At 40.3% G+C, this 54,920-nt stretch carries 50 protein-coding genes, 1 tRNA gene and 1 pseudogene (1 of these 52 only partly in view); 24 read left to right on the forward strand and 28 right to left on the reverse strand.

The genetic code is table 11. The features are described from left to right. Together lpdA and FL972_RS10900 are read left to right on the forward strand one after the other, a co-directional pair. Positions 1-833 carry the 3' portion of a dihydrolipoyl dehydrogenase gene (lpdA, locus tag FL972_RS10895; RefSeq protein WP_144605421.1) on the forward strand. Its footprint begins 565 nt before the window's first position, so only the last 833 of its 1,398 coding nucleotides appear in the window; its start codon lies off the left edge, out of view; the stop codon is at positions 831-833. Positions 834-914: 81 nt separating this feature from the next. After that, on the forward strand, positions 915-1,688 hold the full coding sequence (locus FL972_RS10900) for a Rossmann-like and DUF2520 domain-containing protein (protein ID WP_144605423.1): 774 nt from the start codon (positions 915-917) through the stop codon (positions 1,686-1,688). Here the strand turns inward: FL972_RS10900 and FL972_RS10905 are convergent. From FL972_RS10905 to FL972_RS10925, 5 genes are all read right to left on the reverse strand, one after another. Further along, the gene (locus tag FL972_RS10905; RefSeq protein ID WP_144605425.1) at positions 1,685-2,539 is read right to left on the reverse strand and encodes a pirin family protein; all 855 of its coding nucleotides are present in this window, start codon (positions 2,537-2,539) and stop codon (positions 1,685-1,687) included. The two genes, FL972_RS10900 and FL972_RS10905, sit on opposite strands and share 4 nt — an antisense overlap. A gap of 70 nt (positions 2,540-2,609) precedes the next feature. Beyond that, positions 2,610-3,905 carry a Zn-dependent hydrolase gene (locus FL972_RS10910; RefSeq protein WP_186300105.1) on the reverse strand — a complete coding sequence of 432 codons (1,296 nt, stop codon included), beginning with the start codon at positions 3,903-3,905 and terminating at the stop codon, positions 2,610-2,612. A gap of 83 nt (positions 3,906-3,988) precedes the next feature. Further along, complete coding sequence (locus tag FL972_RS10915) at positions 3,989-4,987, reverse strand: acyl-ACP desaturase (protein ID WP_394344573.1); 999 nt, start codon at positions 4,985-4,987, stop codon at positions 3,989-3,991. 187 nt (positions 4,988-5,174) lie between these two features. Next, on the reverse strand, positions 5,175-6,059 hold the full coding sequence (locus FL972_RS10920) for an SMP-30/gluconolactonase/LRE family protein (protein WP_144605428.1): 885 nt from the start codon (positions 6,057-6,059) through the stop codon (positions 5,175-5,177). Between the two features lie 4 nt (positions 6,060-6,063). Then, on the reverse strand, positions 6,064-7,788 hold the full coding sequence (locus FL972_RS10925) for an alpha/beta hydrolase-fold protein (RefSeq protein ID WP_144605430.1): 1,725 nt from the start codon (positions 7,786-7,788) through the stop codon (positions 6,064-6,066). Positions 7,789-8,059: 271 nt separating this feature from the next. Between FL972_RS10925 and FL972_RS10930 the strand changes: the two genes are divergently transcribed. The 5 genes from FL972_RS10930 (at position 8,060) to FL972_RS10950 (ending at position 14,773) form a co-directional block, all read left to right on the forward strand. Further along, positions 8,060-9,307 (forward strand): dipeptidase, encoded by a 1,248-nt coding sequence (locus FL972_RS10930; protein ID WP_144605432.1) that lies wholly within the window; start codon positions 8,060-8,062, stop codon positions 9,305-9,307. 145 nt (positions 9,308-9,452) lie between these two features. Beyond that, positions 9,453-11,144 carry a T9SS type A sorting domain-containing protein gene (locus tag FL972_RS10935; RefSeq protein WP_144605434.1) on the forward strand — a complete coding sequence of 564 codons (1,692 nt, stop codon included), beginning with the start codon at positions 9,453-9,455 and terminating at the stop codon, positions 11,142-11,144. A 163-nt stretch (positions 11,145-11,307) separates the two neighbouring features. After that, positions 11,308-13,929: an ATP-dependent chaperone ClpB gene (gene clpB / locus FL972_RS10940; protein ID WP_144605435.1), complete on the forward strand. Its 2,622-nt coding sequence runs from the start codon at positions 11,308-11,310 to the stop codon at positions 13,927-13,929. A gap of 95 nt (positions 13,930-14,024) precedes the next feature. Next, entirely contained in the window at positions 14,025-14,207 is a 183-nt protein-coding gene (locus FL972_RS10945) for a CPXCG motif-containing cysteine-rich protein (RefSeq protein ID WP_091651010.1), read from the forward strand. After that, entirely contained in the window at positions 14,207-14,773 is a 567-nt protein-coding gene (locus tag FL972_RS10950; RefSeq protein ID WP_144605436.1) for a pyridoxamine 5'-phosphate oxidase family protein, read from the forward strand. The genes FL972_RS10945 and FL972_RS10950 overlap by 1 nt, the downstream gene beginning before the upstream one ends. Here the strand turns inward: FL972_RS10950 and FL972_RS10955 are convergent. From FL972_RS10955 to FL972_RS10980, 7 genes are all read right to left on the reverse strand, one after another. Then, complete coding sequence (locus FL972_RS10955; protein WP_144605437.1) at positions 14,770-16,947, reverse strand: DUF5916 domain-containing protein; 2,178 nt, start codon at positions 16,945-16,947, stop codon at positions 14,770-14,772. The two genes, FL972_RS10950 and FL972_RS10955, sit on opposite strands and share 4 nt — an antisense overlap. Positions 16,948-16,968: 21 nt before the next feature. Further along, entirely contained in the window at positions 16,969-19,356 is a 2,388-nt protein-coding gene (locus tag FL972_RS10960; protein ID WP_144605439.1) for an outer membrane beta-barrel family protein, read from the reverse strand. 150 nt (positions 19,357-19,506) lie between these two features. Continuing rightward, the gene (locus FL972_RS10965; RefSeq protein WP_144605441.1) at positions 19,507-21,687 is read right to left on the reverse strand and encodes a cation:proton antiporter; all 2,181 of its coding nucleotides are present in this window, start codon (positions 21,685-21,687) and stop codon (positions 19,507-19,509) included. Between the two features lie 8 nt (positions 21,688-21,695). Further along, a complete protein-coding gene (locus FL972_RS10970) occupies positions 21,696-22,652 on the reverse strand; it encodes a calcium/sodium antiporter (RefSeq protein ID WP_144605442.1) in 957 nt (318 codons plus the stop codon). A gap of 160 nt (positions 22,653-22,812) precedes the next feature. Then, positions 22,813-23,313 carry a hypothetical protein gene (locus FL972_RS19520; RefSeq protein WP_222116027.1) on the reverse strand — a complete coding sequence of 167 codons (501 nt, stop codon included), beginning with the start codon at positions 23,311-23,313 and terminating at the stop codon, positions 22,813-22,815. Further along, positions 23,282-23,605 (reverse strand): hypothetical protein, encoded by a 324-nt coding sequence (locus FL972_RS19525; protein ID WP_222116028.1) that lies wholly within the window; start codon positions 23,603-23,605, stop codon positions 23,282-23,284. Before FL972_RS19525 ends, FL972_RS19520 begins: the two co-directional genes overlap by 32 nt. Beyond that, complete coding sequence (locus FL972_RS10980; RefSeq protein WP_144605443.1) at positions 23,602-24,984, reverse strand: mercuric reductase; 1,383 nt, start codon at positions 24,982-24,984, stop codon at positions 23,602-23,604. The genes FL972_RS19525 and FL972_RS10980 overlap by 4 nt, the downstream gene beginning before the upstream one ends. A gap of 203 nt (positions 24,985-25,187) precedes the next feature. Here FL972_RS10980 and FL972_RS10985 point away from each other — a divergent pair, with 203 nt between their 5' ends. From FL972_RS10985 to FL972_RS11000, 4 genes are all read left to right on the forward strand, one after another. Next, a complete protein-coding gene (locus FL972_RS10985; RefSeq protein WP_144605444.1) occupies positions 25,188-25,481 on the forward strand; it encodes a hypothetical protein in 294 nt (97 codons plus the stop codon). Positions 25,482-25,601: 120 nt separating this feature from the next. Next, entirely contained in the window at positions 25,602-25,925 is a 324-nt protein-coding gene (locus FL972_RS10990) for a hypothetical protein (protein ID WP_144605446.1), read from the forward strand. An 8-nt stretch (positions 25,926-25,933) separates the two neighbouring features. Then, complete coding sequence (locus FL972_RS10995) at positions 25,934-26,728, forward strand: DEAD/DEAH box helicase family protein (protein ID WP_144605447.1); 795 nt, start codon at positions 25,934-25,936, stop codon at positions 26,726-26,728. Positions 26,729-26,735: 7 nt separating this feature from the next. Beyond that, complete coding sequence (locus FL972_RS11000) at positions 26,736-27,008, forward strand: hypothetical protein (RefSeq protein WP_144605449.1); 273 nt, start codon at positions 26,736-26,738, stop codon at positions 27,006-27,008. A 50-nt stretch (positions 27,009-27,058) separates the two neighbouring features. Here FL972_RS11000 and FL972_RS11005 read toward each other — a convergent pair whose 3' ends face one another. Beyond that, positions 27,059-27,724 carry a DUF3575 domain-containing protein gene (locus FL972_RS11005; protein ID WP_144605450.1) on the reverse strand — a complete coding sequence of 222 codons (666 nt, stop codon included), beginning with the start codon at positions 27,722-27,724 and terminating at the stop codon, positions 27,059-27,061. A 255-nt stretch (positions 27,725-27,979) separates the two neighbouring features. Here FL972_RS11005 and FL972_RS11010 point away from each other — a divergent pair, with 255 nt between their 5' ends. Both FL972_RS11010 and FL972_RS11015 read left to right on the forward strand, forming a co-directional pair. Continuing rightward, the gene (locus FL972_RS11010) at positions 27,980-28,345 is read left to right on the forward strand and encodes a hypothetical protein (RefSeq protein ID WP_144605452.1); all 366 of its coding nucleotides are present in this window, start codon (positions 27,980-27,982) and stop codon (positions 28,343-28,345) included. Continuing rightward, on the forward strand, positions 28,338-28,694 hold the full coding sequence (locus tag FL972_RS11015) for a hypothetical protein (protein WP_144605454.1): 357 nt from the start codon (positions 28,338-28,340) through the stop codon (positions 28,692-28,694). The genes FL972_RS11010 and FL972_RS11015 overlap by 8 nt, the downstream gene beginning before the upstream one ends. A 72-nt stretch (positions 28,695-28,766) precedes the next feature. Here FL972_RS11015 and FL972_RS11020 read toward each other — a convergent pair whose 3' ends face one another. From FL972_RS11020 to FL972_RS11035, 4 genes are all read right to left on the reverse strand, one after another. Beyond that, entirely contained in the window at positions 28,767-31,697 is a 2,931-nt protein-coding gene (locus tag FL972_RS11020; protein ID WP_144605455.1) for a S9 family peptidase, read from the reverse strand. Positions 31,698-31,885: 188 nt separating this feature from the next. Beyond that, positions 31,886-32,743, reverse strand: coding sequence for a hypothetical protein (locus tag FL972_RS11025; protein ID WP_144605457.1), 858 nt, complete (start codon positions 32,741-32,743; stop codon positions 31,886-31,888). Between the two features lie 294 nt (positions 32,744-33,037). Beyond that, complete coding sequence (locus FL972_RS11030; protein WP_144605458.1) at positions 33,038-34,741, reverse strand: amidohydrolase; 1,704 nt, start codon at positions 34,739-34,741, stop codon at positions 33,038-33,040. A 177-nt stretch (positions 34,742-34,918) separates the two neighbouring features. Then, entirely contained in the window at positions 34,919-37,000 is a 2,082-nt protein-coding gene (locus FL972_RS11035; RefSeq protein ID WP_144605460.1) for an FG-GAP-like repeat-containing protein, read from the reverse strand. A gap of 93 nt (positions 37,001-37,093) precedes the next feature. On the opposite strand from FL972_RS11035, the gene FL972_RS11040 reads away from it, so the two are divergent. Then, positions 37,094-38,389, forward strand: a complete 1,296-nt coding sequence (locus tag FL972_RS11040; protein ID WP_144605461.1) for a UDP-N-acetylmuramoyl-tripeptide--D-alanyl-D-alanine ligase — start codon at positions 37,094-37,096, stop codon at positions 38,387-38,389. A gap of 122 nt (positions 38,390-38,511) precedes the next feature. Then, a complete protein-coding gene (locus tag FL972_RS11045; protein WP_144605462.1) occupies positions 38,512-39,042 on the forward strand; it encodes an REP-associated tyrosine transposase in 531 nt (176 codons plus the stop codon). Between the two features lie 120 nt (positions 39,043-39,162). Here FL972_RS11045 and FL972_RS11050 read toward each other — a convergent pair. Further along, positions 39,163-39,555 (reverse strand): annotated as a pseudogene (locus tag FL972_RS11050) (PIN domain-containing protein); the annotation flags it as partial. Between the two features lie 15 nt (positions 39,556-39,570). Further along, on the reverse strand, positions 39,571-39,837 hold the full coding sequence (locus tag FL972_RS11055; protein ID WP_091655503.1) for a DUF6364 family protein: 267 nt from the start codon (positions 39,835-39,837) through the stop codon (positions 39,571-39,573). Between the two features lie 144 nt (positions 39,838-39,981). Between FL972_RS11055 and FL972_RS11060 the strand changes: the two genes are divergently transcribed. Further along, the gene (locus FL972_RS11060) at positions 39,982-40,659 is read left to right on the forward strand and encodes a DUF2461 domain-containing protein (protein WP_144605465.1); all 678 of its coding nucleotides are present in this window, start codon (positions 39,982-39,984) and stop codon (positions 40,657-40,659) included. A gap of 32 nt (positions 40,660-40,691) precedes the next feature. Here the strand turns inward: FL972_RS11060 and FL972_RS11065 are convergent, their stop codons facing one another. The 7 genes from FL972_RS11065 to FL972_RS11095 all read right to left on the reverse strand — a co-directional run bounded on the left by FL972_RS11065 (position 40,692) and on the right by FL972_RS11095 (position 43,932). Further along, positions 40,692-41,501 (reverse strand): Cof-type HAD-IIB family hydrolase, encoded by an 810-nt coding sequence (locus tag FL972_RS11065; RefSeq protein WP_144605467.1) that lies wholly within the window; start codon positions 41,499-41,501, stop codon positions 40,692-40,694. Next, positions 41,501-41,773 (reverse strand): hypothetical protein, encoded by a 273-nt coding sequence (locus FL972_RS11070; protein WP_091655500.1) that lies wholly within the window; start codon positions 41,771-41,773, stop codon positions 41,501-41,503. The genes FL972_RS11065 and FL972_RS11070 overlap by 1 nt, the downstream gene beginning before the upstream one ends. Positions 41,774-41,777: 4 nt before the next feature. Further along, entirely contained in the window at positions 41,778-42,230 is a 453-nt protein-coding gene (locus FL972_RS11075; RefSeq protein WP_144605468.1) for a hypothetical protein, read from the reverse strand. Between the two features lie 14 nt (positions 42,231-42,244). Further along, positions 42,245-42,664 carry a hypothetical protein gene (locus FL972_RS11080; protein ID WP_144605470.1) on the reverse strand — a complete coding sequence of 140 codons (420 nt, stop codon included), beginning with the start codon at positions 42,662-42,664 and terminating at the stop codon, positions 42,245-42,247. Positions 42,665-42,895: 231 nt separating this feature from the next. Next, positions 42,896-42,969, reverse strand: a tRNA-Ala gene (locus FL972_RS11085). A gap of 47 nt (positions 42,970-43,016) precedes the next feature. After that, positions 43,017-43,637 (reverse strand): recombination mediator RecR, encoded by a 621-nt coding sequence (recR, locus tag FL972_RS11090; protein ID WP_144605472.1) that lies wholly within the window; start codon positions 43,635-43,637, stop codon positions 43,017-43,019. 10 nt (positions 43,638-43,647) lie between these two features. Continuing rightward, a complete protein-coding gene (locus FL972_RS11095; RefSeq protein WP_144605473.1) occupies positions 43,648-43,932 on the reverse strand; it encodes an ATP-dependent Clp protease adaptor ClpS in 285 nt (94 codons plus the stop codon). Between the two features lie 61 nt (positions 43,933-43,993). Between FL972_RS11095 and FL972_RS11100 the strand changes: the two genes are divergently transcribed. After that, positions 43,994-45,439, forward strand: coding sequence for a sodium:solute symporter (locus tag FL972_RS11100; RefSeq protein ID WP_144605474.1), 1,446 nt, complete (start codon positions 43,994-43,996; stop codon positions 45,437-45,439). Here the strand turns inward: FL972_RS11100 and FL972_RS11105 are convergent, their stop codons facing one another. Both FL972_RS11105 and FL972_RS11110 read right to left on the reverse strand, forming a co-directional pair. Beyond that, a complete protein-coding gene (locus FL972_RS11105) occupies positions 45,440-45,778 on the reverse strand; it encodes an MGMT family protein (protein ID WP_091655495.1) in 339 nt (112 codons plus the stop codon). Next, entirely contained in the window at positions 45,759-46,652 is an 894-nt protein-coding gene (locus FL972_RS11110; protein ID WP_144605476.1) for a mechanosensitive ion channel family protein, read from the reverse strand. The genes FL972_RS11105 and FL972_RS11110 overlap by 20 nt, the downstream gene beginning before the upstream one ends. A 56-nt stretch (positions 46,653-46,708) precedes the next feature. Here FL972_RS11110 and FL972_RS11115 point away from each other — a divergent pair, with 56 nt between their 5' ends. The 7 genes from FL972_RS11115 (at position 46,709) to FL972_RS11145 (ending at position 54,803) form a co-directional block, all read left to right on the forward strand. Then, positions 46,709-47,386, forward strand: a complete 678-nt coding sequence (locus FL972_RS11115) for an SDR family NAD(P)-dependent oxidoreductase (protein WP_091655493.1) — start codon at positions 46,709-46,711, stop codon at positions 47,384-47,386. Between the two features lie 3 nt (positions 47,387-47,389). Next, positions 47,390-47,842, forward strand: a complete 453-nt coding sequence (locus FL972_RS11120) for a nuclear transport factor 2 family protein (RefSeq protein WP_144605478.1) — start codon at positions 47,390-47,392, stop codon at positions 47,840-47,842. Positions 47,843-47,846: 4 nt separating this feature from the next. Beyond that, the gene (locus tag FL972_RS11125; RefSeq protein WP_144605480.1) at positions 47,847-48,302 is read left to right on the forward strand and encodes a hypothetical protein; all 456 of its coding nucleotides are present in this window, start codon (positions 47,847-47,849) and stop codon (positions 48,300-48,302) included. A gap of 546 nt (positions 48,303-48,848) precedes the next feature. Beyond that, positions 48,849-51,296, forward strand: coding sequence for a bifunctional aspartate kinase/homoserine dehydrogenase I (gene thrA / locus FL972_RS11130; RefSeq protein ID WP_144605481.1), 2,448 nt, complete (start codon positions 48,849-48,851; stop codon positions 51,294-51,296). After that, a complete protein-coding gene (locus FL972_RS11135; RefSeq protein ID WP_144605483.1) occupies positions 51,296-52,228 on the forward strand; it encodes a homoserine kinase in 933 nt (310 codons plus the stop codon). The genes thrA and FL972_RS11135 overlap by 1 nt, the downstream gene beginning before the upstream one ends. Positions 52,229-52,319: 91 nt before the next feature. Beyond that, positions 52,320-53,615, forward strand: coding sequence for a threonine synthase (gene thrC, locus FL972_RS11140; protein WP_144605484.1), 1,296 nt, complete (start codon positions 52,320-52,322; stop codon positions 53,613-53,615). 108 nt (positions 53,616-53,723) lie between these two features. After that, positions 53,724-54,803 (forward strand): glycoside hydrolase family 43 protein, encoded by a 1,080-nt coding sequence (locus tag FL972_RS11145; protein ID WP_144605486.1) that lies wholly within the window; start codon positions 53,724-53,726, stop codon positions 54,801-54,803. Positions 54,804-54,920 lie beyond the last annotated feature (117 nt).

Here is a 54,920-nt window from a genome sequence, read left to right on the forward strand (position 1 = left end):
CCGTTTATGGTAGAATGGGAGCAAAGGTCTCTGTAGTCGAGTATATGGATTCTTTGATTCCTTCTATGGATAAGACTATGGGCAAAGAGCTTCAAAAGTCTTTAAAGAAATTAAGCTTTGAGTTTTATTTGAAGCACAAGGTGACTTCTGTAGAAAATAAAGGAAAAGAAGTAATCGTAAAGGCTGAAAACGGAAAAGGAGAAACCATCGAGATCAAGGGCGATTATGTTTTAGTTTCTATTGGGAGAAAGCCATATACTGAAGGCCTGAATGCTGAAGCTGCTGGTGTCAAGTTGAATGACAGAGGGCAAGTGGAAGTGAATGAGTATTTGCAAACTTCCGCCTCACATATCTATGCTATTGGTGACGTAGTTAAAGGTGCTATGTTGGCTCATAAGGCTGAGGAAGAAGGTACCTTTGTTGCAGAAACAATTGCCGGTCAAAAACCTCACATTAATTATAACCTGATTCCGGGAGTAGTCTATACCTGGCCGGAGGTTGCTTCTGTTGGATATACGGAGGAGCAGTTGAAGGAAAAGGGTATAAAATATAAATCAGGGAAATTCCCATTTATGGCATCAGGTAGAGCAAGAGCCTCTATGGATACTGATGGCTTAGTAAAGGTTTTAGCAGATGCTGAGACAGACGAAATACTGGGAGTACATATGATTGGACCTAGAACTGCAGATATGATCGCTGAAGCAGTGGTTGCGATGGAGTACAGAGCTTCTGCAGAAGATATCGCGAGAATGTCCCATGCTCACCCTACTTATACTGAAGCGTTTAAAGAGGCCTGTTTGGCGGCTACTGATAATAGAGCCTTACATATATAAGATTGAAATTGATTGAATGAAGCCATTTCTCTTTTGGGAAATGGCTTTTTTATTTTGCCTAAAAAATAGCTTAATTCCGTCATGAAGTTCAAAATAGCCATTTTAGGAGCAGGAAATGTAGCCTGGCATTTAGCTCCGGCCTTGGAGGATGCAGGGCATATGATTACGGAGGTTTATGCCAGAGATATTGAGAAGGCTGGGAGAATCACTGAGCGAGTTTATGCAGCAGAAGCTAAAGAGGACTTGGATTTTTCGGAAAGTGAAGCTGAGATATTTATTCTGGCAGTAAAAGATGATGCCATACTTGAAATTGCCGATTCAGTTATTTTGCCAGAGGGAAGTATTTTGGTTCATACTTCCGGAACTACACCATTGGATATATTAGGTTATAGCTCAGCTACCTTTACTGGAATATTATATCCATTGCAATCCTTCACCATGGGACAAAAAATGGATTTGTCAGAAGTCCCTTTTTTATTGGAATCTGATGATCAGGAGGTATTGCAAAAGCTAAAAAAGCTGGCAAAAAGTATTTCTAACTTAACTTATTTGGTGAGATCCAAAGATAGAAAGGCAGTGCATGTGGCAGCTGTTTTTGCTAGTAATTTTTCAAACCACATGATCAGAATTGCTGAGGAAATAATGAGAAGGCAAGGCTTAGATTTCGAAATGATCAAACCTCTAATTATTGAAACTATCTCAAAAAGTTTACAGATAGGGGCTCAAAAAGCGCAAACTGGTCCTGCCATTCGGGAAGATTATGAAGTCTTGGAAGACCATCATCGCTTTTTAAATTACAATGAGCAAATAGCTGAAATTTATCGGCTGATCTCCCAAGACATTATTGATTCTTAACCATTCCAAGAACCAAATTTTCCTTGCTGGTAATCTTCATAAGCCTCATAGATCTCTTGCTGAGAATTCATGACAAATGGTCCTTGAGCCACAACTGGCTCATTGAAAGGCTTAGCATGGCCTAAAATTAGAATTGATTTTTCATGAGCTTCCACGGAAAGAGTAGATTCTTTATTTTCAAATTCTACCAAATGTCGGAATTGAACTTCTTCTTGATTGACTGTTACCTCACCGCGAACCAAGTAAAAAAAGATATTCTCATCTTCAGGGATCTCCTTAGTAAACTGGCTGCCGTCTTCTAAATAAATGGTGCTCATGGTAATAGGGAAGGTACCTTCAAAAGCGCCATTTACACCATTCCATTCACCAAAGAGTTGCTGCACCTGAATTTTACCTTCGCTCAACTCAAAGGTTGGAATTTCATCTTTCTGCAAGCCAACATAATTCGGATCCATCATTTTTTTCGCAGCTGGAAGATTTAACCATAATTGCAGAATCTCCAAATCACCACCATTTTTCTTGAATTCAGAGCTGGAAACTTCAGCATGTATCAAGCCCTTCCCAGCAGTCATATACTGAACTCCTCCAGGCCCAATTACAGACTCATGTCCGCTAGAATCCTTGTGCATAATATCACCTTCCAAAATGAAGGTTACTGTTTCCATTCCTCTATGTGGATGAGGTCCAAATGGGAGTCCTTGATTGTACTCGGGGTATGTTTGAAATCCGTGATGATTCAAAAACAAAAAAGGATCTATCATCTGTAAAGACCTGGTCGGCATAGGACTATATGTGACAAGGTCTGCGATAGGTCTATATTCTGATTTGTGTATTTTTTTGATCTTTCTCATAGCTAATTAATGTATATACATTTAAATGAAAAAAAGCCCTAAAAAGTTTAGTGAATTGATTTTTTTTCGACTACTGAAGCTTCTTATCCAGTTCTAAAATGGTGTAAAGAAGTACGTTGGCGCCATTGGCAATATCCTCTTTGCTGGAGAATTCAGAAGGTGCATGGCTAATTCCATCTTTACTTGGAATAAAAATCATACCCATGGGAGCAATTCTAGCCATTTCTTGAGCATCATGACCAGCTCCACTCGGAAGGCTTAGAGTTGATAGTCCCAGTTTTTCTGCTTGAGCCTGAATTACCCTTCTGACCTCTGGGTCAGCTAATGCTGGTTTGGATGCAACCTCAATATGTTTGGAATTAAACTCAACATCAAATTCCTCTGCTATACTCTGGGCTTGCTTTTCCAAGTCCTTATAAATAGTCCAAATTTTTTCTGAAGAGAGATCCCGCATTTCTAAATTGAGCTTAACTTCTCCTGGTATTACGTTGCCAGCTCCAGGGAATGCCTGAATTTTTCCAACTGTTGCTACCTGTCTTCCTTCGTAGGATTTTACTGTTTGGTTTACCGCTAGAATGAACTTTGCGGCTGCCAGCATAGGGTCTTTTCGAAGATTCATTGGAGTAGTACCGGCATGATTGGCAAATCCTATAAAAGTGATATCCCACCAGTCAATGGCTACAATCCCTTCCACTACACCAATGTCTTTCTTTTCATTGTAGAGATTCGCTCCTTGCTCGATATGTAATTCTAAAAAAGCCGCCAAATCACCCGGATTTCTTTTAATTTCATTGATTCTATCAGGATTCCCTCCTAATTTTTTGATGCCCTCATATTGAGTGATTCCTGCATTACTTACTACTTGTAGTGCCTCTTTACTCAATTGGCCTACCAAAGCCCTACTTCCTACAACTCCACCTTCTTCATTGGTAAATATGATTACTTCCAAAGGATGTTTAGTGGTAAAATTATTTTCAGCTAAGGTCTTGATGACTTCAATAGATGACATAGATCCTACAGGTCCATCGTAATCTCCTCCATTAGGCACTTCATCTATATGTGATCCAAATGCGATGGGCTTTAAAGTATCGCTTGTTCCCTTTCTTCTTCCGATAATATTTCCTGCAAAATCAATGGAAACACTCAGACCAGCATCTTTCATCAGGCTGATTACATAGTTCCTAGCCTGCAGATCATAATCACTATATGCAACTCTATCCGTTCCCCCTTTTTCATTTTTCCCAAAGGTGGAAAGCTGCATTAAAGAGGCATGAAGTCTGTCTGAATTAACTTTGAATGACTGTGCATAGCTTATTTGTAAACAAAACAGGAATAAGAGAGTCAGTGGAAATATTCTTTGAATCATAAGTTTAGCTTTTTGAAGAATAGAAATATACAAAAAAAGTCCTGCGGTAAAGACAGGACTTTTATTCGTGGTTTTGGAATGATTTATTTCAACCAAGCTAGCTTCACCTCATCAGGTGCTTTCATTCGGTCTGCCAATCTCATATATCTATCAGCAAGATTAGATAAGTAATCTTGAGCTTTTGCGGCCATATCATTTAAGCCGGTTACAGCTTCAACTTTCCAGTGATCCACCAAGTGTTGAATGATTCTAGCATAATCCCAACCTGTGTAGATTCCAACTTTTTGGGTTATCTCCGAGAAATCTTTATACAAAGATTGACGGCTTCCACCTTCTCCCATTAATACTGCCGGCATGACAATCTGCTTGCGCATCATTTTTTCGAAGGCAACCATAGCGCCACTAGGATCTATTTCAAAAATTTTAGACATGAAGGTTTTATAGGCCTTTTCGTGCCTGGCTTCATCACCTGCAATGGTTTTACAAATTCTTGAAAGCACATGATCTCCAGCTTTATCAGCAAGTTTACCAGTGTTAACGTGAGAAATCTTAGTAGCTCTTTCCTGAAAAGAGGTATAAATCATAGCCTGATAGGGATCAGATTCAGATTTTGGGTCAAATCCATTCGAAATCAAACGGTGGATGGTTTGTTCTACGGCCTTCATATCCACTCTTCCTGTTAGGTAGAGATACTTGTTTAAAAGATCACCGTGACGGTTCTCTTCTGCAGTCCAAGCTTTTGACCATCTTACCCAGCCTGAAGGAGAAAGAAGATTTCTTTCTTCGTTGATTCCTTCCAACAAATTAAAATAAGTCTGATAGGAAGGCAATGCCTCTTCCGTAATCATATTTCCTACCAGAGAAGTCAAAACGGTATCTGGAATTCCTTCCGCCCGCATTTGCAATAATTTAATGTCTTCAATCGCTTCTGGATTGGACATGTCCGGAAGAAAATCAGATGGCTGCCAACAGTCATCAGGATCTACCAGCACATTATCCACAGCATCTCCGACGATGGCATCCAGCTGGGAAATGACTTCCATGTTTTTTTCCAGCTCGTAATTGATAGGTTTTGAACTCATAATATTCGGGTTATTTGATTCTTTTTTTCATTGCTAATCAGAATCGTTATAAAGGTAAGGACAATAATGCAGAATCGGCATGGAAAAACTCTATTCCTTATTTGAGTTTCCATGAGTGGATTATAAACAACTTAGAGAAGAAAAAAGGAGCTGATTTTCTAGCTTCTTTGATCTATAAAGCTATGCTTTAGTAATCCAGTTTATAGGCTACTACCTTGTTTTTGAAGAAGGTAGGTACATATACAATCATCTCAGATGGATTGTATCCAATGTCGGCTGTGTTGGATTCTTCAGCTTTGGTGTCCAGTAGAATTGTTTGATCTTCAGCACTCGCAAACCAAATTTCTCCTTGCCATCTTGAAGCCACAAAGTTTCCGTCTCCTAAGATCACCAAGCCATCTCCTCCTGTTACCGCATCGTTGACCACCTCAGCGGTACCATCTGCATTCCATTTCTTCAAGCCAGATGCATCCAAACCATAAATAGTTCCATCATTCGCAACTGCTATACCATTGATACTGTCATGTCCTTCTGAGATGGTACTGATTTTCCCATCAGCATACATGTGAACTTTTCCAGTGTTCATGTCTGTGAAATAAACTTTGCCATCATGAGTAGCCACATCATTCAGGAATTGAGCTCCCTGAACAGGCCATCTGTTGGATACTTTCGCCGTTGCTATATCGATTTCGACTAACTGATCAATATCAGTGACATACAATTTTCCGTTACTGATGCCCATTCCTTTTGGAGCGTTCAATCCAGTAACCCAATCTTGAGTTACAATATTCCCTTCATTGTCAATAATGGAAATTGATCCTTTTCCATCTTTTCCCAATGGATCTTGGCCAATTATGTTGGAGGTATAAATTGTACCTGTCGCATCATCGTAAAGAACTGACTCCACTGTCTCTAGCGTGGCAGGTGTTTCCCAAAGTTTGGTGAGCGTTGGAGTTTTTACCTCTTCAATTACTGCAACTTCTTCAGTTCCCTCAGTTTTCTGAGGTCCACATTGTGCAAATAAAAAGCTTGCTGAAAGGCCAAGTAGGCCTAATTTGATGGTTGATTTCATTTTTTTAATTTTTGGTTAGTGTCCAGTTTTGTTGATTAAAATTTGATGGAGCTGTTACTCTCAATCTTTCCTCGATTTTATCTAAATACATGGTATTGTAACGAAGACGAGTGATGTAATTGGGAAGGCTTGGATCACCATTCCAGCAATGTTCAGCTCTATCCCCATAGGCTACTTCTCCAGCGTAATAAGGATCTTGAGTTTGCTCCAAAAAAGCTTCTGTCAGGTAAACAGCATTATTGAGGTAATAGTTGTCCATATCGCCACAGTAAATATTGATTTTACCCTCCAAATTTGGTCCGAGCTTTTTCCAGTCCCTTTCCATAATATATCGGAGATCAAAATTTTCCTTCCAATAAGCTGCAACCTCAGGATTAATTTCGCCGGTTTGTTTATTCCAGATAGGTTCGGGATAGCCATCATTTCCTACTGGAGAATATACCGCTTGCCAAATATCAAATTGATCTCCTGAACGGCTTTTATCTCCACCAAGAGCCAATTCTTTATGGTTCATATCCTTTAACATAGCAGATACATGGCCTAAATAGTTCCTTTTGCCAACTCTCGGAGTTTTTCGGAACGTTCCGTTTAAGAAATACGCATTTTTATCCTCATACAGATTAACCGTTGTGTAAGCCCTAAAATCTATAGGGTCAGGGCATGCTGCAAAACAGCCGTTGTATTCCTCCGGATAAAATACCTGAGCGGCCAAAGCTTCCCATCCGCCTGTGGATCCTCCATATAAAAATCTTGCCCAGCCCTCACCTATTCCTCTAAACTGCTTTTCTATATGTGGGATCAATTCGTAAGTGATTGCATCTCCGTATGGGCCTAAATTTTCAGAATTTACAGCATAACTGTCGTCATAATAAGGATTAGCGTGTTGGATTTCTATGATAATGAATCGCTTGAAATCCGGTGAAATCCATTTTTGGTAAAAATCATAGGCTTCTTGCTGCTGAAGTTTGGCATAACCATAGATTCCAAAGCGAGCACTGTAATCATCTTCTCCTAATTCCGGATCAGGAGGAATGGTCCTAAATCCTCCAAAATCATCAGGAAAATGCCCGTGAAAAACCATCAGGGGATAATAGTGATTTGGATTTTGATCAAAGCCTTCTGGAATCAAAACATGAGCACCTAAGTACATATCCCGACCCCAAAATTTGGAAAGTAACTCTGATTTGATTTTGATATGCTTGATGTATTCTGTGTCTTCGGGTTCTTGAAATGGTGGAATTTCCTGGTCAATAGTCAGGCTGAGATTCTCTCCGTCCAAAAGGACTTTCTTCGGAGTGCTGTAAATATTTTTTGGAGCTCTTGCCCATTGACGGCCCTCTCCCTGATCCATGGGAAGTTTTACAGTGTGGCCATCAGCGCGTTCAAAAGTTTCATATTTCTGAATAAAGGCCTGAACGTAATATTCTCCTTTTGGGAAATCCTTGAGTTGCTCAACGGGATATCCAAAGCTTTCAGGATCTAAAATGATAGGATTACCTGCTTCGAAATCTTCGAAATCCATCCCAAAAACCTGATTGCTACTCACTTCATCATTGATTCCGAATCTCGGTTCGGGAGTACTGTCCGGAGAAAAAATAACTAGAAGTCTACCGTCTTTTAGCTCTTCCTCCAACTCTGTAGCGATGTCAACTTGAATGGGTGAGTTATACTTCTCCGAACAAGAGATGATTAAAATTGAAATGACAAAAATGTAAATGGCTTTTTTCATGGTGCTGCTATTGGTTAAATGTAATTTACGATAATTCAATTGATTCTTTGGATTTTTATAATTCTGAGCTTAGAAATCAATGATTCTTTGGCTGGTTTAACCATTGGTGGATTTTTTCTGAGTCATTCTTCAAAAGGTTTTATATTCCAATTTGAAACCAACCTTATGATGAAATCGAGCATGTCGGAGCCGAAACACACTGGGATGCCCCGATGTATCGGGAAAAATATGCGAGATTCCATGTGACCTTTGAAAAACAAATTATAAACACATGAAAAAATACCTGAGCTTTCTCGCATTTGCGGCGATTCTATCTTCTTGTCAAACTTCTGAAAATACGGAGGTGGATTACACTCAAATGTCCGATGAAGAACGATTGGAAATTGCTAAAGAAATAGCCCAAAACACCATCATGGTAGATGGCCATGTTGACTTACCTTACAGGATGAAAGTGGGAGGATTTACTTTGCAAAGAGAGATTCTGGATGTTTCTGTGAGAACCCCTGACGGAAATTTTGATTTCCCGAGAGCTAAGGAGGGAGGCTTAGATGCCCCTTTCATGTCAATTTATATCCCAGCCGGAAATCAGCAGGTCCCAGGAGCTTCCAAAGCATTGGCGGATTCCTTGATTCTCATGACAGAGCGACTAGCCGAGACCTTTCCGGATAAATTTGCCATGGCTTACAGTCCTGCGGATGTAGAGGCCAACTTTGCCAAAGGCCTAGTCTCATTACCAATGGGAATGGAAAATGGAGCTGGTTTGGAAGATGATATTTCCAATGTGGAGTATTTTCATCAGAGAGGCATCCGCTATATCACTTTGACCCATGGGAAAGCAAATTTGATCGGAGATTCCAGTTATGATTCATTAAGACCCCACGGCGGGCTGTCTGAATATGGAGAGCAAGTAGTGAAGGAAATGAACCGAGTGGGGATCATGGTGGATTTAAGTCACGTTTCCGATGAAACATTTAAAGATGCCTTGGCAATAACCCAAGTTCCAGTAATCGCCTCGCATTCTTCAGCTAGAAAATTTACCCCTGGGTTTGAGAGAAATATGAGTGATGAATTGATTCAGGCTATGGCCAAAAGCGGTGGAGTGATGATGATCAATTTTGGTGGGAGTTTTATTGATTCGACTTATGCGGCGGGCTCTTCCAAAGTGCGAGAGCATTTGGTGAACTATATGGCTGAAAATAATCTAAGCAGAAGCGATTCTGCTTTCAGAGCATATGCGGAATCTTATGCAGCGGCTAATAACCCTTTCCCCTCTGTTCAGAAAGTGGCTGACCATATTGACCATGTAGTTAATCTGGTAGGGATTGATCATGTAGGATTTGGCTCTGATTTCGACGGAGTTGGGGATTCCTTGCCTACTGGATTGAAGGATGTCTCCATGTTCCCCAATTTGATTGCAGAACTTTTGAAAAGAGGCTATTCTAAAGAGGATATTGAGAAAATTTGCTATAAAAATATCTTCAGAGTTTGGCAGGCAGTAGAAGATTATGCGAAAAAGTAGCCTCCTTATTTAGTTTGAATTTCGAATTTGCACAAGGCGCCTCTTCATTTAAGGGGCGCTTTTTTATTATTCAGTAATTAATCCAGAATAGAATCACTCCTCGTAGCTATAACAGACCGAACCTAAAGTTGAATAGTGAAAGAGGATGAAAAAAAATATACTAGTAAGTTATTTATTGTTTTTTGGTCTTAGCCTTTTGGGGTTTAATCCTGCATTTTCACAAACACAACTCAAAAGGACAAATACCATCAATGCCTGCGTTAGAGAATATATTTTTGGGACACCTTCTTCAGACGAATTTGTCATCGTAGCCTTCCTTTGTAATAACGGAGGAGTTACGAATAGTTGGAGACCACCTCAGGGTTTGACTGAGTTGACTGAAATGCTGGTAATCGCAGGTGGTGGAGGCGGAGGTAAGCGAAGTGATTCCGGGAATAGAGGAGCCGGTGGAGGCGGAGCTGGTCAGGTCATTCATATCACGAATCCCAATCAATTGCAATTTCAAGTCAATAATGCTGAGGAGCAAGGGCAACCTCTAAGCATTTCAATTGGATCTGGAGGCCTCGGAGCTACTTTAATTAATGTTCGGGCGCAAAATGGTGAAAACAGTACAGTATCAAGTCCAAGTCCAATCTTCACCAATATAACCGCTATAGGTGGCGGGGGTGGTGGAAGTGCTAATTCTGTTGTAGAGGGAAATAATTCTAATTACAACGATCAACGCCGAGGTAATCGAGGAGGCTCTGGAGGTGGATCAGTAGGAGCTTACGGAACGGGAGCTTCAGATCCCATTTTTGGTGGAGAAGCTGTAAATTCTGCTTTAGGAAATCCAGGCGGTCGTGGAAGAGGAAATACCTCCGTGACCGGAGGAGGTGGCGGAGGTGGAATCGCAGGCCCTGGAGGAGAACCTGATAACAATAATGCCGGTGGGGCAGGCGGATTGGGACGTGGAGCTTCAAATGGTTTCTACACAAATTTACTTCCTTCTGCTCTTCCAGCCGACATCCCTAGAATGTTTGCTGGTGGCGGTGGTGGAGTAGCAGGTAACCCGGGTTCGGGAGTGGGTGATGCTGCACCAGGAGGTTCAGGTGTAGGAGGTAATGCAGTTGTCTCAGGAAATGGCCAGCCCGGTCGTGCTAACACGGGTTCTGGAGGAGGAGCAGGTGGAAGTAGTTCTCCTTTAAATGCCTTTACAGGTGGTAGAGGAGGAAGCGGTATAGTGCTGATTCGCTATGATTTTGCCAGAATTCTGCCTGTGGAATATGGTTCATACGCTTTGGAAGTAAATGAACAAAAAAGAAAGGTTAGCTTAAAATGGTCTACACTGAAGGAATATGAAAATGATTATTTTCAGATACAAAGGTCTATCAATGGAGTAGATGGTTTTGAGGTAATCGGGACCGTTCAGGGTCAAGGCTTCACTAACAATGTTACTAATTATGAATTCATGGACGAGTTTCCACCATTGTATTCTGACCGACTTTATTATCGCTTGGTGCAAGTAGATTTTTCCGGGAAGAAGAATGTCGGAAAGGTATTATTAGCTCAGCTAGCCACTCCGGCTTCTCAAGTTTCCAAATGGCAAGCATTTCCGAATCCTGTAAGAGGATCTAATTTGAGAGTTTTCCCAACTGAAAAAAATCTCTTAGAAGGAAACGAGATCTCGGTTCAGCTTATACATAGTTCGGGCCGATATTTTTCAGCTTTCCAGGCTAATTCAATTATGGAACTCAATAGATTAATTCAGCAGGAATTAGAAAGCCTACCAACAGGGGTCCTTTTGCTTAAATTAACCAATGCGCAGAACACTGAAGTGATTCGAATTCTAAAGGAATAGGGAACTCTTTCAATGACAAAATTTCCTATTTTTTTAATAATTACATTCTTTTTCAGACAGATTGGCTGAAAAATCCTATTGGCGATAGATTTGATGCAAGGATACTAGCTTGTCTATTTTCAAATAGAAAGCGGTAAACTTGTAACTAAACCACTATCAATATATGGATTTTAAACAATTCACCATCAAGTCTCAGGAAGCTATCCAAAAGGCCGCTGAGCTGGCAATGGCCTCGGGGCAACCCTCCATTGAAACAGCTCACCTGCTGAAGGGGATATTTTCCGAAGATGAGAATGTTACTGAGTTTGTTTTCAAAAAACTCAGTGCCAATAAACAATTAGCTTCCCAGAAGTTGGAAGAGCTATTAGGAAAACTACCAAAGGTTAGTGGGGGAAATCAACAGCCCTACCTTTCCAACTCCGCAAATCAGGCTCTCACAAAAGCAAAGGATTACCTCAAAACTTTTGGAGATGAATATGTGGCAATAGAACACCTGCTGTTAGGAATTCTTTGGGGTTCAGATTCCACTGCACAATTGTTGAAAGATCAGGGTATTGCTGAAAAGCCTCTGATTGAAGCTATCAAAGAACTTAGACAAGGAAATAAAGTGACTGATCCCAATGCTGAAAGTAAATACAGGGCTTTGGAAAAGTATTCCAAAAATCTGAATGATTTAGCCAAAAAGGGTAAAATCGACCCGGTAATTGGCCGAGATGAGGAAATTCGCAGAGTACTTCAGATTCTGGCAAGGAGGACTAAAAACAACCCGATCTTATTGGGTGAGCCCGGAGTAGGTAAGACTGCTATTGTGGAGGGGCTGGCTCAACGAATTGTCTCAGGTGACGTACCGGAAAATCTCAAATCTAAGACCTTGATTTCTTTGGATATGGGTTTGCTTGTGGCAGGAGCCAAATACAAGGGGGAATTTGAGGAGAGATTGAAGGCTGTAATTAAAGAAGTAACCGATTCCGATGGAGAAATTATTCTCTTTATAGATGAGATTCATACGCTGATCGGAGCCGGAGGTGGTGGCGAAGGAGCCATGGATGCGGCCAATTTATTGAAGCCAGCCTTGGCTAGAGGTGAATTGCATGCGATTGGAGCTACTACTTTAAAGGAATATCAAAAGTACATTGAAAAGGATAAAGCTTTAGAAAGACGTTTTCAAACGGTAATCGTAGATGAGCCTGATGCTGCAGACGCGATATCAATTCTCAGAGGTATCAAAGATAAGTATGAATTGCACCATGGAGTTAGGGTCAAAGACGATGCAGTAATTGCTGCCGTAGAGCTATCTCAGCGCTATATTTCAGATCGATTCTTGCCGGATAAAGCTATCGACCTGATGGATGAGGCCGCAGCCAAACTGAGAATGGAAATTGACTCATTACCTCAGGAATTAGACGAATTGAATCGCCGAATCATGCAGCTCGAAATTGAAAGAGAGGCGATACGGAGAGAAAAGAACAAGGATAAGGAGGCTACTTTGAGTAAGGAAATAGCCGAGCTATCCGAAAAGCGTCAGTCCGTGAAGGCCAAATGGGAAAGTGAAAAGGCTGTGATTATGGGTATTCAACGAGAAAAGGAGAATATCGATAAATTCAAACTGGAAGCCGAACAGGCAGAGCGCGCTGGGGATTTTGGGAAAGTTGCAGAAATCCGATATGGTAAAATTGTCGAGTCTGAGAAAAAGCTGGAGTCTTTCCAAAAACAGCTTAATGAAATGCAGCAAGGTTCCCCTCTACTCAAAGAGGAAGTGGATAATGAAGATATCGCCTCTGTAGTATCTAAGTGGACTGGAATTCCGGTTAGCAAGATGATTCAGTCTGAACGAGAAAAATTACTTCATCTAGAAGATGAGTTGGGTAGAAGAATAGCCGGGCAAAAAGAAGCCATAGCTGCACTTTCTGATGCCGTTCGTCGTAGCAGAGCTGGCCTACAGGACCCGAAGCGTCCCATAGGTAGCTTTATCTTCATGGGTACCACAGGAGTTGGTAAGACAGAGCTGGCGAAAGCCTTGGCAGAATATCTCTTCAATGATGAAAATGCCATGGTTAGGATCGATATGTCTGAATATCAGGAAAGGCATGCCGTCAGCCGTTTAGTCGGAGCTCCTCCAGGATATGTCGGATACGATGAAGGTGGACAGTTGACTGAAGCTGTCCGAAGAAAACCTTACTCCGTAATTCTACTAGATGAGATTGAAAAAGCCCATCCAGATGTGTTCAATATCCTATTGCAGGTTTTGGACGATGGTAGGTTGACAGATAACAAGGGTAGAATTGCCAGCTTCAAAAACACGATCATAATCATGACTACAAATATCGGTTCTCATTTGATCCAGGAACGCTTTGCGGAAATGGAGGAATGGAATAAGGAAGAGGTTTTGGAAAAGACAAAGACAGAAGTATTCGATTTATTGAAAAAATCTGTCAGACCGGAATTCTTAAACCGAATCGATGAAACGATCATGTTTGAGCCTTTGAATAAAAAGATTATCCGTAAGATCGTGGATATCCAATGGAGAGAAATCCAAAAGCGATTGTCTGAATCAAATATCGAGATAGAAGCAACCACCGAAGTGTTAGATTATCTAGGTGAAGTAGGATTTGATCCGCAGTTTGGTGCAAGACCTCTGAAGCGAACTATGCAGCGATTGATTTTAAATGAACTTTCCAAGCAGATATTAGCAGGCTATATTAAAAATGACTCCGCAGTTTTGGTGGATTTGGATGCAGACAAACAAGTCTACTTCAAAAATGTAGAGGCATCTGTTGAAGTCTAATTCAATCGAATTGAAAATGACCTCGGATTTAGTAATCCGGGGTTTTTTGTTTTAAACTCTAATTCCTTTTTAGAAGTTAATTAAAGAAAAGCACTATGATCGAGCACTTTTTCCAATGCCCTTATTGCTTCGAAGAAATTTCTATGCTACTTGACCCTTCCGTCTCCAGGCAGGAATATATTGAAGATTGTGAGGTATGCTGCAATCCGATTCAGATCAATTTAGAATTGGAAGAAAACGAGCTTGTTTATTTTGAAGCCAACTCAATCGAACAATAATGTTATTTCAGGACAAAGACACCAAAGAGGAAATCTGGCAAGCGGTCAAACATGAATTGCATCGTGGTGCGCTGGATGCCAAGCACCCATTCCATTGGGTGAATTTGGGGACGGTTTCTAATGAATGTCCTTCTGTTCGGACTGTAGTTTTAAGAAAGCTAACTGAGGAGCTTCACTTTTTTGTTTATACAGATTACAGATCTGAAAAATGCTCAGATTTAAAGCAAAACTCCCATGCGACGCTTCATTTGTATCATCCCAAAAAGCAGGTACAAATCAGAATGAAAGTACAGACCATCCTTCATTTTCAAGATGGAATGTCGAATAAAATATGGCAAACTATTCCAAGTCACCGAAGGTCTGAATATACTGGGGATCAAGCTCCGGGAACTAAGATTTCGAGCCCAGATGATGGCTGGAAGGAAGGTGACTCCAATATTCACTTTTTTACGGTTTTAGAGTTTGTTCCTCATCAAATAGAGGTTTTACAACTATCCAAAAATGGACATTTAAGAATCGTTTTTAATGAAGAAAATGAATGGGATGGTAACTGGTTGACTCCCTAAACATTCCACCAATAGGTGAATTTCAAAACAATTGATCGGTTTTTGGTATAGAAAGGGGCAGGTAAATAATTGTCGGTATAGACTATAAACAAGTCAGAGGCCGGCTTAAATCTCCATTGAAACCTAGTATTTAGGTTGATGTTTTCAATCTGTTCATTGTACTGAACGAATGCCGTGAAAAAGACTGTATTGGTCATGGTAATATCCAGCCTAGGACCTACTAGCCAGAAATTGGTTGTATTCCAAGGCTCTGGAAGTACAATCCTGTTGTAATTGGTGCTCATTGCGATGCTGACAAAAGGCTGGAATCTATATCCCAATTCGCTGCTAAAGTTTAATCGATCACCATCGGCATAATAACCTCCCATTCGGGTGGAAAAGCTGTAAGTAAAAAGGCTTTGGGGTTTGGAGGTATACTCAGCTCCCCAGTTATTCCATTTGTGTGTAGATCCAGCTGGAAGAGTTTCTCCTGAGAAATTGGTCGGATCAAAGGGACGTTGTAGTCTCACGAAATCATGGCCCATCCAGACCGTAAGGTTACTTTGGCTTCTCCATCTCACGCTGTATGCGACATTAATGATTTTATCTGTTTGTTGGCCGGTAGTATTGAAGAAGAATGTGGTTCCGACATCAGGACCATGAGAAAGGATTTTTTCACTCTTAGGAAACCAACGATATCCCACTGTCGGGCTAATCTTGTAAAATCCATTCCTTGGCACGAAACCAACTTCCGCAGTATAATTTTCAGAAACATATTCATGTTGCCAGTTCCAACTGAGATTACCTGAAGCATACTTGAGATTTGCCGCATGAACAAATCCTTCTTGTGTTCCATCTGGCCCGAAGCTTTTCAGAACCATGGCTTTTCCAGTCCAGAGATTGTTTGAGGAGGCCAAGTTGTATTCCAATCCTGCATTTCGGTTGAACTGGCTATATAAAGGTTGCTCCGATTCGGGATCCGGATCGTAATTCAGAGATTGCTTGTTAATCAAAATACCAGTGATATTGGATCGTGCGCCTACCTGCCTTTGCAAGGCTAAAACTGTGAAGTTTTGAGAAGGAAGGCCATCTGATTCCACTTCCCCTGTTTGCATATTCATAGCTCCAATTCTCCAGTCTTTATTAATTTTCCCACTGAGTCGGGCTCCAAACTGAATTGGGGCATTTAAGCCTATCCTTCTTGAGAAAAATGGCCTAATTGTACTATAACCGAAATTTGCGAACAGGTCTCCATTTTCAAGGAAAAACTGTCTTCTTTCAGGAAAAAACAATTCAAATCTATCTAGATTGGTTACCTGCCTATCCACTTCTACCTGAGAAAAATCCGGGTTGACAGTTAGATCTAAATTTAAAGAAGAGGTCAAAGCAATCTTGGCATCCATTCCTACTTCTTTTCTGTAAATATTGCTGCTTTCAGATTCAAAATCTCGGGAAACTCCTCCCAAGGCATAAGGAATGATGGATACATTAGCTCCTGCTGATGGTGGAGGGTTATCCCAGACTAATATTCCAGTGTAAGCTAAAGATGCGGATGGGAATTGTCTGGGGACAGGTGCCCAGCCTGATTTTTCTGTAGCCTTCAAATCAAGCCTGGAAAAATTGATTCCCCACTCCTTAATTCCTTTTTTGTAACGGATGGATTTAAAAGGAATCGCTGCCTCAAATATCCATTTGTCTTCATAATTTTTGACTTTGGAAGTCCATTTATTGTCCCAGCTTAAATCCACACTCCCACCATTAAACATAATCCCGTCCCATTGTGCTCCTGCGGCATTTGCTCCAAACGTAAATCCATTGGTCTGATCATCAAATGGGTCCATGAAGAGTAAAAAGTTGTCATTTTTTCCGAATGAAAAATCTCTACGAAGCGATTCTACCATGTATGGCCCCTCCATCAAATGATGATTGACTACAATGATGTATAAATTTTGCTCATCGTAAGTCATTCGCACATCCGTTTGAACTTGCGCATAGCTAGTATCCATCGGGGTAATCATGAAAAAGTTGGTAGCTACTTCTGCCAATTCCCAAGCTTTTTCATCCAAAACCCCGTCGATGGTTATGGGAGAAACAGCCTTTTGGATAGGAAGGCGATAAGCAGCATTAATTTTTTGACCAAAACAGAATGCGTTGGTAAAGGCTATTAGAAGGAGAGAGGTTATAAGTTGACGCATTACCTTTGTTCCAATTCAGGCTTATGGCTTTAAGCGATAGCTAAATGTTAGATTTAATTGTCTTCGGATAAATTGAGAATCCCCCTCTGTGTAGAAATTGAAGCCTTCAGTAATGTAGCGGTTCCTTCTGGAGTTGAAAATATCATTGACAGTAAATATCAACCTTCCCCGGTCTGCTAAGATTTGTTTGCTGGCAGAAAAATCCATAAAAAAGATTCCTTTTCTCACCCCTTGGGCAGTTTTTTGGCGAGCATCATAATTTGATCTTACTTGAAGATCCCAGCCATTTTTGAGTGTAAATCTGGAGGTTTGCCTGGCTAAAAAAGAGGAGGTTTTAGCTTGAAATTCGGTCTGAATATTACTTCCGTCTATGGATGCATGGAAAAAGTTTAGATTTAGATCCAATTTCCACCAGGATTTGATTTTATAGTCAGCACTCAATTCCAGACCAAATGCTTGCTCTCCAGTAAGGTTGAAAGGTAAGGTGACTGAAAACCCTTGTTCATCCACAGTCCTGATTCTTTCTATTTTATCCTTGGTGTCTCTGAAGTATGCAGTTGTAAAGAGTGTTCCTTTTTCAAAGTACTTGATATGGCCTAGCTCCAAGGCATCGGTGAATTCAGGGTCTAAATCTGGATTGCCACTAAAAAAGTTTCTTTGATCAGAAAAAGTGACATATGGGCTCAAATCATTGTAGACAGGACGTCTAACCCTTCTTGAATAGCTCATTTGAAGAGCATTTTCCTTAGAAATATTATAGGTAAGATGGGCACTAGGGAATAAGTTTCCATAGTTTCTTGGATTTCTTTCATTGGTTTCTGAAAGAATGGTCTCTACATCGGTGTACTCCGCCCTGATTCCTGCCTGATAGCTCCAATCGCCACTTTTGTTTCCTAAAATCGTGTAAGCTGCAAGAATATTTTCATTGTATATAAAAATATTATCCAAACCAGGAATTGGATTTAACTGACCGCTTTCGTTCTCTTCGGAGACAACAAAATCATTTTTCATCTCCCGAAAGCTAGTTCTGAATCCGGATTCAAACTTACCTTCCGCTGAAATGGGCTTTACATAATCCAACTGAAGGAGGTATTGGTTTTCATACTCATCGTTCAAGGAGGTTTGAACAAGAGAGTTTAATGGCTGATTATTACTGTTAAATCTATTTTCGGTAAATAACTGATCAGAATTTTCCCAATAGTTCAAATAGGTAAAATTGGCATTTAATTCATGTCCTTTCTTTTCGAAATTCCGCTTGTAGTTTAAAGAGATTTCTGAATTGGGTTCCTGCTCTGTTTCATCTTGCCTTCTTAAGCTATAGCCTAAAAAATTATTCAGACTGTTGAGATAATCTTCATACCGTATATCTGTAATTCTTCTCGCATCACTCCTTCTCCAGAGATAAGATAGAGTCAATATGCTTTTTTCACTGAAGAAATAATCCAAGCCACCCCGGATTGAATTATTGAAGCCTTTGACCTTACCGGAATTATTCTGGATTAAAATCTGGGTCTGTCCATTTTCATATACTTCTTGATAGAGTTCACTCACATAAGGCTGATGCCTTCTAGCAAAGCTGTAATTGACAAACCAATTGATCCTCTTTTTGCGATAATTTAGGTTTGCGGAAAATCCTAAATTCAAAGGAGTCCCTCCAATCACCTCAAAAGATCCATTGATTCCTTGCTGATTATCTTTTTTCAGAATGATATTGATGACGCCAGCCATTCCTTCGGCTTCATATCTCGCTGACGGGTTGGTGATCACTTCCACCCTTTCTACCATGTTAGCCTGTAATTGTCTGAGTCCTGCGGCTCCCTTAAAACTGACTAATCCAGATGGTTTGCCGTCAATTAAAATCCTGACATTCGCAGATCCTCTTAGACGGACATTTCCTTCGGGATCGACTGCAACTGAAGGTAGGTTCATTAGGATATCTGAAGCTGTTCCTCCTGCATTTGCCAAATCCTTCCCGACATTGAATATCCTCTTGTCCAGAGATAATTCCATGAGAGTTTTTTCGCCCTGGACTAAAACTTCTTCCAAATCAGACGCAGAAGGAGACAGCAAAATTTCTCCTAAATCCAGTGTGTTGTTGTTTTTTTCTAATGAAAACAAGCTGGTTTTTTTCGCTTCAAAGCCCATAAACTCTACAAGAGCATAGAATTTTCCATTTGGTAGTTCAATGGAAAATTTGCCATTATCACTAGTAATTCCTCCCCCAATTAAACTATCCTTCTCCGAGTAAATAGCAATGGTAGCAAATGGCAAGGCTTTTCTTGTACTTTGATCGAAGACATTCCCTTTGATTTTTCCAGTATTTTCCTGCGCAAAAAGTGGAAAGGAAAGCAAAAGGATTATCAGGAAAAACGAAAAGTTCTTCCCAAAAAAGGGTGGAAACGAGAACATAGGTATAGGCTGAGTTTATTGTTTCAAGTTAAAACAATAGCCCCATTTGAAAAATGAAATTTATTTCTGTGGTGAAAAAGTGGCATCTATAAACCAAAAACAAATAATAATTCTATGGTTTTCAAATTCTTGGTCTTTCCGAATTTGGAATTAGTTAGCCTTGGGGATATTCCCTTTTTGATTTTTCCCCTTTTTAAAAATCTTATTTACAGCCTGAGAAATTAACTCCATCTGATCCAAAGGACCAGGAAGCGTGCTGTGAAGAAAATCCATAGCAGGAAAAGAACCTGAGAATGGTTGATTAGGATATACCAGTAAAAAGCTTTTTTCTTTCAGCCAGCGGTTGACTAAATCCGGCAACTCTTCCATTTTGGGATGGTAAGAATGGTTACCCTTTCGGCTTAAAATCAAGATTACAAAATCATCTTTTCTCAGTTGGATATGGAGATTTTCTGGTTCCTCCCAACCGGCAAATTCTCTAAACTCTATTCGGATAGGATTATTAGCCAGAATTTCCTCTATGTATTCTCTGGATGGTTCAGAAACATAGAAAATCATTCTTGCATGAGAATTTTTTGCCAGGTTCCATATTTTAATCAACCAAAAAGGAAAGCCTAACTCCTGCTCTGCCTTCGGTGGAATGATCACTAAAATCCTTCTTTGGCTGGAAAAAGGGCTGAAAGGGCGATAGATATAGGTAGTGGTGTTGACTTTATTCAATAGCCCTTGGGTAAGATTACCAAGAAAAGACTCATCAAAGGGTTGCTGCACGTGTAATCCTAAGATTAAATCAGTGGCTTTATTCTCATAAACCACACTGGAAATCCCTTTGGAAACATCCGTGTCATATCGGAGCAATTCATACAAGTTATGATCCGTAGCAGCAGCCCTTTCACTGGCCCTATTGAGCGTTTTCTGGGCTTTTACCTCAGCATTACTATCCTGCTGTTCCGGATTGATAATGCTGAGAGCATAAATCCCGCTTTTAGAGTCTGGAGATTTGAGATTGATCGCTAAGTTGATCAATTCCTCTGCAGTTTCCTCATTTCTGACAGGAACCAAAAATCTCTCAGGTAAATCTGCGACGTTTTGGTCAGATAAATCACTTTCACTGATCACTATGCCTTTAGCGCCTCTTTGTGCTTCGATGGATGCAAGAGTGCATGTGATTAATATCATCACAATGGTGCCATTTAAGATACTTTCAGGCAACAGACGAATGGCTTCTCCTGCATCGTTTGTTCCAATGATCAGATTATAACCAATCAATACCGCAGCCAAGGTGGCGGCTGCCTGAGCATTGCTTAGTCCGAAAATTACCCTTCTTTCATTTGTACTATAATTGAAGATTTTTTGAGTACCTAAGGCAGCCAGATATTTGGCTAAGGTGGCGGTGACAGTCATGACTACGGCTACTTTGATAGTTTCCTCATCCTGAAAAAACACCCTGAAATCCACCAACATTCCTACTCCAATCAAAAAAAATGGGATAAATATGGCATTGCCTACAAACTCCACTCGGTTCATTAATGGCGACGTCCTTGGAATTAAAGGGTTGAGAGCTAACCCAACCATGAATGCGCCAATGATTCCCTCCAGGCCAGCCATTTCAGCCATTAATGCTCCTGCGAAGACCAAGCCTAAAATGAACACATATTGAAGGATGGCATCCTCATTAAATTTCAAGAACCATTTGGCAAATCGGGGCATTACCCAGAGAACGATCGCAGAAAAAATCAGCAATGAAACCATTAGCTTGATCCAAAAAATGCTACCTACCTGCCCTTTACTCATGCCAACAATCACCGCCAAAATCAATAAGGCAAGGGTATCTGTAATCAATGTACCCCCAACAGCTACCGTAACAGCACGATTTTTTGTGATTCCCAGCTTTGAAATAATCGGATAAGCTATGAGGGTATGTGAAGCAAACATACTTGCCAACAATACGGAAGAAATCATGGACAAATCCAAAAGATATAATCCTACCCAAGTGCCTAGCCCCATAGGGATCAAAAAAGTCAGCATTCCAAAGACCAAACTCTTTTTGCTATGAGACTTAAAGTCTTGAAAGTCTATTTCCAAGCCTGCCAAAAACATAATATAAAGCAAGCCTGCTGTGCCTGAGAGAATTATTCCACTGTCTCGCTCCATCAATCCAAATCCTTTGGGACCAACGATAGCTCCGGCGACAATTAAGCCCAGAAGTGGAGGGATTTTAAGACGAGTGAGAAGAAGAGGCGCTAAAAGAATGATGACCAGAATGATCAGGAATTTCATCCCCGGATGGGTAATCGGAAAATCAAAACTCAAATCAGCGAGTAACATCATGCTTTAAATTAGATTTCTCCGCTAATCAGGAATCCTGTGTATACTAAATATGCCAAGAGCAGCAATAATGCCTCCCATTGATCCAACTTTTTTCTCTTGCCGGTAAACATGGCAAGAAATAGAAAGATGGTTCCACCGCTCAATAAAAGTATATCCATATTGAATGATGGGTTATACTCCAGTGGGCGAATGAGGGAACTTACGCCTAATATGAGTAAAAGGTTGAAAATATTAGAGCCTACAATATTGCCAATGGCTATATCTGCATTTTTCTTCATGGCGGCTACAACAGAAGTTGCCAGTTCGGGTAGGGAAGTACCTGCTGCCACGATGGTTAAACCAATGATTTTTTCGCTTACTCCCAATGTCTGAGCCATGCTGACTGCATTATCTACCACCAACTTTCCTCCACCAACCAATCCTGCTAAACCCAAAACAATTAGACTCCAAATTTTCAGATTTGAGTAAGGAGGGATTTCGCCTGATGTTGCTTCCGGGTCTTGTTTCAACTGGGTAGCCACGTAATAAAGAAATGCCAAGAAAAAGGCCAATAAAATGAAGCCTTGAACTCTCCCTAATTCAAATCCTGAATCATAGAATAAAGAACCCACAAGAACAGGTATCAATATGGCCGCAAAAAGAGAAAAGGGAATTTCTTTCCATACTGTACTGGATTGAACGGCAAGGGGAGTGATTAGCCCTGCTATTCCCAGAATCATGAAAAGATTGAAATTATTAGAGCCGATAACATTACCAAAAACTATTTCAGGATAGTTTTCTGTTGCAGCTATTGCATTTACAATTAATTCGGGAGCGGAAGTACCAAAGGCAACGATGGTTAAACCAATGGCTAAATCAGAAACATTCTTTTTCTTGGCAAGTACAGATGCGCCATCCACCAACCAATCGGCACCCTTTACCAGTAAGACTAAACCTATCACCAAAAGAATCAGAGAAATTACCATAGTAAACTGAATAAAGGGTTAAAGATTCTTTTGAATATTTCCGCAAAAATAGAATTAAAAAATCCGATGATTTCAGTCTTTTCGATTATTTATTTTTTGAAAAAAAGAGAGAAAAAACGCTAATGTCGTTTTTCACTGTTATCTTTTGATTTTAAGTGTTTTAAAGCTTGTTTTTCGGGTAAAAAGGATTGCTTGTTCTGTTTTTAAAACCGTGTGCTCCTGCATACAAGATGATAGTAACTGCTCCGGCGGAAGAAATCCATTGAATTTCCTGAATTGCTCCCCAATGCCTTACCGCTATGGCTATCAAAGCCCAAGCCCCAACCAAGGCAAATTCCCTCATATTTCTGGTATAAATCATCCACAGATTTAAAGCCGTGGCGACTAGTATCGTTATCAGGGTCCAAGTGAGTTCATCCAATCCTCCCGTCCAATTTATTTTTGCTAAATAGGCTGAAAAATTAGCGATGGTAGCTACCGCAATCCATCCAGAGTAAAGACAAATTGGCCACCAAATCCAGGCAATGATAGTTCTTGGAGCATGCCAACGCTCCATATTCAGTCTTAAAACAACCAAGATTAATGCGCCCAGAATGCTTATCATTATCAGTACGCTAATCCCCGTTTGCTCAGTCAACCAAAAAGCAAAGCCAAGCTCCATTAAGCAGGTTGGCAATGATTAAAAATGGAGCCATTTTGGGTATGAAATCGCTTTGATTCTTTGTAAAAGAGGATTTGATCAAAAAGATAGCCTGTGCTGTTAAACCCAGGAAAATCAAGCCCCAAATAGAAAAAGCGTAGGAAGCCGGCGTAAAGAGATTTTCATATTCCCTGCTGAGCGATCCTACCGTATTCCCATTTATTCCAAGCGTATTGACTGTGTAATTCCAATAGATCAATCCTATTAAGACCAAAAGATTGATGATTGCATAAATTTTATCTGAAATATTCATGAGTCCAGCGGTTGTAGAGACTGTAAAAGAGTGGGGATCAATTCGGCAACGGTGGGATGAGTTTGGACAGAATTCATCAGAATTTCATAATTGATTTTGCCATACATAGCCGTTAGAAATATTCCTATCAATTCATCTGCACCTGTTCCGCATATCATCGCTCCAGCAATGAGGCCAGTACTTTTTTCTACCAAAACTTCCATTTTGCCTTGAGTTTCTCCTTTTTCTTTAGCCCGATTTATATCTTTCATCAGCATTTCAGCGTGGAGGTACTTTTTAGAAGCTTTCAAAGCCTCTGATTTATTGATTCCAGCCCGAGCAAAAGGCGGGTCAACATACAGGGCATAGTTGAGAATGCGATCACTGACTTTTTTCTTTTTATTTCCTGAAATATGATCTTTTATAATCTCAAAATCATGGTAAGCTGTATGCGTAAAGGCTCCTTTACCATTGCAGTCTCCCAAGGCGAAGATCCCTTCCTTATTGGTTTGTAGGAAATTATCTACTTCAATATAGCCGTGTTTATCCTGATTAATTCTAGCAAGCTCCAACTGTAATAAGTCTGAGTTGGGGATTCTTCCTGTTGCAAGCAATAGATGGGTACCGCGGATTTTTCGTTCTTTCCCTCCGCAATCCATCTGAACCTCCACTTGGGAATCTCCCCAGTTTTTTCCTGAGAGGCAATTGGCGTTTAATTCAAACTGTATCCCTTCAGTTTCCAGAATTTGCTGAATCATTTCCGAGTGATCATCATCTTCCCGATGGATAATTCGTGGTCCCTTTTCACATACAGTTACCTTACTACCGAATCTTCTAAAAACCTGAGCAAACTCCAACCCAATGTAGCTTCCTCCAATGATGATGAGATGCTGAGGGACTTCCTTTAAATCAAGAATACTTTCATTAGTAAAAAATCGAACTTCCTCAAATCCTGGAATAATTCTGGGTCTGGCACCAACATTAATGTAGATCTTTTCGGCTTTTAGCCTATGATTCCCAACAGCTACTTCTTTGGGGCCTGTGAACTTTCCGATACCCTTGAAAAGAGTGATATTGTCATTGCTTTCAATTCCGTCTTGAATCCCATTTCTTGAGGAGGAGATGATTTTTTCTTTCCTTTTCCAGATTTTTTCTAAAGAAATAGATGGATTCTTTTCCGTAAAAACCCCCAATTCAGATGCATGATTGATCTCCCAAGCCCTCCTTGCAGAGGCGACATAAGTTTTGGTAGGGGTGCAACCAGTATTCACACAAGTTCCGCCGAGTTTGCCCTTTTCTATCAAGGCTACTTTTTGCTTTTTTGAAGCTAGAAAAAAAGCTAAGGGATTTCCGGCTTGTCCGGAACCGATGATGATTGAGTCAAAAGTTTGAATTTCCATCCTTAGAAAAATTGGTTTGTTCCTTCAATTTCGCCTAAATGACTCAGGAATAAAAAAAATGAGGATTGAATCCATGTTTTTTCTTTTTTTGTGAAAACGAAAAATATGTTCCTAGATAGAATATTTTTCTATGACAATTTTTGTCAACTCATTGAAAATCAGAAAAAAGGAATGTAAATTCATAGCCCTTTAATTTTCAGGCTATGGAAAATCTCATCTACCAAGCTTTTGTCAAAAAAGCATTTGAAAATTTAGACTTCGTGGAACAGGAAGTCATGCAGTCTTTGAAAGAAATAGCTTTATCCGGCGAATTTAAAGACATCAAGGATTTGGTGGAGATGGAAGGTCTGGAGTTTATGCTAAGCGACTTTGACCGGGCAAGTGATCCGAATATTCACATCCTGAGCTATTTGCTCAAAAGTATTATGATTGCCAAGGAGGATTTAGAGGCTTGGAACGGAAAAGAATTTTTGAAGATTGATTCTGCATCTCAATAGAAGTTTTAGTTTAATTTTAGTACTCTTTTAATTCAAACTATTTAACGACACTTAGTGTCAAAAACTATTTGCTAAGTTTTTTATTGAGTAAATTTATCTACGTAATCAAACGGTAAAATTATGTGGATAGCCAGTAAAAATGGCTTTTTGTCGGTGGTTCAGCATCGTGAAAAGCCGGATCAGGTAGTAGTCAGAGCGAGAGTCCGAAAGGACTTGGAAGCGATTTTTCATGAAGGTTCTATTATAGAAACGCCAGATGGGGATTATCGATTTAGAGTATTTATCAGCAAGCAGGAAGCGGTGGCTTTAATTGCCAAACAAGTCCAGGATATCGATTATCCCAATTTCAAAAATGCAATCGCTCAGACTCCACAGCAACGGGATAAGTTGAGTGCCTATCACGATATCTGGACTGTTATGTGGAATTATGCTCAAGATAAATAAGAAAGTCTATGAAAATCACCTTTGTAACCGGTCCTGGAGGAGTAGGGAAAAGTACCTATATCGAACAGTATTATGCCGGAAAAGAGCAAGTATGTGTTTTTAACATAGCCAGGAAAGCCAGAGAACTGTTTGGGAGCTACGAGGCCATGGAGAACAGCAGTCTTGAGCTTCAAGCAATCAATGAATCATGCACAGAGGCCTTTTTTGCATTAATGGATGGGGAACATGTGGTCGTGGAATATCATACGGATGGCTTTGATGATGGGCTTCACGCTATGCTGAAAAAGGCTAAGTCCCTTCGCATAGAAACGGAACTTATTATGCTTACCACAGATGCAGAGATTGCTTGGGAACGAATTCAAAAAGCGAGATCCGATTATTATCCCTCTGTGAATTCCAAAGAAGATACCGAGCTAGTTTTTATGGGGGTTTTGGAGGATGTAGAGTTCAATTTGGATTTTGAGCGGATCTGTGAGGTCGGGTCGGAAGGAGGATCACTTAGCTTTTACCGTTTCAAAAGAGGAGATGAGGATCGCTTTTTTTTCACAACAGATGAATCGGGCTACTTTGACTTTGAACCCAGTTATGAGTTTGAGAAGATAGAAGGTGTAAATTATTCTGAGGATTTTTCAGATTTTCCTACAGCTTTCGAAAAGTTATTGGAGCAATATTCCATTTTCAGACTGTTTCCTCTGGAGGTCAATCCCAAATATAAAAAAGAGTTTCGAAGAGCATATCAATATTTTCTTTCCTTGGCGGCTGTAGAAGAAGTAAATCCAACTTGGAAGGATTACTTAAATTGAAATTCATATGAGCTATCAGAAAAAAGTAAAAGAAGCTTTTGAGACCATAGAAAGCTCAAAAATCCAGGTATTTACGGCATTGGTGAATGTGGCAATGAATTCAGAATTCAGTGATGTAGATGAGCTTTTCGAGGAAGGAGAACTATTTTCATTTAAAAGCAGTGATTTTGATCATGCGACTGATCCAAATATTCTGAGTCTTTTAGCCGTAGTAAAGGCATTGGAAATAGCCGAGGAGGAAATGCTCACCTGGAATGGTTCAGGATTGATGGATGATTGAGTAGACGGTCAGATTAAAGGTGTTTCGCTTTTAATAAACCCAGACGCATTTTATTTCCCTGGCAGAATTCCCACCTTGATGCCAATGGTCAGATGAGGAACGGAGTCCCATCCGTCGAACCGATAGCGATCCCCAAAGCCGAAGAAGTTTTCTAAGAACTCTCCGCTTTGATTTTCGGCTAATTCTACCTGTCTGATCTGTCGGTAGCGTCCACGGAATCCAAGTCCTCCAAAAGAGTCAATCAGAATGTTTTCTGATGTATAGACCTGTCTGCCAAATTTGACTCCACTTCCAAAAACTCGGAATTGAATCTTAGCCTGATCATAATAAATAGTTTGCCCGGTATGGTTGTATTTATCATCGGTTCGGGTAAAGTCTTTATTGACAAAGAAAAATTCGAGAGCCCAATAATTCTTTTTGGTGTAAAATTTCAGCTCGTTCTTAGTTCGCCAAAGTTTAAAATCTTCATTTTTTCCTCGGTCAGCTTTAATTCCAAAAATCCCTCCATTCACACCTATCTCAGACTGAATACTGATTTTGTTGCTGAAAAAGTATTCTAGGCCACCTTGAAGAACAATCGTTTCAGGTTCCAAAAAAGCTAAAGGGGAAGTCTTTACTAAAAGTTGCCTTTCTAAGCCTAAATCCTGCTGGGCATGGGAGGTGGTCATTATGCCAACGGTCAAAGTAAATAATGCTGAAATTATTTGAAGTTTCATCTGTTTATATTTTGATTTTTAGAGGTCAGATGGAATGCCCAAAATAATCATCCCCCTGTGTGAGATTTTTCCTCATGGGCATTTCATCTGTTTATAATTAGTTTTTTAGGCCAGATGGAATGCCCAGGATAATCATCCCCCTCCCGAAACAAGTTCGGAACAAGTTGTGTGAGATTTTTCCTCATGGGCATTTCATAACTTAAATTTCAAAATGAATTTAGTGAGGATTCTAATTAATTACTAACCTATTAGAAAGTGGATAAAAAAATCATGATTGGATTTGAGATTTGCTTTAAAGACGAAAAAATAATAGCTGCCGAGACAGGGAGTACCTCTCTGATTCTTACAAGGGTAAAAGTCAAAGATAGAGATGAGTTAGATCTTTCTGTGTCAGGTTCAAGCTATGATTTGGATTTTCGCTCTGTTTGGGGGCAATGGAATTTAAAGGAGGGAGATAAGCTTGAAATAAGGGTTATTGAAACAAATGATGCAACAAAGCCAACAAAAAGGTATAGCTATATAGAAGACGAAAAAAAAGTTTGGGAGGCAAAACTCTGGTCTTTCAGAAACCTTCAAAAAAGACTGGTGGAGAAAGGTTTAATTAAAGATGAAAATGGCTGAACAGGAAAGAGAGAAGATTTGTGCTTTTCAATTTAAAAGTGGAAAAGAACAGGTTGTATTCGGCTTAGAACATGGAGTGTTCAGTGCCATCTTTGAGTCGATTTTTAATCAGAATCGAAAAGAATTGCAAGTTAATTTAGGTGGCTTTGATGGCGAGAAAGTATACCTTGATTGGTTAAAAAGGCCTTTGGAAATTGGTGAAAAATTTGAACTTAAAGTTGTTCGTTTTGCTCTCTCTGAGATTTCTATGCCATTGGAAAGAAGAATAGTTGAGCCACCAAGCGATGACCAATTATTGAAAGCTTACTATGACCAAAAAAAGGAATTAGAAAATGCTGGCCTAATTTAGTCCAATAAAAATCCGCCGACCTTTCTAGATCGGCGGATTTTTTTAGATTTCATACTTAAGCTTTCTGACTTGCTAAAAAGCTCTTCCCTTCAAATGCTCCTCCAAGTCCAATAAATTCACCCCGCTTTTCCACCAGTCAGGAGCTGCCTCACCTTTCAAGTGATGGTCAAAAAACTCCATCATCCGCACGCTGTAGTCCTTGCGGTTTTCCAGTTTACTCAAACCGTGGTTCTCGCCTTTGTATTGCATCATCACGACGGGCTTTTTCAATCTTCTCAAGGCCGAATAGTACTCGATTCCTTGAGTAAAGTCCACTGCACCATCTTTGTCATTGTGCAAGAGTAATAGCGGTGTAGTCACATTTTTCACATGGTACACCGGGCTGTTCCGCTCATAGGCTTCCCAGTTTTCCCAAGGACCGCCTCTGAATCTGCCTTGCGAGGCTTCAAAGATGGACATATTTCCTCCGCCTGAATTCCAGTAGATCAAATCGTACATGGAGATCATATTGGTCAATGGTGCACCGGCAGCAGCGGCTTTGAACATGTCCGTCTGCGTAATCAGGAAAGAAGTTTGATAGCCTCCCCAAGAGTGACCATGGATACCGATATTCTTTTCGTCTATCACCCCGGTTTTGATGGCTTCTTTGACTGCTGGAATCACACACCAAACTGCAGACATACCCGGATCATCAAGCTTGTACACGATATCTGGAATGAATACCGCAAATCCATTGGAAGTATATACGTTAGGGTTCCATCCTGTTCCGCTGTATCCTGGGTTAGACCAGTTATGACGGGTTTGAGATAGCTTTTCGTAGTAATAGACCACAGTAGGATACTTTTGCCCTTCTACATAGCCTGCAGGTAAAAACAGCGTACCCTGCAATTTGTCACCCTTGTCAGAGACATAATCGATCAGCATAGTTCCGGCAGACCAGGCATATTTCTCTGCATCCGGAGCATTGTTGGTGACTTGCTTGGGATCAGAAAGGGATGCGTCTGTCAAGTAAACTTGAGTAGGCTCGTTGAATTTCTCTTGGAAGAAATAATAGGTTTCTGCGTTCTTGGCCTTGGATAGATTTCCCACATTGACATCATCCCAAATCAAAACCTTTGCTCCCGGAGTCATTCCTCCTTTTTTCGCAGGAGAAAGCTGAGCAATACCTGATTTCTTGGTCCACTCTCCATACATACGGATATAAGCTGGCTTGCTGAGATCTATGCCTTTTTCCTCAGGATCCAATCCAAAGCGATATTGATATCGAATCTGATCAGTCTTGCCGTTGACGGTCAAATTGATGGCTGTTTCCTTACCAGATCCTACCGGAACTTGCCAGATATCCCAACCGTCTCTCAAGATCACGTACTTGCTATCTGAACTCCAGCCCAATGCCCCGTTCATGGGCTTTTCTACGTTGTGATCGTCTTCTGTATTTACAAAAGTGGTAGGAAGCCCTTCTGTGATGTTTTTACTCTGAGCTGTAGGAATATCATAGATATAAAAATGCCCGTCCAGTCCGTAAATCAGCTTCGTCCCGTCCGGAGATTCACGTGGATAGGAAGAATAGGAAGGGAGATAAAACTTGTTGAAAAGTTCCTTTTTCTCGCCGGTTTTTAGATCTACGATGTAAAAATCACGATAGCTTTGTCCATCCAGATTGCCATCCAATTCATAAGCTTGCAGATCGGACCCCAAAGCATAGCGCTGCTTATCCAGAATGTTCAGATCTCTCATGCTGCTGTCTTGCAATTGGATATGCTTCTTGGCATTCACATCATACATAGCCCAGAAACTGTAATTTTTGTCCTGATTCATCATGACCTGTTGTCTGGATTGTAGGCGACTGTCGTTCCAATGCCAGATGGTCATATCCGGGGTGTCTGCATCATTTTCTTTTTTGCTTTTTACCTTGCCAGAGTCCAATTTGGAGATGGCTTTTTGTAAATCGGAAATCGATTTGATCGTCGTATCGGCCATGATTTTTTGCATGGCTGTAGCTTCAGCTTGTTTCACCGAATCTTGATCCAGCTCTTTTTTGGCCTCCTCTTTTTTTGCCAGTTCCAAAGGGTGGATGCCATAAAACAAACGAGTCAAATCATCCGACCATATGGGTCTTCTGTTTTGGGAGATCGTGTAGGCTTGATTGAAATTGACAGAGTCCTTTTCAGGATTGTAAACGGTAACTTGAGGGGAAGCCAGATTTTTCACTCCGATTACTTGTCCCTTGTCCTGCTTGTACTTTTTGTCTTTGACCATTTTCAAAGCTGCGAAAGCATCCCCCTTTTCTGTCCAAGCCAAGGAACGATAGGAAGCTTTATCAGAATCCAAGATCTGCATACTATTGGCTGCCACATTCATCAAATACAAGCCATTTCCGGATTGGTTGGCTGCATCTACCGTGTAGGCTAGATAGTTTCCGGCTTTGTTAAATGAAAAGTCAGCTACATTTCCGAGGTTTTGAGCTTTTTCGGAATTGAGATGATAAATCAATAAATCCGAGCCTCTTGCATCTCCATTGCCTTCTTTGGAAAGGTTGATGGCCAAGACAGAGGAAGCTTTTCCATTGAAAGCATAGTTGCTCACGTTTTCAAACTCCTTCTTTTCATCCGTACCCAACTTGACTAGAATAGCCTTGTTTTTTAAGGATTTGCCTTTGCTTTTTTCATTGGCTTTTTTCTCGGAAAAGGTGGGGTACTCTGTAAAGACAAACCACTTTCCATCCTCGCTGAATTGCATGGATGGGTAGCTGGTGGAGCCGATTTTGAAAGTTTTTTTGGAGGATTCATCTCCAACTTTTTGGAGGATGATTTCTCCGTCCCCTTCCAGTTGAACTAATCCATAGGCCGTCCATTTGCCATCAGGGGAGATTTCAAAAGCTGAACCCGGCATGTATTTCCAGGTAGGGATGTCTTTCCAAGTAATGGGTTTGCTGTCTTGGGCAATTGCCATACTGGCAAAAAGGAAAAGTGCCCAGAGTGTGAGTAGTCTTTTTCTGATCATTTGTGATTCTTTTTTTCTTAAGCAGGAAATTAGGGAAAAATGAACATAGTCGATTAGAAATTGGGAAGAATGGTTAAAAAAAGCAATCCTGTTGCATCTTTAAAAATGAATTGCACTTGGAAATAAGGAGATTCTTCAAATTTATTCCCTAGATCAATTTGTTTTCGCTCAGTTGTAATCAGTTATGGCTATTGATAATTATACTTGTAAAGAACATCTCTTGTTAGATTCCTTGTTTTTCGCTCGTAAAATCTTGAAAAAATATTCAGCCCAACTCCAGTGAATGTCAAGGGAATCAGCAGATCATTCTGGCTGGAAGACTGGGATTCGAAACCAACCGCCAGAAAGAAAACTCCAATTCCGAGAGCTGAGTTGACTACGTTGGCTACTGTGCTCACTTTTTCTCTTTTCAGAACCTGCTTATAAAGCTGCAAAGCCTCCGGATTAGATTGAAAGCGAGCTAAAACCTGATCTTTTTCCAGAACCATAGGGCCTTCATAGATGTTGATCTTAGGGCCAAAAAAACTATCCATTACATCCATACTTAAAAATGCATTCACACCTCCCGAATAATGATAAGCATTGAAATCATTGATGCTGCGATGGGTTCTTCTGTCGGCGTCCCGTATCAGGATATTCCCTGTAGCCTGCAAGGCTCCTGCACCAAAAGTCACCCAAAACCAGGGGCGGACATTGGCCGGGGTGATTTCATTGGTAACTAGGTAAGCGATTGATCCAGTATTCACTGCTAGACCCGAGAGCAGGAGGCCTATGCCCAAATTCTTCTTTTTTTGGTAAGGAGTAAATTTAAATTTTTCAGTTTGTACTGAATTCATCAAGGCAGCAACCTGTTTGGGACTTGATTTCTCTCCGTCAAGGTAGTAGGTGGTTTGATTTAAAAACCCTTCTTTTAAAGTGATGATGGGCTGATTGGAATAGTTTCCAGGGAAGTAGTTTCGGGACTCTTGGGTGTTTTGGGCTAAAGAAATGCTAATGAATAATGTTAAAAATATGGTGAGAACGGATTTCACAAAATTATTTTCCATGGCGTGAATCGTTAGTTGCAAACTATTTTTACAATCAACGAAATACTTAACCGAAAGTTTCTGAATAGAGGTTTTTCAATTCTGGATATTTTTAAACGTAAAAAAGCCTTTTTGTGCTTTTTGGGGCATAAAACAAAAAAACCTTCGAATTTTCTGAAACGGATAAGGTCCAATCAAGTGGAGTTGCCTTGAGAAGTTCTAAAAAAAAGACCTGTCACTCCGCTCAAACGCAATGACAGGTCTCTAACTTTTTCAGATTTCTGACTTAAGAATTCTGAATTCCCAAACCGCCTACTACCTCTTGTATACTACTTTTCCCCCCATTACCGTCATAGCAACCTTTGCTTTTAAAATATCATCCTCAGGTACTTCCATGATATTTTGGTCAAAAACGGTGAAATCAGCCGCCTTGCCCACTTCAATCGAGCCTTTGAAATCTTCCTCAAACTCGGCATAGGCACCGTCTAAGGTGTAGGACTTCAACGCTTCTTCCCTGGTCATTTTTTGATCGCCTTCGTAGCCTCCTTCAGGAAGTCCTTCCAAGGTCTTGCGGGTTACGGATGCATAAAAAGAAGGGATTGGATCTACCGGCTCCACGGGCGCGTCGGTTCCATTACAGATTCTTGCCCCTGTTTGGAAAAGCTTCTGCCATACATAAGCCCCGTCAATGATACGTTTTTCACCCAAGCGATCGATCGCCCAGGGTCTGTCAGAACTCAAGTGAATGGCCTGCATAGCCGCTATCACACCTAATTCTCCGAATCTTGGAATATCATCCGGATGCAAATGCTGGGCATGCTCAATTCGGAATCGGTGATCGGTTGCATCAGGGAATTTGGCAAATGCGGCCTCGTAGCGATCCAAAATCTCCTGATTAGCGCGGTCACCGATGGCATGTGAACAAACCTGAAAACCAAGCGGCAAGGCTTTTTCAGATACCTCAGTTACTACAGACATCGGCAAGGTCTCATGGCCTCGATGCCCCGGTCTGTCAGCATAGTCTTCCAGCAACCAGGCACCTCTTGGCCCCAAAGCTCCATCACAGTTTAGCTTGATAGAACGTACTGTCAGTAAGTGATCTTCGGAGTCTATCATTGGACCTTTTTTGTACCATTCCTCCAAAAGCTCCGGCTGACGGCCGGTAAGCATGATGTATTGACGAACGATAAGTTTACCCTCGTCTTTAAATTTTTGAACCAAATCGATTACATCTTGACCGGAACCTGCATCATGGAAAGAAGTGATTCCTTTTTCTACCAATTCCTGTAAAGCCAAAGTCAATGCCTCCTCGGCTCTTTCGGGTGTTTCTTCCGGTACTAATCTTGCCACCAGATTGGAGGCTCTTTCAGTCAATACGCCAGTTGGATTTCCCAAGTCATCTACAATAATTTCACCACCTTCTACTTCTCCAGGTCTTTCACCTTTCAGATTGGCGATTCCAGCCAATTCCAATGCTTTTGCATTGGCAAAGGAAGCATGGCCAGAAGCATGTCTGAGGAAAACAGGATTATCGGGGGATACTGCATTCAAAGGCTCATTGGTTTGGAAACCTTTGACCATTTTCTCGGGCTTTTGGATCCATTTGTCCTGATGCCAGCCCCGCCCGGTAATCCAGTCTCCCGGTTTGGCCTTGGCAACTGCCTCCGCGACTTTTTCTACCAGTTCATCATAGGTTTTGACATACATAAGGTCCAGCTCCAGCTTGTTGTAGCCGATTCCCATCAAGTGAGCATGGGACTCGATAAAGCCAGGAGTCATGGTTTTACCTTCCAGGTCAATGACTTCTGTATTTTCCCCTATGTATTCTTGAATTTCAGCAGTGGTGCCAACAGCCAGGATTAAGCCGTCTTTTACAGCTACTGCCTCTGCCTTGGGGTTAGATTCATCTACCGTGTAGACTATTCCGTTGATTAAAACGGAGTCAGCGGGATTTTCAGGCCCCGAAGCACAAGCCCATGCAAATAGGGCTGCAAAAAGGAATAAGAATATTTTTTTCATTGGATTTATAATTCTGACCCTAAGCTAGATGATTTGAAGCATTGAGACAAATGGAAAAACTTAGGAATGAAAACTGAAAAACTTAAAATTGTAAATTCTAATTTATATAGAGCAGTTAGGAAGTATCAGAATCTGCTATTAGTTCTATTTATTCAATTCAGGAATTCCTAAAGTCGATTACCTGATTAGGATTTTCTTTACTAGGACTTCTCTATCGAGAGTTTCTAATTGTAAAAAGTAAAGTCCAGGCTGAAGGGCTTGAGCCTGGATTTCGACTTCCCTATTTGCAAGAATAGCTATTTTATCTATTAAGATTTGTCCCATTGCATTGACAAGTCTTGCTTTCCCAGGCTTGTTGGAAATTACCTTAAATGGTCCTGATGAAGGATTGGGGTATACCTTCGCTAAAAATTCTTCCTCTTCGCCTGAGCTGGAATTGACAGCTTTTAAATAGGAGATTCCACCGGCCCGACTTCCAAGGATCAGATCTGCATTTTCATCAAATCCGGGGTTGACAATCGAAATCCATGTGTTTCTTCCCAGTCTGAATGGGATATTTTGATCTCCAATTTTGACTAGAACTTCCTCGCGAACTTCCGAGTTCATCATGTCTTTGACCAGAAAAATACGCCCAGTCTGATCCGAACTGTATAAGTCTGGCCTTTCCTGAATTCTAACTGCGACACTGAGGTTTCGATTAGCAGGATTGTCCTGGAAGCCCAAGAAATTATTACTTTTTAAACTGGCAGTCTTCCCTTCCAAGTCTACTTCATAAAGTGTTAAACTGCCATTTTGCGAAGCTATAAGTAACTGATCTTTTCCTTGATAGGGAAAAAACGTGAGTTGATCGCCAACCCGAAGCGATAAGCCAGTAAGACTAAAATCCGGATAATTACTTCCCTGATTTCGGAGCAAGACTTGGGATGGTATTCCATCGATAGTACGCTGGCCTGAAACCAAAAGGTAAGACTGGTTTTTGACACTTCCATACTCTATGACTTGCAGGTCCAGTAAGTCCAAACTGGACAGATTGAGATAATCTGAATTGAGTACCTGAAATTGATTTCCAGAGAAACTTAATCTAGAAAGCTCACCTCTCACTTTATTGCCTGCTTTTTTATTGGCACTGATCCATAATTCTCCTGCAAATACATTTCCTTTAAAAAACGGCCTTGAGCTTTCCCCTAAATCCAAAAGCTGGTTTTGGAGAATAGGATTTTGTGAACTTGAATTTTTGGAAAGGGCTACGATGGAGTTGGAAAAATCAATTTGGAATGGAGCCGAAGTTTCATTAGTGTTCAATGAGATGATCAGCTGATCGTCTATCTGTTTTCCGACATGGAATATGGGAAATACAGGAAGCGGTCCATATTCTGGGATGGTATTTGAAAAAGTTGAAAAAACAGGTTGATTGGTGCTACCTTGATTGGCTAGGTAGTACAATACGCTGCATTCACTTCTTCCCAATACCAAATCGAAAATCCCGTCTCCTGAAAAATCTTGATAGAGGATGCTGTGCCCACCGGCGTGTTGGATACGGTTAGGTTCTGGCTTTTCTCTAAAATTGATGGGGTTACCGTCGCAGCGAGTTCCAAAATTGATTCCTTCACAGCTGCAAAAGCTGATATCTCCCCAGAAGCTTTCAGGAAAAGCAAAGCCATCCACATCAGGACTGCCTTTTCTTTCTGCGGAAGTGTTTTTATAAAACTCCAAGTAGTCGCCTTGAGCAAAGTTGAAAATGACCAAATCCAAATCCCCGTCGTTGTCCAAGTCCTGAATCAAAGGAGTGTCCAGATTATTTGCAGGAATATTTCCAGCCCCATCCAGCCTTAGGAAATTTTGTGCGAGAGTCCAAGAGATCTGATTGCCTGTAGAACTGTTTTTGTAAACTTTAATCCCAAGCGGAGTGGAGGTAAAAAGGTCTTTTTTCCCATCTTGATCGAAATCCGCTAAAACCAAAAAACCACTGATATCAGTTGGGAATAAATAGGTCAATTCGGGTTTATGGATGAAATCTTCTCCATTTTTTTCAAAAACGCTTAGTAAGCGTGAATTAATGTCCCATACAACCCATTCATCTTTTCCATCATTAGTCAGGTCAATAGTTTGAATTTGTGCGGAATTGATCCCCGGACCAAGACCTGCGGGGAGGATTTCATTGTTTTGACTAATGCTTTTGCTGGAATCAAATGAAAAAACAGCTTGGGCGCTGGTATAGAGGGAACTGAAAAATAAAAAGGCAAAAAGGATAAATCTCATAAAGGCAATTGATTCCGAAGACTAAATTTAATACGAAGAGATGACTTCAAAGATGTAATGATTGCTTTATTTTGAGTGAAATTTCTGAAGCTTATGAACATTGCCATCCTTTATCAACTCTTTTTAAAAAGTACAGGAGTCAGTACAGATACCCGAAAAATAGATCCCGGAAATATCTTTTTTGCACTCAAAGGGCCAAATTTCAATGCCAATGAGTTTGCTTCAAAAGCTTTGGAAATGGGCGCCTCGGCGGTGGTGGTCGATGAAGCAGCCTACTTTGAGGAGGATGATGAGCGATATTTTATCTGTGAAAATGCACTAGTTTGCTTACAAAAATTAGCCAACTATCACCGACATCAGTTTGATATCCCGGTTATCGGATTGACCGGAAGCAATGGGAAAACCACCTCTAAGGAATTGTTGAATGCAGTCTTGAGAACCAAATTTAAGACCTTAGCTACTGTTGGTAATTTGAATAATCATATTGGAGTGCCTCTGACTTTACTGACCTTAAATCAAAGCCATGAATTGGCGATTGTTGAAATGGGAGCCAACAAGCAGGGAGATATACAAGAGTTGTGCGAAATCGCAGAGCCAACTCATGGGTTTATCACCAATATTGGTAAGGCTCATTTGGAAGGAATGGGTGGGCCAGAAGGAGTTTTGAAAACCAAAACTGAGCTCTATCAGCATTTGAGAGAAAATAAAGGAACTGTCTTTATCAACTCGCAGGACCCGATTTTGTCCAATATGATCAAGCGCTTTGAGGAGCCTGTTTTGTATCCTGCCAAAGGTGATTTTTGTGAGGTTTTTTTTCATGGAGCTGATCCATTTGTAAAGTTCTCTGTGGGGGGAAATCAGGAGATCTTTCTTTCATCTCTGATAGGTGCTTACAATTTTGGAAATATTGCTACTGCCTTGACAGTTGGGGAGTTTTTTGGCGTGGACATGAATCAAGCTGTGGAGGCAATAGTCGATTACAAGCCATCCAATATGCGTTCTCAGTTGGTGGAGAAGCGAAGCAATTTGATCATTTTAGATGCTTACAATGCGAATCCATCTTCTATGGAGGCGGCCATCCGAACCTTTGGAATGATGCGAGGGAAAAAGCATAAGATGATCATTTTGGGTGATATGTTTGAATTGGGTGAGCATGCGGAAGAGGAGCATAGAAAGCTAGGAGAAATTGTGAGCGAGTATGAAATTGACAAGGTTTGCTTCACGGGAAAGTTGGTCGTGTCTGCCTTGGAAAAAGCCCCCAAAGCTTTGTATTTCCCCGATCCTTTTTCCTTTAGAAACTGGCTTCAGGATAGTCAATTGGAAGATTATCTGATTTTAATAAAAGGCAGCCGGGGGATGAAATTGGAAGGTTTGGTGGAGTTCATTTAAACCACTAGCTCCTCGAAATTTGAAATTTCGAGGACTTATCCTAAGATTTTCAATCTTTTTACAATTGATTATTTAACTACTAATAGTATTTTAATAGTTGGCTGTTTGTTTAATTTTTTGTGATGGGACGAGAGTATATTGTAAAAGATCAAGAAGCTGTCCATTATGTCACTTTTACGGTGCATCAATGGGTAGATGTTTTTTCTCGAAAGTGTTATGCTGAAATTTTTCTAGAAAGTTTAAAATACTGTCAGCTATATAAGGGCTTAGAAGTTTTTGCGTGGGTTATAATGACCAATCATTGCCACATGATTATTAGATCCAAGAATAATAACCTTTCTGATATTATTAGAGATTTAAGAAAATATACTTCTAAAATGATTTATAAGGCCATTATGGAAAACCCTAAAGAAAGCAGGAAAAAATGGTTGGCGATGACATTATTATTTGAAGACCATATTTGGTTCTGGGAGAAGGGTTATCATGGTGAAGAGATCTTTTCGAATTCATTTTTTGAAATTAAGGCTAATTATATTCATGAAAATCCGGTTCGGGCTGGTATTGTAGAAAAGCCTGAGGATTATCTGATGAGTAGTGCAGGGGACTATTTAGGAATTAGAAAAGGGCCTTTAGATTTAGCTGTTTTTGGGTGAAAAAGCTGTTTTTTAAAAGAGGATTTCAAATCCTTGGATAAGTTCTCGAGGTTACAAACCTCGAGAAGCGAGTTTTAATAAAAGGCAGCCGGGGGATGAAATTGGAAGGCTTAGTTGATTTTATTTGAAGCTAGAAAGGAAAGTTTCGGGCGTGAAAATCGGAATTTGAGACTTTTTATAATCAGCCAAGTTTCGAGTGATAATAGCTTTGATTTCCGGCTTTTGAACAGCTGAAAAGTACTGAATAGCATCTTCAAAATCAGAAAACCCACTTTTCATTGCTGCAAAAATCTCTTTTTCGGAAACAGGGAGGATTTTACAGAAGCTTACCAATTCGGAAACCTTTTTTAATGCTCCATCATTTCCATAAAACTTTCTTAGAAGGTAATGTACATTAGCGACTGTCAATGATGAAAGAAAAATTTGGATTTCACCATTATATCCCAAGCCAAATATACTCCTTGCCGGTACATTAAAAGGTTCCCTCTTCAAAAGGAAATCTAATATTACGTCGGAATCTAAAAAATATTAGAGTCCATGCTTTTCCATTAATGCTTTAGTCAGCTCCTCTTTGTAATCAAATTCTCCTTCATGCTTAAGGCATCCTTCTAATTTTAAAAAACTTTCTGGTAGCGTCTTCCTTCCCTTTTGTATAGGATTTTCCTTTTTCTCGAGTATTAAAATCCTAAAATAATTTTCCACCAAAGATGATAAGCTTTGACCTTGTTGGGAAGCATATTCCTTTGCTTTTTTGATCACGTCTTTTTCAAGGGTGAGAGTTAACTTGGTATTCATGACACGTGTAGACTTTAGAAATTAAACACGTGTAATTTATCAAAAAGTTCAATTTCTCCAAAAGCATAAACTTCATACCTCCAAATACAGTTATATCTAAATCATTTATACTTCTACCTTTAGCTTTCAAAATTTAGCTTTCTCATGCGACCCTACCTTTCTTTCCTCTCAGCTCTTTCTGAAAACAATCACAAAGAATGGATGGATGCCAATAAAAAGTGGTATCAAGAGACGAGAGCGGAATTTTTGGAAGATGTTTCAGTGATCTTGAAGCAATTGTCTGAAGTTGAACCTGAATTATCAGCATTCAAACCAAAGGATTGTGTATTCAGGCAAAACCGGGACATTCGATTTTCTGCCAATAAAGATCCTTATAAGACCAATTTTGGTGCTTACTTTTCCCCGAAAGGAAAAAAATCAGAAGGGCCCGGATATTATGTGCAAGTTCAGCCGGGAAACTCTTTTTTTGCAGGAGGCATCTGGATGCCTATGGCAGAGACCTTGAAAAAGATTAGAAAGGAAATTGATTACTCAGGAGCTGAATTGCAAAAAATAGAGGCTGACCCAGAGTTTAAAAAATTGTTTTCTGGTATTGAGGGAGATAAGTTGAAAACCAGTCCCAGAGATTATGAAGCGGATCATCCTTACATAGAATATCTCCGTTTGAAAAGTTTCACTGTATCCCGCCCGATTGCTGAAAAAGATGTAAACTCAGGTAACTTTATCAATTTAGCCTTAGATGGTTTTAGGAAGATGAAGCCTTTCAATAACTTTTTAGCCAAGGCCATCGAAGATGTAGAGGATGGTTCAGGAATTCTGTAATTCAGAAATTTGAAGTCAAAAAACTGAAAAAATCAGCTAATAAGTTTTTCCAAAACTGCAGCGACTCCATCTTCCTTGTGGTGAAGTGTGACTTCCTTAGCTACTGCTTTCACTTCCGGTCTCGCATTGCCAACTGCCACTCCCCAGCCGACAGACTGTAGCAAGTCAATATCATTATAATTATCTCCAAAGGCTATTACATCCCCCATGCCGAAATCATAGTACTTATTCAAAATCATTTGTAAAGCGGTTGCCTTAGATATCTTTTTGGGAGCAATTTCTATGTAGGTGTCTTTCGACCTGTACAAATGGAGTTGGTCTCCATAGAGGAAGTGTAGTTCCCCAAAAAGCCAACTTATTTCCTGCGAGTTTCCCATACACATGACTTTATGAGCTCCTGAATGCGAGTTTTCCCACTCTTTCAAAACCAAAGTGGTGTCCTTCCATGTTGGAGTCACTTTGGTGTTTTTGATTTCTCTGGCTGACCAATAATCCTCTTTGGGTTCAAACCAACTTTCACCTTGGTACAAACTGATATGAATGCTGGTGGATTGACTTAATTCTAAGATTCTTTGAACTAGGTGAAGAGGAATCTCCACTGAATCCACGACTTTTCCATCGGAATCAATGACAAAGCCTCCATTGTAACAAATCAATGGTTGTTTTTCTCTATTCAAATCTCTCAGCAAATGCCGCATCGCATCAGGCATGCGCGAACTTGCCAGAATCAATGGTATTTCTGGAGAAAAGGCTTCTATGACCTTCTTGAGTCGAGGAGATAAATCCCTCTCGGAATTCAGGAGTGTACCATCAATGTCGGTACAGATAGCTTTAAACTTCATTAATCAATCTGTGACCAATCTACCTCATCTGCAAAATGGGTAAAGAAACTGAAACCAATTATTGAAATGATAATCACAGCTATTGCAAAGCCGATCAACTTCATGATTAATTCCGCTTTTGCCCAATTTGCTTTATTAGGCTCTGTGTCTTTGTCCACAGCCCATACGATCAGCATGATAAATCCTATGAGAGGAAGTTTTGAGATTAGCACATTGATAACCCAATCACCAAGTGTTTGGGGTGGTTTTTTAAATTCTTCAGGAATATTCATTTGGTTAGGGTTGAGGGTTAGAAAAGAAATCAGCTACCTGAAATTCATACTCTTGCATGGCGAAATTATCAGGGTTATTTGGATCTCTCTGAATAAACTGCACAGTAATTTGCTGATATTCTGAGGCATTTTCAAAATCCCTGACATAAATTTCCGCACATTTTCGGGCTAAAATCTCAGGTTGCTTTCCAATAAGAAGTGGATCTCCATTTTCTAGAAGGAGAAAAATGGTGCTTTGCTCACCATCCTGAGTGGAAGTTTTGCTTAGCTGAACACTCAGGTTTTGAAAATCTCCTAAAGCTCGAATTTCGTCGGATGGCATGAACCCTTTTCCCATTACTTTTTCCATTCCGCTAAAAACTAATCTTACAACTTTGTCAGGATTACATGCGCAAGAGCTAGTAAAGAGGATTAAAAGAAGTAGAAATGACCAGGAAGTAGCTTTGCTTGAATTCATAGGGGAAGATACAATTACTCTTCCACCTTATCAATGAGTAAATAGGCTTGATAGTCCTCAAGCCTATATTTTTTAGTGGTATTTGGATAGGGTTTGAGGTCCACTAATGAGATTTTGAATCCCCAATAAAAAATTTCTGAAGGAATACCTTGATGAGGCGGATAGGTACTTAAGTCAAAGGACTGCTCTTGTCCGTTGACAGAAACCAATATTTTGATCTGCGCCAATCCTTGCCATACACAGGTGACATTTTCCGGGCAGCGGGAGTCTTGACTCAATTCCAAAAATGTAATAGTAATAGGCTCTGTGCAATGAGTTAGCTTTTCCAGATATGGGAATTCATAAGTTTCACCCAACTCAAAATTTTGACATGGTCTTTCGTTAAGGCAAGAAATTAAGGATAGGGTGCAAATTAATACAAGTAGGGTTTTCACAGAAAGCAGGGAGTATGATCTGTAATATAGACGGATGTATCCAACCTAATGCTACTTAAAAATGAAAACTTTCACGATAAAGGTGAAGTCAAATTTTTAACCTGATATCTCTAGGGAACATTGATGAGGGATTATTGAAACTAAATGACACTCTCGCATGATTGCGGGACGCACTATCCAGATGAGCTAATTGGAAAATAAAAAAGCTCCACATTTCTGTGAAGCTTTGAGTGGAGGATAACGGAGTCGAACCGATGACCTCTACACTGCCAGTGTAGCGCTCTAGCCAGCTGAGCTAATCCCCCAAACGGATTGCAAATATAAGCTGAGGATTCAATTACCCAAACAAAAATTAATCGGTGTTGTAATTTATCCTTGTCATAATACTCCTGCCTAAAGTGACCTCATCTGTAAACTCTAATTCGCCTCCCACTGGTATTCCTCTTGCTATGGTACTGACTGATACCCTTTTTTCTTTCAGGCGCTTTGCCAAATAAAAGGCCGTGGTGTCCCCTTCCATGGTTGCGCTTAAGGCTAATATAACCTCTTTTACTGGTTCGGATTCGGAAGCCTTTTCAATCCGATTGATTAGAGATTCAATCTTAAGATCCTCTGGACCGATTCCCTGAATGGGGGAAATTACGCCGCCAAGCACATGGTACTTTCCTTGATATTGATTGGTATTTTCTATGGCGAGCACATCTCTCATGTCTTCAACTACACAGATGATGGTGCCATCTCTTCTATGGCTTTTGCAAATACTGCATTCCTCCTCATCGGCAACATTGTGACAGATTTTGCAATACTTGATTTCCTGCCTCATTCTTGATAATGCAAGAGTTAAGGCCTCAGTATGTGCTTCACTTTGCTTCAACAGATGTAAAGCCAAGCGCAATGCAGTTTTTTTTCCGATCCCAGGTAATCTGGAAATTTCGGTTACTGCATCTTCAATTAATTTGGAAGGAAAATTCACAGGGTGATGTTTATACTATTGTGGCTTGAATACCTTCATCTAAGATAGCTTCACACATAGGTTTTAGCTCTTCTTGACTTCCTTTTTTTACAGCGCATTTACCTTTGTAATGGATGATGATTGTGCACTGTTCGGCCTGTTCTCTTGTGTGTTTGCAAACTCTAATCAACACATTGATTACATGATCGAAGGTGTTGACATCGTCATTGAATACCACCAGATCATGAGACTCAAGGTCCAGTAATTCCTCTACTAATACGTCTTCTTTTTCTACCTGAGGGAAAGGTGTACTCATTTCAATCATTTTGCAAAATTAAGAATATTAGACAAATTTGACGACTCACCAACGATGCGCTATGAATCCCCAAATTGTACTGCTTGTTATCTCCTGTTATTTTTTGATGTTATTTCTCATCTCTTGGTTTACATCCAGAAAAATCACAGCAGATACTTTTTTCACCGGTGACCGTCAATCCCCTTGGTTTTTGGTTGCCTTTGGTATGATTGGCGCCTCATTATCTGGAGTGACTTTTATTTCGGTTCCCGGAGAGGTAGGTAATTCTAACTTCTATTACTTCCAGGTTGTTTTGGGATATACCCTTGGGTATTTCACTATTGCCAAGGTTTTATTGCCTCTTTACTACCGACTTAACTTAGTATCCATCTATTCCTATTTGGAAGATAGATTTGGCTTTTGGTCATACAAAACGGGTGCCTTTTTCTTTATTTTATCAAGAACTTTAGGTTCCTCGCTGAGAGTATTTTTGGTTGCTTCCGTTTTGCAGTTGATTTTATTTGACTCTTTAGGTATTCCTTTTTGGGTTTCAGTCTTGATCACTGTTGGTTTGATTTGGCTTTACACGCATAGAGGAGGGATCAAGACGGTAGTTTGGACAGATACGCTTCAGACCTTTTTTATGCTGTTGGCAGTACTTGTGTGCATCAAGCTAGTTGGGGATGAATTAAGCTTCTCCGGTATTTCCGATTATTTCACCGCGGTTTCTCAAGATTCTCGTTCGGAAATTTTTAATTGGGATTGGAAAGCCGGAACCAATTTCTTCAAGCAATTTATCTCAGGCGCATTTATAACCATCGTCATGACAGGTTTGGATCAGGATATGATGCAGAAAAATCTTACTTGCCGAAATATTGGTGATGCACAGAAAAACATGTTTTGGTTTACTATCATTTTGGTGATTGTAAATTTGCTGTTTCTTTCTCTGGGTGTGATGCTTTACCTCTACGCTGAAACCAAAGGCGTTCAATTACCCGCAAAAACAGATGAGCTATTCCCACTTTTGGCCACTCAGCATTTTTCCGCTTTTGCCGGGATTATCTTCGTGTTAGGCATCACAGCTGCAGCTTATTCGAGTGCCGATTCTACACTGACAGCTTTGACAACTTCATTTTGCATTGACTTCTTAGAGATAGAACGGAAGTATCCTAAGGAAAGGAGAGTTGCCATTAGAAAGCGAGTCCACATTGCATTTACCTTCGTGATGTTTATTGCCATTCTGATCTTTCATTGGATCAATGATCAGAGTGTGATTAACTCAGTATTTATCATAGCCGGTTATACTTACGGGCCCTTATTGGGGCTCTATGCATTCGGGCTGTTTACAAAATTGAAGGTAAAAGATCGTTGGGTTCCCTTAATGGCAATAATGGCTCCATTACTGACTTTTATGATCAGTTATAATTCTGAAAAATGGCTCTGGGGATACAAGTTTGGCTTTGAAGCTTTGATCCTGAATGGGCTCCTGATGTATTTGGGTCTCTATCTTGGTAGAATCAAAAAGTGATCAAAATCCGAGTTCTTTTTCTGGGTCCCAAAAAAGGTTTTCGAAGTTTTGCACCTGATCATTTTCAACTTGAACGCCTTCTGATTCTAAAAGCTCCTGCATTTTAGTGGGGGTTTGAAAATGATGTTTACCCGTGAGTAAGCCGTTTCTGTTGACCACACGATGCGCAGGTACATCTGGTAAAGTGTGTGCGGCATTCATGGCATAGCCTACCATTCTGGCACCACTTTTTAGGCCCAAATAATTGGCAATGGCCCCATAAGAGCAAACTCTGCCTTCAGGTATCTCTTTGACTACCTGATAGACAAGATCAAAATAATTAGGCTTTTCTGTGTTCATTACTCCAATTTAGGAATGCCTGATTGATGGTTTTTCTCACTTGAGATTCAACCAATTTCTCACCGGATTTGATAGGGAATTGATAGCGGACCAAGACATTGTCTGACTTTCTTTCCAGCACATTCAATTGAGCACCCTCCAATATCACATAGTCTGAAAACTGCTTCAATACTTCGCCTAATTTTTCTTCCAAATTGATCAACTGAAGATCTGTCGAGTAGGGCATTTCTGCATCAAAAACCACTTGGTGAGTATTGTTTTTGGAGTAATTGATTACGTCTGTAGTGAGTATCATGGAGTTTGGGATGATAATAATTTCTCCCGTTTCACTTTTTAAGACCATATTCATTAAGGTAAAATCCCGGATAAATCCTGTATTTTTTCCGATGTTGATTTTGTCTCCAATTTCCAGTTGCTCAGAAAACATGATGATCAAACCATTGACAATACTGGTGATGTAGTCTTTTGTCAATAATGCAATCGCTGCCGCTACAATGGTGATAGAAGTCAGAAACTCAAGAGGTCGAATGCCAAATGCTAACATCAGTGAAATGAGGAGTGCCAGAGAATTGAGTATTCCGGAGATCCTTCCAATCCCAACCACAAAGTTTGGGAGGACTTTGGTTTCAGCTGTTTTTTGGAGGTAAAGTCTTAATGTAATGATCCTTCCTAAGGAGATAATCAAGTTTGCACTGAGCAGAAATATCAATGCTCTGATTACATGATTTAGGAGGGAATAGTTATCCAAAAGAGGTCTCAAATATGTTTCCCCTTCATAAATAAATTCCAGTAAAATCAAGAGAATCAGTTTGATGGCGAAGTTCCAGCGCTTTCTATTCTCCTTGGTTCGTATACTAGTTTTTAGGTGATTCATAACTTAATCGAAAAATAAAGCCTAATTTTAGCAATAATCAATCGTGTTTTTAGCATATGAGTAGAAATATCATCATTACCGGTGCTGCCGGAAACTTAGGTTCAGCTGTTGTAGAAAAGTTTAAAAGAGAAGGATATCATGTTATCGCATTACTTCAACCAGGGAAAGACGAGGAAGTGGAAGATGCGGATGATAGCTACGAAGTAGATGTAACAAATGAGGAGTCTGTGGCCGAGTTTGTCAAGGAATATCAGCTTCAATACAATGAGTTGGATGCCTTGGCCATGATAGTAGGAGGATTTGCAATGGGATCTATTGAGGATGCCAAGCAGTCTGATTTTGAGAAAATGTTTTCTCTCAATTTTTTTAGCGCATATCACCTGGTAAGGGGATTCTTGCCCTTTATGAAAAAGCAACAAAAAGGAACATTCTTATTTGTAGGTGCCCGTCCTGCACTACAATTGGAAGATGCTTCTGCTACAATCGCGTATGCTATGAGTAAAAGGCTGATTGTGTCTTTGGCAGAAATTTTAGCAACCGAAACCAAAGAGACCAATATTCGTTCTCATGTCTTCGTTCCAAGTATTATTGACACTCCGCCAAATAGAGAGGCTATGCCCGATTCGGATTTTAGTAAATGGGTAAGCCCTAAAGAAATTGCCGAGGCGATGCATTATGCTGTCAATAATCCGGCCCTGAGAAATATGACTTTCAAACTTTATGGAGAAGCTTGATTTATGAAAAAATTACTTTGCCTTTTTGCCTTAAGTTTTGGTGTTTTATTTCCGACTTTAGCCCAATCTGAAGAGCAAGCCGTCAAAGAAGTAATTATGTCGCTTTTTGATGGTATGAGAGCAAAAGATGCTGAGATGGTTATGAAATCTTTTAGCTCAGAAGCAATGATGCAAACCGTGATAGCTGACCCATCAGGTACAAGAGTTGGAAGTAATTCTGTGGAGGACTTTGGGAAAAGGATAGCTAGTACACCGGTTGAGACAGAATTGGATGAACGAATCCTAGATTATCAAATTAAAATAGACGGAAACATGGCGGCTGCATGGACGCCCTATGAGTTTTACGTCAATGGAAATTTTAGCCACTGCGGAGTCAATTCTTTTCAGTTGGTCAAAATGTCCGAAGGTTGGAAAATAGTTTACATCATTGATACCCGTCGTAAAGAGGGATGTTGATTTTATGCAGGAATTAAAAGAAAAGATTTTTCAGGCTGCTATCAGACAGCTGAAAGAAAAAATTAGCCTACTTCAGCAGGAACGCAAAGCTGTTTCTGAAGGTATTTTAGAAGATACGAAAAGTAGTGCAGGTGATAAGTTTGAGACTGGAAGAGAGATGATGACTCAAGACTTAAAAACCATCGAGAGCACGATTGAAAAGCTTCAGGAGGACTTGGAGGAGATTTATAGGGTTCAGTCTATCAAATCCAATTCGGAAGCGGTACGGGAAGGATCTTTGATTCAGTTGGGAACAGACTTTTTCCTGATTTCGGCTTCAATCGGCCAATTAGAAGTAGAAGGCAAGAAATATTTTCTACTGAGCAGAAATTCCCCCTTAGGACAATTACTAATTGGGAAAAAGAAAGGAGAGAATGTCTTGTTCAGAGGAAAGCCACAAGCCATTTTAGATGTTCAATAAGTTTTGCTAAGAATATAAGTATACCATTACTTTAGCCTAATTCCCCCGGATATCAGGCTTTTATTTTTTCATGATTTTAGGATTAACCTGAGGGCTTTTTGTGTTTAGTAATATTTTGAAAAAATATTACTAAACACATTTCGCTTATAAGCATTTTTTAAATCCTAAAATAAGCAGCTTTAATAAAATTATATTTTGAATATTAGATATTATTCAATCGAAAAGACTGATTTAAGCAATAATGAAAATTATAAAATTTATATTTTTTAAGCCCATTTGATTAAATAATTGAAAATTATTGGCTGATTATTTGGCATAAAAGAAATTACTACCTAAGATTGTGAAGTCAATTTCTCAGTCATGGTTTTTGCAGCAAGAAATATTTTTCACACTTGTAAGGGCATAATGTCAATGTCCAGCATGACTTCTATTTTTGCTTTTTTTACGGAAATGACCACGATTACGGGGTAATCCCGTTTAATCTCAAAGTACTCGCCCCTGAGCCTATTAAGGCATTTTATTCATTCAAAATCATTCAATTTACTTATGAAAATCATCAAGTTTGGAGGTTCCTCTGTAGCAACTCCAGAAACGATTCAGAAAGTTTTTTCAATTATTCAGGAGAAAAATAAGCAACAAGATGTAGCCGTTGTTTTTTCTGCCTTTGGCGGTGTAACAGAAAGTTTGTTGACCATTGCCCGCCTTGCCAGAGAGGGTGATCAGGTTTACAGAGATTTGCTTCAGACCTTGGAAGAAAAGCATCTGGATATGGTAAGGCAGCTTATAGCTGTTCAAAACCAGTCTACTGTTATGACCTATGTGAAGGTTCGTTTCAATGAATTGGAAGATCTTTTTCACGGAATATATCTGATCAAGGAAAACTCTGACAGGACTTTGGATTATGTGGCAAGTTTTGGAGAGCGTCTTTCCACTTTTATTTTGACCGAAGCTTTAGCTGCCAAAGGGATCAAAACTCAATTCTTGGATGCAAGAGAGGTCATTCGAACCAATGACAGATTCGGTCAGGCCAGAGTTGATTTTGAAGTGACGAATCACTTGATCAAAGAATATTTCCTAAAGCATGATGGAATCAAAATCATTACAGGTTTCATCGCTTCCACAGTGAAAGGTGAAACTACTACACTGGGTAGATCTGGATCTGATTATACTGCCGCCATTTTTGCTGCTGCCTTGGATGCGGAGGATTTAGAAATCTGGACTGATGTATCGGGGGTCTTGACTTCAGATCCCAAGTTGGTTTATACCGCATTTAGTATTCCTCAGCTAAGCTATAATGAGGCGATGGAGCTTTCTCATTTTGGGGCGAAAGTGATTTTTCCGGCGACTATGCAGCCGGCGATGAAGAAGAATATTCCAATCTACATCAAGAATACTTTCGAACCTTCCAACAAAGGCACGCTAATCAACGGGGAGGTGACCCAAGGAGGATTGATCAAAGGGATTTCATCCATGTCCTCCATTTCCATTGTCAATGTTCAGGGAGCATCTCTATTAGATGGGATTACGGGAAGTAGGGTGTTTAAGGCTCTTGCAGAGGCCAAAGTGAATATTGTATTGATTTCACAGGCATCTTCCGAACATAGTATCTGCTTGGCAATCAAAACTGCCGAGGCATACTTGGCAAAAGAAGTAGTGGAGCGGGAGTTCTATTACGAAATCAAATCCGGTGAAATGGATGAGGTTACGCTTATGCATGGTTTCTCCACTGTTGCGGTAGTAGGAGAAAATATGAAGCAAAATCCAGGTGCTTCTGGAAGGATGTTCCGTGCACTAGGAAGAAACAATATCAACGTGGCTGCTATCGCCCAGGGTAGCTCGGAGTTGAACATCTCTGCGGTCATACCTCAGGCTGATTTACAAAAAGCCCTCAATGCTTTACATGAAGCCTTTTTCCTTTCAGAAAATAAGGTACTTCACGTTTTCTTAGTTGGTGTAGGCTTAATAGGCAAGGCATTGATCAAAATGATTGCAACTCAGCAAGAGAAACTGAAAGGTGATAATGAGCTAGATATTCAAATTCACGGAATGGCCAATAGTCGCTACATGGCTTTCCATGAAGATGGATTTGACTTAAAAAATCCACATGAGTTAAGTGATCAAGATCAGAATATGGACTTGGATGAGTTTATCCGAACTATGGAAGAAATGAACTTCTCCAACTCAGTTTTTGTGGATTGCACAGCGAGTCAAAGCGTTGCAGATGCTTATGCGCGAGTTTTAGGTGCAAAGGTGGCAATCGTGACCCCTAATAAAAAGGCGAATTCAAGTTCAATGGAGCAATATAAAGAGCTCAAAAAACTGGCGAAAAAGAGAGGAGTAAAATTTCTTTATGAAACCAATGTGGCAGCAGGATTGCCGGTGATCAACACCCTTCAGGATCTAATGCTTTCCGGAGATAGAGTAATTCGAATTGAAGCCGTATTAAGTGGGTCTATGAATTTTATTTTCTCCGAACTGGAAAAAGGAGATCCTTTTTCTCAGGTAGTCAGAATTGCCAAAGACAAAGGCTACACCGAACCTGATCCAAGAGACGATTTAAGCGGAATGGATGTGGCTCGAAAAATTCTGATTTTGGGAAGAGAGGCCGAACAAACTTTAGAGTTTGAAGACATTACTATCCAGAGTATGGTTCCGGAAGATTGCAGAGAAGCTGCTACGGTGGAGGAGTTTTTCCAGAAGCTTCAAGCACACGATTCGGAGTTTGAGAAACTACTCAAGGAAGCAGAATCAAAAGGAGAAAAGCTTCGCTTTATGGCAACTCTGGAGAATGGAAAAGCTAAGGTTGGTTTGAATTCCCTTCCAAATGCACATCCATTCAGCAGTTTGAGTGGAAGTGACAATATGATCCTTTTGACTACTGAAAGGTATCTGGATAGGCCGATGATCATTCGGGGTCCAGGTGCAGGGGCTGATGTGACAGCTGCCGGAGTTTTCGCAGACGTGATTAGGATTGGTAACTATACCCGCGAGTAATGAAAACCGTAAAAGCCTTTGCTCCTGCTACTGTGGCTAACGTGTCCTGTGGTTTTGATATTTTAGGATTTGCCATTGAGGGCATGGGGGATATTGTGCAGTTGAATGAAAAGGAAAATCCCGGGCTGGAAGTAAGTTCAATCTCAGGAGACGATGGAAAACTGCCTTTGGATGCTGCTAAGAATACCTGTGCGGTAGCTATTCAAGCTATGGTGGAGGACTTAGGTATTAACCCTGGCATTTCTATTCAATTGGAAAAAGGATTGCCGCTTGGATCGGGCATGGGTTCCAGTGCGGCAAGTGCTGTTGCTGCTTTGGTTGCAGCGAATGAATTTTTGGGCAGTCCCTATGAGAAAAAAGACCTTCTTCCTTTTGCAATTGCTGCAGAAAAAATTGCCTGCGGAGCCGGCCATGCAGACAATGTAGCCCCGAGCTTATTGGGAGGTTTTGTACTGATCAGAGACTATCATCCTTTGGATGTGATTAAGCTGAATGTTCCTCAGGATCTGTATTGTACCTTATTGCATCCACATTTTGAATTGAAAACAGCTGATTCCAGATCAGTTTTGAGAGAAGCCATTCCCTTGAAACACGCTACCATTCAATCAGGAAATGTGGCTGGATTGATCGCCGGTCTATATGAAGAAGATTATGAATTGATTTCGAGGTCATTGAGAGACGTCATTGCTGAGCCTTACAGAGCGGTATTGATACCTGGCTTTTATGAAGTAAGAGAGGCAGTAAAAGGTGCCGGGGCCTTGGGAATGGGAATATCGGGCAGTGGTCCAACACTGTTTTGTTTATCCAAAGGCAAGGAAAAAGCAATCCAAATTGCAAAGGCTGCGGAGGAGGTTTATCAAAGTATAGGATTGGGCGTGGATGTGTATTTTTCTGCCATCAATACAGATGGTGGTTATGTTTTAACAGAATAATTGATGAAATCGAGCGTGACGCAGCTGTCACACTAAGATGACTATCAAGTACGCGAGATTCCATGTGGCCTTAAAGAAAAATTATAAACACATGAAATATTACAGCACCAATAACCCAAAACAACAAGTCAGTTTAGCAGAAGCTGTGATCAAAGGATTGGCTCCAGATCAGGGCTTGTTCTTGCCCGAGCGGATTCCTGTCTTACCGAAGCAATTGATAGAGAGTTTTTCATCCAAGAGTTTTCAGGAAATTGGCTACGATGTGATTAAGGCCTTGTTTTCGGAAGACTTGACAAATGAGCAAATCCTAGCCTTGGTGGATCATACTCTTGTTTTTGACGCTCCAATAGTTGAAGTGGAGAAAGATGTTTATAGTTTGGAGTTATTTCATGGTCCTACTTTGGCATTTAAAGATTTTGGAGCACGTTTTTGTTCGAAATTAATGAGCATGCTTACTACCAAAACTGATCAAAAAGTATATGTTTTGGTAGCGACTTCAGGAGATACGGGAAGTGCTGTGGCCAATGGTTTTTTAGGGGTAGAAGGAGCCGAAGTCATTGTTCTTTTTCCCAAAGGGAAAGTCAGTAAGCTTCAGGAAAAACAGTTTACCACTCTCGGACAGAATATTACTGCGATAGAAGTGGAAGGAGTTTTTGATGATTGTCAGACTTTGGTCAAGCAGGCTTTCTTGGATCCGGAATTGAATAAAAGCTTGCTCCTGACTTCAGCTAATTCTATCAATATTGCCCGATGGATTCCTCAGTGTCTGTATTACTTCTATGCCTATTCAAGACTGCCTAAAGATGGGAAAAAGATCGTTTTCTCAGTGCCAAGTGGCAATTTTGGTAATTTGGCGGCTGGAGTTTTGGCTTGGAAAATGGGATTACCTATAGACCATTTTGTCGCTGCAACCAATCTTAACAAAATAGTCCCTGATTATTTAAAGGGGGTACCTTTTAAAGCCAAAGCATCTGTACCTACAGTTTCCAATTCTATGGATGTGGGGAATCCCAGTAATTTTCCTCGACTTCAGGCGCTTTATGATGGAAATGAGGAGCTGTTTCGGAAAAATATCAAAGGTTTTTTCTACACCGATGCTCAGACCATCGAAGCCATCCAGGCTGTTAAGCCCAAAGGCTACACCCTAGACCCACATGGTGCAGTGGGATATTTGGGATTAAAGGATTTTATGGCTGAAAACCCAGGGTATGTTGGTGTGTTTTTAGAAACAGCCCATCCAGGAAAATTCAGAGACGTGGTGGAAGACGCATTGAATGAAAAATTGGTTTTGCCGGATCGATTGGCAGCTTTTCTGGAAGGAGAGAAGAAGGTACTCTCGATGGGTAAAAGCTTTGAAGAATTTAAAGAATTTTTGGGAGGATTGTAAAAAAAACTGATTAGCGCATCAATCCATATTTGCTCCATTTGCTCCAAAATTTAGAAATCCACTCCTCTTTGAGTATTTTCATAGCAATCAAACCTAACCTAACCTCATATGAAATTTTCAAATTACCTTTTGGGAGTTCTATTTATTGCTTTTGCTTGCTCTAAACCCCAAGATTCTTTTCAGTCTGCAAAAGTAGAAACAGAGGAGTCTAAATTTGCACATGCTCCACTTGTGGAACATATTTTTACAGCCGATCCATCAGCTCATGTTTTTGAAGGAAAGTTATTTGTTTACCCTTCCCATGATATAGAAACGGTTGTGGAAGAAGATGATATGGGCTCTCATTTTGACATGAAAGATTACCATGTTTTCTCAATGGAGAAGGTGAATGGGCCTGTCACTGACCATGGAGTGGCTTTGAAATTGGAAGATATCCCTTGGGCAAGTAGACAGTTATGGGCTCCGGATGCCGCCGAAAAAAATGGGAAATACTATCTCTATTTCCCAGCAAAAGATAAACAGGGGATATTTAAAATCGGGGTTGCTGTTTCAGATCGCCCAGAAGGTCCATTTAAACCAGAAGCAGAACCAATCAAAGGTACTTTCAGTATGGATCCTGCGGTTTTTCAAGATCAGGAGGAGTATTTTTTGGTTTGGGGAGGAATCTGGGGAGGACAGCTTCAATGGTATGAAGATCAAAAACTCGTTGAGGGACGAAAGGGTCCAATGGACGGGCTACCGGCGCCAGATCAAAAAGCTTTGATGCCATACATTGCCAAATTGGATGATGCCATGACAGGTTTAGCAGAGAAGCCAAAGGAGATTTTGATCCTGGATGAAAATGGTGAAGCAATTAAAGCAGGAGATAATGCCCGTAGATTCTTTGAGGCGGCTTGGATGCATAAACATAATGGGAAATACTACCTATCCTATTCAACGGGTGATACACATTTTATAGCCTACGCCATTGGAGATAGTCCCTATGGTCCATTTACTTACCAGGGAAATGTATTGGAACCCGTAGAAGGCTGGACAAATCATCATTCCATTGTCAACTTCGAGGGGAAATGGTATCTGTTTTACCATGATACAGAACTTTCAGGTAAAACACCCTTGAGAAATATCAAAATGGCAGAACTGGTCCATTTACCTGATGGGAAAATTCAAACGATCAATTCTTATCAATAGCAATAAGCCTGACTTTGAAGCAAACTTTGCTAAGTTGAGCTGAGTCAAAAAGTGTTTTAACCCGAAATATGCAGTAGACTTCTTATTACGAGTCCAAACCGCTTCAAAATCAATCGC

This window comes from Algoriphagus algorifonticola (genome assembly GCF_007655305.1).
Classification (GTDB): domain Bacteria; phylum Bacteroidota; class Bacteroidia; order Cytophagales; family Cyclobacteriaceae; genus Algoriphagus; species Algoriphagus algorifonticola.

What these genes read in the sequence shown, in the direction of transcription:
- FL972_RS11060 (WP_144605465.1), top strand. Translation starts at nt 39,982, where the DNA reads ATGCGACCCTACCTTTCTTTCCTCTCAGCTCTTTCTGAAAACAATCAC.
- FL972_RS11020 (WP_144605455.1), bottom strand. Translation starts at nt 31,697, where the DNA reads ATGATCAGAAAAAGACTACTCACACTCTGGGCACTTTTCCTTTTTGCC.
- FL972_RS10900 (WP_144605423.1), top strand. Translation starts at nt 915, where the DNA reads ATGAAGTTCAAAATAGCCATTTTAGGAGCAGGAAATGTAGCCTGGCAT.
- FL972_RS11045 (WP_144605462.1), top strand. Translation starts at nt 38,512, where the DNA reads ATGGGACGAGAGTATATTGTAAAAGATCAAGAAGCTGTCCATTATGTC.
- FL972_RS10965 (WP_144605441.1), bottom strand. Translation starts at nt 21,687, where the DNA reads ATGATGTTACTCGCTGATTTGAGTTTTGATTTTCCGATTACCCATCCG.
- FL972_RS10905 (WP_144605425.1), bottom strand. Translation starts at nt 2,539, where the DNA reads ATGAGAAAGATCAAAAAAATACACAAATCAGAATATAGACCTATCGCA.
- FL972_RS11015 (WP_144605454.1), top strand. Translation starts at nt 28,338, where the DNA reads ATGGCTGAACAGGAAAGAGAGAAGATTTGTGCTTTTCAATTTAAAAGT.
- FL972_RS10930 (WP_144605432.1), top strand. Translation starts at nt 8,060, where the DNA reads ATGAAAAAATACCTGAGCTTTCTCGCATTTGCGGCGATTCTATCTTCT.
- FL972_RS11110 (WP_144605476.1), bottom strand. Translation starts at nt 46,652, where the DNA reads ATGAATCACCTAAAAACTAGTATACGAACCAAGGAGAATAGAAAGCGC.
- FL972_RS10950 (WP_144605436.1), top strand. Translation starts at nt 14,207, where the DNA reads ATGTTATTTCAGGACAAAGACACCAAAGAGGAAATCTGGCAAGCGGTC.
- FL972_RS11125 (WP_144605480.1), top strand. Translation starts at nt 47,847, where the DNA reads ATGCAGGAATTAAAAGAAAAGATTTTTCAGGCTGCTATCAGACAGCTG.
- FL972_RS11055 (WP_091655503.1), bottom strand. Translation starts at nt 39,837, where the DNA reads ATGAATACCAAGTTAACTCTCACCCTTGAAAAAGACGTGATCAAAAAA.
- thrC (WP_144605484.1), top strand. Translation starts at nt 52,320, where the DNA reads ATGAAATATTACAGCACCAATAACCCAAAACAACAAGTCAGTTTAGCA.
- FL972_RS10990 (WP_144605446.1), top strand. Translation starts at nt 25,602, where the DNA reads ATGTGGATAGCCAGTAAAAATGGCTTTTTGTCGGTGGTTCAGCATCGT.
- FL972_RS10980 (WP_144605443.1), bottom strand. Translation starts at nt 24,984, where the DNA reads ATGGAAATTCAAACTTTTGACTCAATCATCATCGGTTCCGGACAAGCC.
- FL972_RS11095 (WP_144605473.1), bottom strand. Translation starts at nt 43,932, where the DNA reads ATGAGTACACCTTTCCCTCAGGTAGAAAAAGAAGACGTATTAGTAGAG.
- FL972_RS10985 (WP_144605444.1), top strand. Translation starts at nt 25,188, where the DNA reads ATGGAAAATCTCATCTACCAAGCTTTTGTCAAAAAAGCATTTGAAAAT.
- FL972_RS11120 (WP_144605478.1), top strand. Translation starts at nt 47,390, where the DNA reads ATGAAAAAATTACTTTGCCTTTTTGCCTTAAGTTTTGGTGTTTTATTT.
- FL972_RS10960 (WP_144605439.1), bottom strand. Translation starts at nt 19,356, where the DNA reads ATGTTCTCGTTTCCACCCTTTTTTGGGAAGAACTTTTCGTTTTTCCTG.
- FL972_RS11005 (WP_144605450.1), bottom strand. Translation starts at nt 27,724, where the DNA reads ATGAAACTTCAAATAATTTCAGCATTATTTACTTTGACCGTTGGCATA.
- FL972_RS10955 (WP_144605437.1), bottom strand. Translation starts at nt 16,947, where the DNA reads ATGCGTCAACTTATAACCTCTCTCCTTCTAATAGCCTTTACCAACGCA.
- FL972_RS11040 (WP_144605461.1), top strand. Translation starts at nt 37,094, where the DNA reads ATGAACATTGCCATCCTTTATCAACTCTTTTTAAAAAGTACAGGAGTC.
- FL972_RS19520 (WP_222116027.1), bottom strand. Translation starts at nt 23,313, where the DNA reads ATGGAGCTTGGCTTTGCTTTTTGGTTGACTGAGCAAACGGGGATTAGC.
- FL972_RS11105 (WP_091655495.1), bottom strand. Translation starts at nt 45,778, where the DNA reads ATGAACACAGAAAAGCCTAATTATTTTGATCTTGTCTATCAGGTAGTC.
- FL972_RS11025 (WP_144605457.1), bottom strand. Translation starts at nt 32,743, where the DNA reads ATGGAAAATAATTTTGTGAAATCCGTTCTCACCATATTTTTAACATTA.
- FL972_RS10935 (WP_144605434.1), top strand. Translation starts at nt 9,453, where the DNA reads ATGAAAAAAAATATACTAGTAAGTTATTTATTGTTTTTTGGTCTTAGC.
- FL972_RS10970 (WP_144605442.1), bottom strand. Translation starts at nt 22,652, where the DNA reads ATGGTAATTTCTCTGATTCTTTTGGTGATAGGTTTAGTCTTACTGGTA.
- FL972_RS11115 (WP_091655493.1), top strand. Translation starts at nt 46,709, where the DNA reads ATGAGTAGAAATATCATCATTACCGGTGCTGCCGGAAACTTAGGTTCA.
- FL972_RS11145 (WP_144605486.1), top strand. Translation starts at nt 53,724, where the DNA reads ATGAAATTTTCAAATTACCTTTTGGGAGTTCTATTTATTGCTTTTGCT.
- FL972_RS10915 (WP_394344573.1), bottom strand. Translation starts at nt 4,987, where the DNA reads ATGAGTTCAAAACCTATCAATTACGAGCTGGAAAAAAACATGGAAGTC.
- FL972_RS10925 (WP_144605430.1), bottom strand. Translation starts at nt 7,788, where the DNA reads ATGAAAAAAGCCATTTACATTTTTGTCATTTCAATTTTAATCATCTCT.
- FL972_RS10910 (WP_186300105.1), bottom strand. Translation starts at nt 3,905, where the DNA reads ATGATTCAAAGAATATTTCCACTGACTCTCTTATTCCTGTTTTGTTTA.
- FL972_RS10995 (WP_144605447.1), top strand. Translation starts at nt 25,934, where the DNA reads ATGAAAATCACCTTTGTAACCGGTCCTGGAGGAGTAGGGAAAAGTACC.
- FL972_RS11070 (WP_091655500.1), bottom strand. Translation starts at nt 41,773, where the DNA reads ATGAATATTCCTGAAGAATTTAAAAAACCACCCCAAACACTTGGTGAT.
- FL972_RS11100 (WP_144605474.1), top strand. Translation starts at nt 43,994, where the DNA reads ATGAATCCCCAAATTGTACTGCTTGTTATCTCCTGTTATTTTTTGATG.
- FL972_RS11135 (WP_144605483.1), top strand. Translation starts at nt 51,296, where the DNA reads ATGAAAACCGTAAAAGCCTTTGCTCCTGCTACTGTGGCTAACGTGTCC.
- FL972_RS10920 (WP_144605428.1), bottom strand. Translation starts at nt 6,059, where the DNA reads ATGAAATCAACCATCAAATTAGGCCTACTTGGCCTTTCAGCAAGCTTT.
- FL972_RS11000 (WP_144605449.1), top strand. Translation starts at nt 26,736, where the DNA reads ATGAGCTATCAGAAAAAAGTAAAAGAAGCTTTTGAGACCATAGAAAGC.
- FL972_RS11035 (WP_144605460.1), bottom strand. Translation starts at nt 37,000, where the DNA reads ATGAGATTTATCCTTTTTGCCTTTTTATTTTTCAGTTCCCTCTATACC.
- FL972_RS11075 (WP_144605468.1), bottom strand. Translation starts at nt 42,230, where the DNA reads ATGAATTCAAGCAAAGCTACTTCCTGGTCATTTCTACTTCTTTTAATC.
- FL972_RS19525 (WP_222116028.1), bottom strand. Translation starts at nt 23,605, where the DNA reads ATGAATATTTCAGATAAAATTTATGCAATCATCAATCTTTTGGTCTTA.
- thrA (WP_144605481.1), top strand. Translation starts at nt 48,849, where the DNA reads ATGAAAATCATCAAGTTTGGAGGTTCCTCTGTAGCAACTCCAGAAACG.
- FL972_RS11030 (WP_144605458.1), bottom strand. Translation starts at nt 34,741, where the DNA reads ATGAAAAAAATATTCTTATTCCTTTTTGCAGCCCTATTTGCATGGGCT.
- FL972_RS11065 (WP_144605467.1), bottom strand. Translation starts at nt 41,501, where the DNA reads ATGAAGTTTAAAGCTATCTGTACCGACATTGATGGTACACTCCTGAAT.
- clpB (WP_144605435.1), top strand. Translation starts at nt 11,308, where the DNA reads ATGGATTTTAAACAATTCACCATCAAGTCTCAGGAAGCTATCCAAAAG.
- FL972_RS10945 (WP_091651010.1), top strand. Translation starts at nt 14,025, where the DNA reads ATGATCGAGCACTTTTTCCAATGCCCTTATTGCTTCGAAGAAATTTCT.